Source organism: Kitasatospora sp. Ki12 (genome assembly GCF_054601375.1).
The window spans coordinates 396126-453796 of sequence record NZ_BAAIHT010000002.1 but is presented as its reverse complement, the minus strand read 5'-3'; the positions used below and the strand labels follow the sequence as shown (position 1 = coordinate 453796).

Sequence of the window (57671 nt, the reverse complement as noted above, 5' to 3'; positions counted from 1 at the left end):
GGTCGCCGTGTCCTTCAGCACCCGCTGGACGTCGGCGTGGCGGGTGACGGCCCAGAAGCCGCCGCCGTCCGGGGACTCGTTCCAGTGCACCGGGTGGTCGCGGCGCAGGGCGGCCCACACCGCCTCCGGGTCGCCGGCCCCGTACAGGGCGGGGTCCGCGAGGTCGACCGCCGGCGGGGCTCCGGTCGCTGTGGTCATGATGCGCTCCGCTGGGTGGTCGCGGGCACGGGGTCGAGCAGGTGCTCGGCCCGCGCGATGGACAGGATCTGTTCGGGCCGGCCGAGGACCAGCTCCGGGAGGTGCCGGGAGACGGCCGCCACCGGCCAGTCCCACCAGCGGGCGGTGAGCAGCCGCTCGACGTCCTCGGGGCCGTAGCGGGCGCGGATCACCCGGGCCGGGTTGCCGCCCACGATCGTGTAAGGCGCCACGTCGGAGGCGACCAGGGCGCCGGCGCCGATGATGGCGCCGTCTCCGACGGTCACGCCGGGCATGACGGTGGCGCCGCGGCCGATCCAGACGTCGTTGCCGATCCGGGTGTCGCCCTTGCGGCCCGGCCCCCGGGCGATCAGGTCGTCGATCAGGCTGTCGCGCCAGTCGCCCTCGAAGCTGAGGAACGGGTAGCCCGTCGGGCCGTCGAAGACGTGGTTCGCGCCGGCCATCACGAAGGTCACGCCCGCCGCGATCGAGCAGTAGCGGCCGATGAACAGCCGCTCGGTGCCGAAGGCGTAGCGGACCCGGGACTCCTCGAACCCGGCGGTGTCCTCGGAGGCGTCGTAGTAGGAGAAGTTCCCGGCGACGACCTTCCCGCCCGGGTCGAGCACCGGGCGGATGAAGACCAGGCGGTCGTCGCCGAGCGGACGCGGATCGCGCGGGTCCGGGATGTCCAGGTCGGGGTCGAGGTCCCGGTCGAGGCCGGGATCGACGGCGGGGCCGGAGGCGCGGTGGTCAGTCACGGTCGGCCTCCGTCCCGGTCGACGGGGCCGGCCGGGCCGCCAGGGCGGCCGTCACCAGCGGCCCCGACTGCTCCATGACGGCGGCCGTCAACATCGCGTCGTGGTCGGAGTCCACCACGTGGTGCTCGGCCGCGGTGAGGTACGGCTGCCAGGCCTGCGCCGCGGAGCCCCGCTCGGCGACGGTCTTGGCGGCGGCGATGCTCAGCACCCGCCCGTGGTAGCCGTCCGGGTGCGGCGGCCCGAGGAGGGCGGCGACGCCCTTGGCCGCGCGGACCAGGGCCCGGCTCTGGCGGGCGTCCAGGGCGCCGTCGGCGGTCGGGCCGGCGATCACCTCGCCGGTCACCCAGGCGGCGAAGTCGCCGTCCAGCTCCTCGGGCGTCACCGGCCGCTCGTACGGCCAGGCGTCGTAGAGGACGACCAGGTCGACGGTCCGCCCGGAGGCCTCCAGCAGGCGGGCGACCTCGTAGCACAGCACCCCGCCCAGCGACCAGCCCATGAGGACGTACGGGCCGTCGGGGTGCGTCGCGGTGATCAGGTCGGCGTAGCGCCGGGCCAGCGCGTCGAGCGACTCCACCGCCTTGAAGCGGCCGTGGCTCTCCGTCACCTGGATCCCGTAGACCGGCTGGTCCCGCTCCAGGTGGGGCAGGACGGAGCTGTAGCACCAGCTGAGCCCGCCGATGGGGTGGACGCAGAAGACCGGACGGCTGCTCGCCGGGCCGCGCCGGAGCTCGATGACGTTGGCGTACGGGTCGGTCGGGGCCTCGTCCAGCCGGGCCGCGAGGCCGGCCGGGGTGGGTGCCTCGAACAGCGTCGTGATGCCGATCTCGACGCCGAGCAGGGCGCGGATCCGGCCGATCAGCCGGGTCGCCAGCAGCGAGTGGCCGCCCAGCTCGAAGAAGGAGTCGTCCGGGCCGGCCCGGTCCAGGCCGAGCTCCTGCGCGAAGAGCCGGACCAGGACGGCGACCCGCGGGTCCTCGGGGGTGTCCTGGTCGGCCCGGCCCGCCGCGGCGGGGCCGTCGGACGGGGACGCGGGCGCGGGCAGGGCCTTGCGGTCCACCTTCCCGCTCGGTGTCAGCGGCAGCTGGTCGAGGAGCACCACGTCGCCGGGGACCAGGTACTCCGGCAGGCGCTCGGCCGCGTACCGCCGAAGTTCGGCGGCGAGCTCCCCGTCCTGCGGCGGCCGACCGGCCGTCAGGACGGCGTAGGCCACCAGCCGGACGTCCCCGGGGCGGTCCTCCCGGGCGATCACCGCGGCGTGGGCGACCTCCGGGTGGCCGGTGAGCACCGCCTCGACCTCGCCGGGCTCGACCCGGAAGCCCCGGATCTTGATCTGCTCGTCCGTCCGGCCGAGGAAGACCAGCTCGCCGTCCGCGGTCCAGCGCACCAGGTCGCCGGTGCGGTACATCCGCTCCTCGGGCGCGCCGAAGGGGTTCGGCAGGAAGCGCTCGGCGGTCAGCGCGGGCCGGTTCAGGTAGCCGGTGGCCAGCCCGGCCCCCGCGAGGTACAGCTCCCCGGGCACGCCGGGCGGGACGGGGCGCCGCAGCGCGTCCAGCACGAACACCCGGGTGTTCGCCACCGGCCGGCCGATCGGGACGGCCTCCGGCACCCCGTCGACGACGCGCATGGTCGCGCAGACCGTGGACTCGGTGGGGCCGTAGGCGTTGACCACCTTGGCGAAGTGGCGGGCCGCGTCGAGGACGGCGGGCGTGCAGGCCTCGCCGGCGGTGATCAGCGTGACCCCGGCGACGTCCTCGTCGAACTCGGTGGCGAGGACCACGGCCGGCGGCAGGGTGGCGTGGGTGATGCCGTGCACCCGCAGGAAGTCAGCCAGGCCCGGGCCGGGGATCCGGTCGGACTCCGGCACGACGACCAGGCAGCCGCCGGTCAGCAGCGCCATCCAGGTGTCCCAGACCGAGGCGTCGAAGCTCATCGAGGCGAACTGCAGCACCCGGCTGCCGGCGTCGACGCCGAGCGTCGCCGCCTGGGCGCGCACCATGCTGGGCAGGCCGCGGTGGGAGACCACCACGCCCTTGGGGCGGCCCGTCGACCCCGAGGTGTAGATGACGTACGCCGGGTGGGCGGGCAGCAGCGGCGCGGTCCGGTCGGCGTCGGCGGGCGCGGTGGCCGGTCGCTGGGCGACCGAGCGGCGCACCCCCTCGTCGTCCAGCGCCAGGACGGGAAGGGCCGGGCCGCCGGGCAGGGCGGCGGCGACCTCCCCGGTGCTGAGCACACAGGCCGGGGCGGCGTCCCGCAGCATGAAGGCGACCCGGTCGGCGGGGTAGGACGGGTCGACCGGGAGGTAGGCCGCCCCGGCCTTGAGGACCGCGAGCAGGGCCACCACGATCTGCTCCGAGCGGGGCAGGGCGAGGGCCACCAGACGGCCGGGACCGATGCCCCGGGCGATCAGCTCGTGCGCCAGCCGGTTGGCGCGGGCGTCGAGTTCGGCGTAGCTCAGCTCGGTGCCGAGGTGGCGCACCGCCGGTGCCGCGGGGGTGTGCGCGACCCGGGCGGCGAAGAGCTCGGGCACCGTCCCCGTCGGCACCTCGGTGGCGGTGTCGTTCCAGTCCCGCAGGACCTGCTGCCGCTCCCGGGCGGAGAGCAGCTCCACCGCGCCGATCCGGCGGCCCGGGTCGGCGGCCATCGCCTCCAGCACCAGCACCAGCCGGGCGGCGATGCCCTCGACGGTGGCGTGGTCGAACAGGTCGGCGTCGTACCCGATCGCGGCGACCAGGCCGGTGGCCGGCCCGGCCCCGGCCGCGCCGCCCGGGCGCTCGCCGAACACGAAGGACAGGTCGAAGGCGGAGATCCCCATGCTCAGGTCGTGCGGGGCGACCGCCAGCTCCGGGAGGGCGAGCTCCGCGCTGATGCTGTTCAGCATGGAGACGCTGACCTGGAACAGCGGGTTGGCGCCGGGCACCCGGGCCGGGTTGAGCGCCTCGACCAGGGTCTCGAACGGGACGTCCTGGTGGGCGTAGGCGCCGAGGTCGGTCTCCCGGACCCGGCCGAGGAGTTCGGTGAAGGTCGGGTCGCCGGAGAGGTCGGTGCGCAGCACCAGGGTGCTGGCGAAGAAGCCGACCAGGCCGTCCAGCACGCCGTCGGCGCGCCCGGAGGTGGCCGTGCCCAGCGGGATGTCGGGCCCGGCCCCGGAGCGGGAGAGCACCACGCCCACCGCGGCCTGCAGCGCCATGAAGACGGTGCAGTCGTGGGCCCGCGCGACGGCGGCCAGGGCCGCGTGCAGGGTCGGGCCGACCTCGACCGCGACCTCGCCGCCGCGCAGGCTGACGGTGCCCGAGCGCGGCCGGTCGAAGGGCAGCGCGAGCTGGTCGGGGACGCCGGCCAGGGCCTGGCGCCAGTACTCGGTCTGCTGGGTGAGCCGGCTCGCCGGGTCGTCCTCGGCGCCGAGCAGCTCGCGCTGCCAGAGCGTGAAGTCGGCGTACTGGACGGGCAGCGGCGGCCAGGCCGGGGCGCTGCCGGTGCGGCGTGCCGCGTACGCCTCGGCGAGGTCGTCCAGCAGCGGCTCCAGCGACCAGCCGTCGCAGGCCACGTGGTGGACGACCAGCAGGAGGACGTGCTCGTCCGGGGCGAGGCGGAAGAGCCGGGCGCGCAGGGCGGGTTCGGTGGTGAGCCGGAAGGCCCGGTTGCTCTCCTCGGTGAGCCCGGCCTCCAGCGCCTCCGGCGTGGTGTCGGTGACGGGCAGTTCCGGCCGGGCGTCCGGGCCGGTGAGGACCTGCTGCCAGGGCCGGCCGTCCTTGGTGGGCAGCACGGTGCGCAGCGCCTCGTGCCGGTCGACGACGTCGGCCAGGGCGGCGGTCAGCGCCTCGACGTCCAGGCGGCCGGAGAGCCGGGCCGCGTACGGGATGTTGTAGGCCGCCCCGCCGTCGAGTTCGTTGAGGAACCAGAGGCGGCGCTGGGCGAAGGAGAGCGGCAGGCGCTCCGGGCGGACGGCGGGCCGCACGGTTGGCCGGGCCCGCTGCCCGAGGTCGACGAGCGCGGCCAGGCCGGCCGGGGTCGCGGCCTCGAACACGGCCCGGACGGACAGCTCCACGCCGAGGGCGGAGCGGATCCGGTCCACCAGCCGGATGACCAGCAGCGAGTGCCCGCCGAGCTCGAAGAAGGCGTCCTCGACGCCGACCCGCTCCACCTCCAGGACCTCGGCGAACAGCTCGCACAGGGCCGCCTCGGTCGGGTTCGCGGGCTCGCGGCCGGCGGACCGGGCGGAGACCTCCGGTACCGGCAGCGCGGCGCGGTCGACCTTCCCGTTGCGGGTCAGCGGCAGCGTCTCCAGGACGACGATCGCCCCCGGGACCATGTGGGCGGGCAGGTGGCCGGTGGCGAACTCGCGCAGTTCGCGGGCGTCCGTCCCGTCGGGGCAGGCCGCGTAGGCGACGAGGCGGCGGTCGCCGGGGGTGTCCTCGCGGACCACCACGGCGGCGCCCTGGACGGACGGGTGCCGGGCGATCGCGGCCTCGACCTCGCCGAGTTCGATCCGGAAGCCGCGGATCTTGACCTGGTCGTCGGTGCGGCCGCAGTACTCCAGCTCACCGGCGGCGTTCCAGCGGCCGAGGTCGCCGGTCCGGTAGAGCCGGGCGCCGGGCACGTCGGTGAACGGGTCCGGGAGGTAGCGCTCGGCGGTCAGCGCGGGGCGGCCGAGGTAGCCGCGGGCCACGCCGGGACCGCCGACGTGGATCTCGCCGACGACCCCGGTGGGCACCGGCTCGCCGCGGGCGTCCAGGACGGCCAGCCGCCAGCCCGGAATGGTCCCGTCGATGGGGGAGACGTTCGCCTCGGCCCCGGTGCTGACGGGGGCCATCACCCGCCAGGTCGTGAGCACCGTGTTCTCGGTGGCGCCGTAGGCGTTCACCAGCCGGGTGGTGCCCGCGGGGTGCCGGCGCTGCCACTTGCCGACGGTCGCGAGGTCGAGCGCCTCGCCGCCGAGCACGACCATCCGCAGCCCCAGCGCGTCCACCGGGTGGCGCTCCTCCCGGGCCGCGAACTGCCGGAAGGCGGACGGGGTCTGGCTGAGGACGGTGACCCCTTCCCGGGCCAGCAGCGCGTGCAGCGCGTCCGGGTCCATCACCGCCTCGCGGGGGACGACGACCAGGCGGCCGCCGAAGGCCAGCGGGCCCCAGATCTCCCAGACCGAGAAGTCGAAGGCGAGCGAGTGGAACAGCGTCCACACGTCGGTCTCCGACGCGTCCGAGAGGAGCCGGGTGGAGGCCAGGAACACGGCGAGGTTGCCGTGGGTGACCTCGACGCCCTTGGGCCGGCCGGTGGAGCCCGAGGTGTAGATGACGTAGGCGAGTTCGGCCGGCTCGGGCCGTACAGGTGCCGGGACGGCGGCGTCGGTCGTCCGGGTGACGTCGAGGGTGCGCCACGGCCCGTCCGGCACGCGGGCGGCGGTCCCGGGGTCGGTCAGGACGATCGGGACCCGGGCGTCGCCGAGGACGAACTCCAGGCGGGCCGGCGGGTAGTCGGGGTCGACGGGGACGTAGGCCGCGCCGAGCCGCAGGACGGCGAGCACACCGGCCACCATGTCGACGGAGCGGCCGAGGCAGAGCCCGACCCGGTCGCCCCGCCGGACCCCCTGCTCGGCCAGCAGCGCGGCGATCCGTCCCGCCCGCTCGTCGAGTTGACGGTAGCTCAGCCTGGCGCCGGTGCCGTCGCCGACGGCGGTGCGGTCGCCGGCCGCCGCGACCTGCGCCGCGAACCGCTCGACCGCCGAGGGCACCACCTCGGGCAGCACGCCCTCGGGCCCGTCGCCCAGGTCGAGCAGCCGCTGCCGCTCGGCCCCGTCCATCAGCGGGAGTTCGCCGACCGGCCGGGCCGGCTCGGCCAGCGCCCCGGCGAGCAGCAGCTGCCAGCGGCGGGCCAGCGCCTCGACGGTGGCCCGGTCGAACAGGTCCTCCGCGTACTCCAGCACGCCGCTCAGGCCGGCCGGCTGCCCGTCCGCGCGGTGCTCGGTCAGACCGAGGCTGAGGTCGAACTTGGCCGCGCCCGCCGCGAACGGCTCATCGGCGACCGTCAGGCCCGGCAGGACCAGGCCGCCGCCGTCCCCGGCGGCCTCCAGCGAGAAGCTCACCTGGAAGAGCGGGTTGCCGGCCGCCGTACGGACGGGGTTGACGGCCTCGACCACCCGGTCGAAGGGGACGTCCTGGTGGGCGAAGGCCGTCAGGGCCGTGCGCCGCACCCGCTTCAGCAGCTCGCCGAAGCTCGGATCGCCCGAGCAGTCGACCCGGAACACCAGGGTGTTGACGAAGAAGCCGACGAGTTCCTGCAGGTCCTCGTCCGTACGGCCGTCCACCGGCGCGCCGATCGGGATGTCGGTGCCCGCCCCCAGCCGGCTCAGCAGCGCCGCGAACGCCGCCTGCAGCGCCACGAAGGGTGTGACCCGGTGCTCGCGGGCCAGCCGCGCCAGCGCCCGGTGGGTGTCGGCGTCGACCTCGAAGCGCACCGTCCCGGCCGGCGAGGGGCCCGCCGTCGGCGGCCGCTGCCGGTCCCGGGGCAGCGGCAGCTCCTGCGGGGAGCCGCGCAACTCCTCGCGCCAGTAGTCGAGTTGCTGGGAGAGGAGGCTCTGCGGATCGTCCTCCGCGCCGAGCGCCGAGCGCTGGCGCACCGCGTGCTCCGGGTACTCCAGGGGCAGGGCGGGCCAGACCGGCTCGGCGCCGGAACGGCGGGCGGCGTAGGCGGTGCCGAGATCGCGCTCCACGAGCCCGAGCGACCAGCCGTCCGCGGCGATGTGGTGGAGCACCAGCACCAGCACGTGCTCCGCCGGGCCGGTCGCGAACAGCCAGGCCCGCACCGGGAGTTCGGAGGTCAGGTCGAACTCGTGCCGGCAGGCCAGGTCGACCCGGCCGGCCAGCTCCCCGGCGGCGCACTCGGCGGTCTCCACCGTGAACCGCCCGGCGACCTCGCCGGGGGCCACGACCTGCTGCCACGGCTGCCCGGCGACCTCCGGGAACACCGTCCGCAGCGCCGCGTGGCGGCGGACGACGTCGCCGAGCGCCGCGGTCAGCGCCGCCCGGTCCAGGGGCCCGGAGATCCGGAGCACCCGGGGCATGTTGTACCCGGCCCGGAACTCCCCGAGCCTGGAGAGGAACCACAGCCGCTGCTGCGCCAGGGACAGCGGCAGCCGGCCGGCACCCGCCGCGGCGGGTGTGTCCGGCGAGAGGGGTGCCGGGACGGGAGCCGACCCGTCTTTCAGGGCGTCCAGACCGTGTGACATCAGATGTACCTCCAACTCCGTCCCGAACGATGGTGACTAGGCGCTGCGCAGGCTCTTGGGCCGCATGTCGGTCCAGTTCCGCTCGATCCACTCCAGGCAGTCCGGCTTCTTGCCCCGGGCGCCGGCGTCCTGCCAGCCGGGCGGGTTGTCCCGGTCCTCGGGCCAGATCGAGTACTGCTCCTCGTCGTTCACCACGACCTTGTAGTCCAGGTCGAGTTCGTCGTTGGACATGGCAACCTCCACAAGCGGAATGGGTTTCTTTGAACAGGTATTGACGGAGCGTCAGTCGGAGAGGTGGTGCGCGAGTTCGGCGACCGTGGGGTGGAGCTGGACGTCGACCGGCTTGAGCGCGAGGCCGAGCTCACGCTTGATCCGGAAGGCGATCTGCACCGCCCGGATGGAGTCGCCGCCGAGGTCGAAGAAGTCGTCCTCCGCGCCGACGCGCTCCACCTGGAGGATCTCCGCCCACACCCGGGCCAGGGTCTCCTCCAGCGGGGTCCGCGGCGCCACCCGCCCGGCCGGGTCGGCGGCGGGGCGGACGGGCGCCGGCAGCGCCGCGCGGTCCACCTTGCCGCTGGCCGAGAGCGGCAGCGCGTCCAGCACCACCACCGCCGAGGGCACCAGGTACGCCGGGAGCCGGCGGCCCAGCCAGGCGCGCACGTCCTCGGCCGAGACCGTGGCGGAGGCGGCCGGGACGACGTACCCCACCAGCCGGCGCTCCGCGCCCTCGCCGAGCGCGGCGGCGGCGCCCGCGGCGACCCCGGGGTGCGCCCGCAGGTGCGACTCGACCTCGCCGAGCTCGATCCGCAGGCCGCGGATCTTCACCTGGTCGTCGGTGCGCCCCAGGTACTCCAGCTCACCGGTGGCCGTCCACCGGGCGACGTCGCCGGTCCGGTACAGCCGCGCCCCGGGCACCGCGCCGGACGGGTCCGGGACGAAGCGCTCGGCGGTCAGGCCCGGCCGCCCCAGGTAGCCGCGGGCCACACCGGTGCCGCCGATGCAGAGCTCCCCGCGCGCCCCGGCCGGCACCGGCCGTCCCGCCCCGTCCAGGACGTGGGCGACGGCGCCGGGGACGGCCCGGCCGATCAGCACCTCGCCGTCGGCGGCGCAGCGGTGGGCGGTCGCGTAGACGGTGGCCTCGGTCGGGCCGTAGGCGTTGACCAGCTCGGCCACCGCGGCCCAGCGGGCGGCCAGCGGGGCCGGGAGCGCCTCGCCGGCGACGACGACCCGGCGCAGCGCGGGCAGGTCACCGGGTTCCAGGCCGGCCAGGACGCTCGGCGGCATCGAGACGACGGTCGGCCGGTGCGCGCGGATCGCCGCGACCAGCCCCTCGCCGACCCGGTCGGCCCCGCCGGGGGAGACCACGAAGGTGGCGCCGGTGGTGAGGACGGAGACCAGGTCCGCGACGGACACGTCGAAGCTCAGCGACGCGAACTGGAGCAGCCGGTCGTCGGGGCGCAGGTCCATCACCTCGTCCGCGACGGCCACCAGGTTGTCCAGCGACCGCCACTCCACCTCGACGCCCTTGGGCGTGCCGGTGGAGCCGGAGGTGTAGATGACGTAGGCGAGTTCGGTGGCCTCCGGGCGGACCGTCCCGGGGTGGACGGCGTCCGTCGCCAGGGTGGTGTCGAGGGTGCGCCAGGGGCCGTCCGGGATGCGGCCGGTGGTGTCCGGGTCGGTGAGGACGAGCGGGACGTCCGCGTCCTTGAGCACGAACTCGATCCGGCTCGCCGGGTAGTCGGGGTCGACCGGGACGTAGGCGGCGCCGAGCCGCCAGACGGCGAGGACGGCGGCGACCATGTCGACGGTGCGGCCGAGGCAGATCCCGGCGCGGTCGCCGCGGCCCACTCCGGCCCCGGCGAGCAGGGCGGCGAGCCGGGCCGCGCGCTCGTCGAGCTCGCGGTAGGTCAGCCGGCCGCCCGTCGCGTCGGCGACGGCGGTGCCGTCACCGTTCGCCGCGACCTGCGCGGCGAAGCGCGCCAGGACGCCCTGCGGAGCGACGTCCCGCGGTGCGACGTCCCGCGGTGCGACGGCTTCTGCGCGCGGCAGGGCCTGCGCCGTGACCGGGGCGGCGAGTTCGCCGTCCGGGTCGCCGACCAGTGACTCGACCGCCCGGACGTGCTGGTCGGCGATCTCCTCGATCTGGGCCGGGCTCAGCCGGTTGGCGTCGTAGTCGATGCACAGCTGCAGCCCGTCGGTGAGCGGGTTGCGGAAGAAGGTGACGGTGAGCGGGACGTCGGCCGGCTCCACCCGGCGGCTGGCGGTGAGTTCGCCGAGGCCGCTGAGCAGGTCCGCGTGGGCGCCGTCGCCCATGGTGTCGCGCATGACGTGGAAGTTGTTGAAGGTGAAGTTGGTCGTGAACAGGTCGCGCCCGCCGGCGAGCTGCCGGATCCGGGCCAGCGGCAGCCGGCGGTGGGGCAGGATCCGGGCCTCCGCCTCGAAGACCCGGCGGACCAGGTCGGAGCGGCGTCCGCCGCCCACCGCGAGCCGGAACGGCACGGTGTTGAGGAACAGCCCGCGGGCCTCCGTCCCACCGGTCTCCTCCAGCCGGCCGTTGAGCGTGACGCCGCAGCAGACGTCGTCCAGGCCGGTCTGCGCCGCGATCACCTGGAGGTGCGCGGCGAGCAGGACGGTCTTCTCCGGCACGCCGAGCCGCTTGGCCAGCGCCCCGACCCGCGGGCCGAGGTCGGCCGGCAGGTGCGCGTCGCGCCAGCCGTACCCGCCGACCACGCCGCTGGCGCCGTCGCCGCGCAGCTCCTGGCCGGCCGGCGTGGGCTCCTGCCCGGTCGGCCGGGGCTCCTGCCCGGCGAGCGCCGGGAGCTCCGGCAGGGTGTGCCCGACCAGCGTCTCGGACCAGAACCGCCGGGCCTCGGGCGAGGCCGAGGCCTGCTGCTCCAGGGCGACGAAGTCGCGGTAGGCCGAGGCCGGGGGCGGGAGTTGGGCCAGGCCCTCGCCGTCCAGGAGCCGGGTGTAGTGCAGCAGGATCTCGGTGATCGTCGACCACAGGCTCCAGCCGTCGAGGATGGAGTGGTGCTCGACCAGCGTCCACTGGAAGCTGTCGTCGCCGAGCACCTGGACGGCGAAGCGCAGCATCGGCGGCCGCTCCAGCTCGAACGGGCGGCGCTCGCGCTCCATCAGCTCGTCGACGGCCCGGTCCTGCTCGGCCGGTGACAGCGCCCGCAGGTCCTCGACCAGGACCGGCAGCTCGGCCTCGCGGTGGACGAGTTGCAGGGGCTCGCCGTAGCCGGTCAGGTCGAAGCCGGTCCGCAGGACGGGGTGCCGGGCGACCACGGCCCGGACGGCGCGGCCGAACGCCTCCTCGTCGAACCGGTACGGCAGCCGGTAGCTGGCGGCGTTGACGTACGGGAGCACCCGGAGGTCGGACGCCATGTGGTAGATCATCCCGACCTGGAGCGCCGTCATGGGGTAGGCGTCGTCGAGGCCGGCGCCGGGGCCGTCGGCGATCCGGGCCCGGTCGGCCGCGGAGAGCAGTTGGAAGGGCTCGGTGCGCGCGCGGTCCTCGGCCGTGTCGGCGGCGGCGGCCAGGTCGGCGAGGGTGCGGTGCCGGTAGATCTGGGCGACGGCGATGCCGAGGCCGCGGCCCCGGGCGAGGGCGGCCACCTGCACGGCGCGGATGGAGTCGCCGCCGAGGTCGAAGAAGCCGTCCTCGGCGCCGACCCGCTCGACCTGGAGGATCTCGGCCCAGATGTCGGCGAGGGCCTGCTCGGCGGGGGTGCGCGGTGCCACGTAGGCGGCGGCGTCGCCGGAGAACTCCGGTGCGGGCAGGGCGGCGTGGTCGATCTTCCCGTTGCGGGTCAGCGGGAGGGTCTCCAGGGTCACGACCGCGGCGGGGACCATGTGGGCGGGCAGGTGCCCGGCCGCGAAGTCGCGCAGCTCCTGGGCGTCCGTCCCCTCGGGGCAGGCCGCGTAGGCGACGAGCCGGCGGTCGCCGGGGGTGTCCTCGCGGACCACCACGGTGACGCCCCGGACGGACGGGTGCCGGCCGATCGCGGCCGCCACCTCGCCGAGTTCGATGCGGAAGCCGCGGATCTTGACCTGGTCGTCGTCGCGGCCGAGGTATTCGAGCTCGCCGGCGGCGGTCCAGCGGGCGAGGTCGCCGCTGCGGTACAGCCGGGCGCCGGGCAGGTCGGTGAACGGGTCGGGGACGAAGCGCTGGGCGGTGAGGTCCGGTCGTCCGAGGTAGCCCCGGGCCACCGCCTCGCCGCCGACGTACAGTTCGCCCCGCACGCCGACCGGCACCGGCTCTCCGTGGCCGTCCAGCACGAGCGCCCGGTAGCCCGGCAGGGCCCGGCCGATCGGGCTGCTGCTGGAGCCGAGCCGCTCCTCGTCCAGGACCTGCCAGGTGACGTGGACGGTGGTCTCGGTGATGCCGTACATGTTGACCAGGACCGGGCGGTCGGGCGCGTGGCGGCGCCACCAGCTGCGGACCGAGGCCAGGTCGAGCGCCTCGCCGCCGAACACGACCAGGCGCAGGGCCAGTTCGTCCCGCGGGTGGCGCTCGTCCTCGGTCACCAGCTGGCGGAACGCGGAGGGCGTCTGGTTCAGGACGGTGACCCGCTCGCGGACCAGCAGGTCGCGGAAGGCCGCCGGGTCGCGCGTCACGTCGCGCGGGACGACCACCAGACGGCCGCCGTGGGCGAGGGCGCCCCAGATCTCCCAGACCGAGAAGTCGAAGGCGAAGGAGTGGAACAGCGACCAGACGTCGGTGTCGTGCAGGCCGACGGTCTCCGCCCCCGCGTCCAGCAGTGCGGCCAGGTTGCCGTGGGTGACCTCGACGCCCTTCGGCCGGCCGGTGGAGCCCGAGGTGTAGATGACGTAGGCGGCCTCGCCCGCCGCCGGCCGGACGGTGCCGGTGTGAGCGGCCTCCGTCGCCCCGGTGGTGACGAGGGTGCGCCAGGGGCCCTCCGGGACCCGCCCGGCGGTGTCGGGGTCGGCGAGGACGAGCGGCGCCCGGGCGTCGCCGAGGACGTACGCGAGCCGCTCCGCGGGGTTGTCGGGGTCGACCGGGACGTAGGCGGCGCCGAGCCGCCAGACGGCGAGGACGGCGGCGACCAGGTCGACGGAGCGGCCGAGGCAGAGCCCGACCCGGTCGCCCCGCCGGACGCCCTCCCCGGCGAGCAGGGCGGCGAGCCGGGCCGCGCGCTCGTCGAGCTGACGGTAGGTCAGCCGGGCGCCGGCGCCGTCGGTGACCGCGACCCGGTCGCCGGCCGCCGCCACCCGCGCGGCGAACCGCTCCGGCGCCGACGTCCGCACCCGTGGTTCCGGGGCCATCCCGACGAGCCGCACCCGCTCCTCGGCCGACAGCAGCCCGGCCCGCGCCACGGGCGCGTCCGGCTCGGCCAGCAGGGAGCCGAGCAGCCGGTTCCAGTGCCCGGCCAGCCGTCCGACCAGCTCCGCGTCGATCAGCTCGGTCCGGTGCTCGACCTCGACCTCGATCCGCTCGCCGTCGTCGTTGACGTTCCAGGTGAGGTCGAACTTGGCGGTCTCGGTGTGCACCGGGACGTGGGCGGTCTCCAGCCCCGCCATCGGCGGCGCGGCGTGCCCGCGGGCGTAGCCGAACAGGATCCGGAACAGCGGGGAGCCGTCCCGGTCGGTGCCGAGCCGGCGGGCCAGCTCCTCCAGGGCGACGTCCTGGTGCTCCAGGGCGTCGAGGAACGCGTCCCGGGCGGTGCCGACCAGCCCGGCGAAGCCGGTGCCCGGGCCGGCGGTGATCCGCAGCGGGACCACCTTGACCAGGCAGTCCACCAGCCGGTCCGTCCGCGGATCGTCCCGGCCGGCCAGCGAGGTCCCGATGACCAGGTCCTGCTGCCCGGAGTAGCGGGTGAGCAGCGCGGCGAACCCGGCGAGCAGCGTCACGGCGGGGCTCACCCGGTGGGTGCGGCCGAACGCGCGGACGGCGGCGGAGAGCTGGGCGGGCAGGGTGAACCGGGTGGTCGTGCCCCGGTTGGTGCGGGCGGCGGCCCGGCCGCCGGAGCCGAGCAGCTCGGTCGCCGCGGGGGCGTCGCGCAGGGTCCGCTCCCAGAAGGCGAGGTTCTCCTCGGCCGTGGCGGCGTCCACCGGTTCGAGCTCGGGTTCCTGCGACGCCTCGCCGGGTACGGGCACGGGTGCGGGCACGGGCACGGGCACGGGTGCGGCGCCGGGCCGGTAGTGCGCGGCAAGGTCCTCCAGCAGGACGTCCACCGACCAGCCGTCGCTCACCAGGTGGTGGGAGACCAGCAGCAGGAAGCACTCGTCCTCGGCGTACCGGAGGACGGACACCCGCAGCAGCGCGTCGGTGGCGACGGCGAAGGGACGCGCGATCTCCTCGGCCATGGCCCGCCGGGCCGCCGCCTCGTCGGGCAGCCGGAGCTCGCGGACCGGGATGTCGGCGTGGTCGAGGACGGTCCGGCGGGGGAGGCCCGCGACGGAGGAGAACCTCGTCCGCAGCGCCCGGTGGCGGCGGACGAGCGCCGCGAGGGCGTCCCGCAGCCCGTCCGGGGACAGTGCGCCCCGCAGGCGCAGCGCGACCGGCACGTTGTAGACCGGCTGCCCCGGGTTGACCTGCTCGGCCAGCCAGATGCCCTGCTGCGTCGGCGACACGGGTAGCGAGTCGGTCATGACGCTCCACTCCTCTCCTGATCGGCGGTCTGCCGCTGCCGGTGCTCGTCCGCCCGGGCCAGCCGGATGACCCTGATGGTCCTGTGCAGGCCCGGGAGGTCGGGCTCGTGCTCCTCGATGTACGTCGCCAGCGCGGCGAGAGTGCCGTCGACGAGCAGGACGCGCAGCGGCACCGTGACGGACAGCTCGCGCCGCAGCCGCGCCACGATCCGGGTCGCGGTCAGCGAGTAGCCGCCGAGGGCGAAGAAGTCCTGGTCGGCGCCGATGCTGTCGACGCCGAGCTCCTCGGCCCAGAGGTCGGCCAGGACGGTCTCCAGGGCGGCGCGCCGGCTGGACGCCGGGGCCGCTTCGTCGGCCTCCGGCTCCGGGCGGCCGGTCTCCGCCGGATCCACCGAGGCGGGGTCCACCGAGGCCGGGTCCGCCGCGGCCGGGCCGGGCGCGATCCCGCCGGTGACCGGCTCCCCGACGGGCAGCCACCTGTCGGCCCGCAGCTCCGGGTCCCGGACCACGGCCGTGAGGAGCGACAGGTAGTGCTCGACGAACCGGGCGATCCGCGCGGCGTCGTAACGGTCGGCCTGGTACTCGAGGTTGCCGATCGTCCCCGAGGTGGTGGTCTCCAGCGTCACCATCAGCCCGAACTTCGCCGAGCGGACCCGGACCGGCACCTCCTCGGCCGCCGCGCCCGCGAGGGCGAGCCGCACCGGGTCGACGTTCAGCAGCTCGAAGATGACCGAGGTCAGCGGCGAGCCCTGGGCGCCGTGGATCCGCCGCTCCCGCAGCGCGGTCTCCAGCGGGTAGTCCTGGTGGGTGTAGGCGTCGATGACGGTGGTCCGGGCGCGGTCCAGCAGCTCGCGGAACGGCAGGCCCTCGGCCAGCCCGGTGCGCAGCTGCACCAGGTTGACGAAGGAGCCGACCGACGCTTCGAGCTGAGGGTGGTTGCGGCCGGCGACGGAGGTGCCGACGGTGAGGTCGTGCTGCCCCGAGTAGCGGTGGAGCAGTCCGAGGAATCCGGCGTAGAGCACCATGAACGGGGTCGTGCCGGTGCTCCGGCCGAGGGCCTCGACCTCGCCGAGCAGCCCGGCGGGGATCTCGAAGCGGTGGCAGCCGCCGCGCAGGCCGGGGCCGGGGTCCGTGCGGTGCAGGGCCGTCAGGTCCACCTCGGGGGCGGTGACGACGCTCTCCCGCCAGTGGTCCCGCAGCGCGGGCAGCCGCTCGGCCAGCACGTCCCGGTGCCAGGCGGCGTAGTCCAGGTAGCCGGCGGGAGAGCCGTCCCGGGGGCCGTCGTCGGGCGCGGTCTCCCCGCCGGCGTACAGCGCGCCGAGCTCGTCGACCAGGTGGGCCAGCGACCACTGGTCGCAGACGATGTGGTGGACGACCAGGACGAAGGCCCAGTCCTCGGCGCCCAGGCGCACCAGCACCGCGCGCAGCGCGCTCTCGGCCAGGTCGAAGGGCGCGTTGACGGTCTGCTCGACCAGGTCGGCGAGGCCGGCCTCGTCGAGCCCGGGCAGCTCGACGGTCTCGAAGGGGGCCGCCGCGACCGGGGCGACGGTCTGGACCGGGCCGGCCTCCGACTCGGTGATCCGCAGCCGCAGCGCCTCGTGACGCCGCACCAGCTCGTCCAGGGCCCGCCGCAGCGCCTGCGGGTCCACCGTGCCGCGCAGCCGCCAGGACAGCGGGAAGTTGTACTGGGCCGAGCCCGGGTTGAGCTGTTCGGCGAGCCAGATCCCGGTCTGTACGGAGCTGAGCGGCTGGGCGCCGCCGGCCGGGGCGGCCGGGATCGGCCGGGCCGTGGCGGGCGCGGCCCGCTCGATCCACTCGGAGAGCCCGGACAGCGTGGGGTGGTGGAAGAGGTCCTCGACGGTGATCTCGACGCCGAAGACGGTGCCCGCCCGCATGGCGACCCGGGCGGCGAGCAGGGAGTGCCCGCCCAGGGCGAAGAAGTCGGAGTCGGTGTCGATCTCGGCGGGGGAGACGTCCAGCACCTCGGCCCAGATGCCCGCCAGGACTCCCTCGCCGGCGGTCAGTTCGGCGGTGCCGGGCGCCAGCGGGGCGGCCTGGGCCGGGTCCTGCTCGATGTCCTCGGCGTCCTCGATGTTCTCGACGTCGAGGACGGGCAGCTCCGGCGCGTCCAGCAGCGCGACCAGCACCTGCCGGACGGACTCGCAGAAGGCCGTCACGGTGGCGGGGTCGTAGAGGTCGCGGTCGAACTCGCAGCCGGCCTCCTTGCGGTCCGGGTCGAGGCTGAGCACCAGGTCCCGGTCGGCGAGCTGGGGTCCGATGCCCCGCCACTGCTCGGCCGGGCGCCCGAACAGTACCGCGACACCGGAGCGGGCGGCGGACTCCGGCCCGGCTCCGAGGTCGGTCTCCAGGTCGGTCTCGAACGCGGCGTCCAGCCGGCCGAGGGTCACCGTCGCCGCGGACCGGCCGCCCAACTCGACCTCGACGTCCAGGAGTCGGACCGGTCCGAGGAGCGTGCCGACCGCGAGCGCGGTGCGGCCGCGGTGGTGGCGGGCGGCCAGGGCGGCGGCGACCGCGGCGACCGCCGCCGTCTGCGGCTCGATGCCGTACCGGTCCGCGACCTCCGTGACGCCCTCGGCGAGGGCGGCGCCGTCGAGGCTGACCGTCGCGCGCCGGAACTGGGTCACCGGCGGGCGCGGCCGGTCGGGCGGCAGGGTCGCGTGGGCGGCGGGCTGCCGGGGCTGGAAGAGGCTAGCCGACATCGGCGATCGACTCCTTGCCGTCCTTGCCGTCCTTGCCGTTCGTCGCGTCCGCGGCGTCCTTGGCAGCCTTGCCCGCCGGGGCGCCCTTGACGTGCTTGACGATGACGGTGCGGCCGAGGACGAGGGCGTCCAGCTTCGAACGCAGGAAGGTGCGCAGGGCCTCCTCCGGGGTCGCGATGATCGGCTGGCCGCGCAGGTTGAAGGAGGTGTTCAGCACCACCGGGGTGCCGGTGCGGCGGCCGAACGCGCTGATCAGTTCGAAGAACCGCGGGTTGCTCTCCTGGTGGAGCACCTGGACCCGGGCGCTGCCGTCGACGTGGGTCACCGCGCCGAGGTTGTCGCGCTGCTCGGCGCGGGTCTGCGTCACGAACAGCATGTGGGCGTACCGGGATTCGGTGCCGGGGGCGATCTCGAAGTAGTCGCCGGCGTCCTGGACCCGGACCACCGGCGCGAACGGCCGGAAGCTCTCGCGCTCCTTGACCACCTCGTTCAGCCGGTCGCGCATGGCCTCGGTCCGCGGGTCGGCGATGATGCTGCGGTTGCCGAGCGCGCGGGGGCCGAACTCCATCCGGCCCTGGACCCACGCGGTGATGTTGCCCTCGGCCAGCAGCTCCGAGACGCGCTCGGCGAGCTCGGCGTCGGTGGTGAACTCCTCGACGGTGCAGCCCTCCGGCTCGCCGGCCGCCGCCGACAGCTCCTGGTCCGAGAACCCGGGCCCCCAGTACGGCATGGACATCCGGCCGGCCCGGGAGGAGGCGGCGGCGTCGGCCGCGAGCGCGGCGCCGATCGCGGTGCCGTCGTCGCTGGAGGCCGGCTGGACGAAGATGTCGTCGAACAGGCGGCTGCGCGAGACCAGGCCGTTGAGCGTGCAGTTGAGCGCGACCCCGCCGGCCAGGCAGAGCCGGTTCAGGCCGGTGCGCTCGCGGGCCGCCCGCAGGACGTGCAGCATCGACTGCTCGGTGATCGCCTGCAGGGCCGCGGCGATGTCGGCGTGGTCCTGGGTCGACGGCTCCCCCGGCAGCCGGGCGGGGCCGAGCACGGCGGCCAGCTCGCGCAGCACGCCCTCGTGGGTCTCGTGCTCGAAGGACGTGCGGTCCCGGGCCAGTACGGGGACGGTGTACGTGCCGTCCTCGCGCAGCCGCACCATGGCGGCGAAGCGGTCGTAGTAGCGCTGGGGGTCGCCGTAGGGCGCGAGGCCCATCACCTTGTACTCGTCCATGAACGGGACGAAGCCCAGGTGGTGGGTGACCAGGCTGTAGAGGATCCCGACCGAGTGCATCGCCGGGACGGTCTGCAGCACCTCGATGGACTCGCCCCGGCCGACCGCGACGGTCAGGCTCTCCGACTCGCCCATCCCGTCGCTCACCACGATCAGCGAGTCCTCGAACCCGCTGGGGTAGAAGGTGCTGGCGGCGTGGGCCAGGTGGTGCGGGACAGGCCGGAAGCGGTCCGCCCAGGGCCGGCCGGGCAGGAACTTCTCGGCCAGCGCGAGCTGCGAGCCGGTCGAGTACACCTCGCGGAACCGGGTCGAGGAGTAGGTGCTGCCGAAGCTGCCGGCCGGCTCCCCGTAGGCGAAGCCGTGCGCCAGGACGTCGATGTCGTCCGGCCCCAGACCGGCCTGCGCCAGGCAGAACTCGATCGCGTTGACGGGGAACGACCCGGTGGTCTTCTCCCCGGTGAACCGCTCCTCCGCGGCGGCGGCCACCACCTCGCCGTCGATCACCAGGGCCGCCGCCGAGTCGTAGCCCTGGGCGAACCTGTGCAGCCGGGGATCGAGCCCGGGGAAAGACTCCCGCTTGAATTCCAGTCCACCGTTGAGCCCGCTGTAACCGAGGACGCGCATGTCTCCAACCTCACCTCGTTGCCGCCCGAAATCGTTCGGCCTTCACGCTAGGCCGGGACATCCCCGCACGTCGCCGCCCGTAGGTCCGGAACCGACCTGTACTTCGGTAGGGCCGGGATTCCGGCCGAAAGGACGAGTGGCAAATCGTTGACCCGTGCGCGGCGCCGCTCCTAATGTGGCCGGCGGAGATATCGAAGGAGCAGCGGATTCCGTCAGGATTCGTGTGAGCGACCGGGTGATAGGAGCCTGAGCTCGATGTGCGGAATAGCCGGGGTTTACGGACTCGACGACCCGGCCGGCCTGGACCCCGACGTCCTGACGGCCATGACCGACGCGCTGGTGCACCGGGGGCCAGACGCGCACGCCACCTGTGAGACCGGCGCGTTCACCGCCGGTTTCCGCCGCCTCTCACTGGTCGACCTGGCCGGCGGCGGACAGCCCCACAGCACCCCGGATTCCTCCGTGGTCTCGGTGTGCAACGGCGAGATATTCAACCACCGGAGCCTCCGGGAAGAACTCCGGAGAAAAGGCCACCGATTCCGGGGCGGATCGGACACGGAGGTCCTGGTCCACCTCTACGAGGAATACGGCACCGAACTCACCGACCACCTCGACGGGCAGTTCGCCTTCGCCCTCTACGACCGGCGCGAGGACCGTCTGGTGCTCGCCCGCGACCATTGCGGAGTTCTGCCGCTGTTCTACACCGTGGTGGCCGGGACCATCGTCTTCGCCTCGGAGATCAAGAGCATTCTCCGGCACCCGCTGGTGGCCCGCCGGGTCGACCTGCGCGGGCTCGACCAGGTGCTCTCGCTGCCCGGGCTGGTGAGCCCCCGGACGATGTTCGAGGGCATCCGGTCGCTGCGCCCCGGTGAGCGGCTCGTCGCGGACCGCTCGGGCCACCGCACCGAGCGCTACTGGGACCTCGACTACCCGCTCTGGGACGACGACGCCCGCAGCCGGGACGCCGCCGCGCTCGCCGACCCGCGGGTGTTCGACGGCCACGCCGACCGGACCAGGGACCTGCTCGAAGCCGCCGTCCGCTCCCGCTCCGTCGCGGACGTCCCGGTCGGGACGTACCTCAGCGGCGGCCTGGACTCCAGCCTGATCGGCGCCCTCCTGGCCGCCGAACGCCCCGACCACCAGTGGCCCAGCTACGCGGTGACCTTCCCCGGCAGCAGCATCGACGAAGCCCGCTACCAGCGGCTGGTGGCCGGCAAGATCGGCACCCGGCACCACGAGGTCCCGGTCGACGCCGCGGACACCGCCGGCCTGCTCAGCGGCATGGTCCGGCACGCCGAGACCCCGGTGAAGGAGTCCTACAACGTCTGCTCGATGCTGCTGGCCCGCAAGGTCCGCGCCACCGGCACGGTCGCGGTGCTCAGCGGAGAGGGCGCCGACGAGCTGTTCGGCGGCTACCCCGGCTACCTGCTCGACGCCGGCGGCCCGGGCCGCGGGTCCGGCGACCTCCTGGAGGAGCAGCTCGAACGCGAGGCCGCCCACCGGATGTGGGGCCTGGACCTGCGCTACGAGAACGACCAGCTCCCCGCCCACGACCTGCGCCGCCAGCTCTACAGCGCCCCGCTCGCCGAGGAGTTCGACGGCTTCTCGGTCACCTCCCAGCGCCTGGTCGACCCGGAGCGCCTGATCGGGCGCCACCCCCTGCACCAGCGCTCCTACCTCGACTTCCACCTGCGCCTCGCCGACCACCTGCTCGGCGACCACGGCGACCGGATGGCCATGGCCAGCTCCGTCGAGATGCGCTTCCCGTTCCTGGCCAGGGACGTCGTCCGGCACGCGACCGCGGTCCCGCCGTCCCTGATGACGGCCGGCGGCCAGGAGAAGGCGGTGCTGCGCCGCGCGGCCGAGGGCCTCGTCCCGCCCGAGGTGCTGAACCGCCGCAAGTTCGGCTTCCGCAGCCAGACCAGCACCGAACTGCTGCTGGCCGGCGACGAGTGGTTCAACGACCTGCTCTCACCCGCGACCGTACGCCGGCAGGGCTACTTCGACCCGGACGTCGTCGCCGAGCTGATCCGCCGGCAGACCTCCGGCGCCCGCACCGTGCACCCGCACCTGGACACGGACTACCTGCTCGTCATCGCGACCTTCGCGATCTTCCTGGAGGAGTTCGGCCTGCCGTGCCTGGGATGACCCGAGAACGCGTCACCACACCCCCGCCGGGCGCCGTACGGCCGCGGGCGGCCGACGCCCCCGCGCGCCCCGGCGAGCCCGGCGCCCGCCGACCGCTGATCGGCGTGATCGGCGGCATGGGCCCGCTGGCCTCCACCGAACTGCTCAACACGGTGTACGGCCTCGAACCGCCCGAGCGCGAGCAGCTCGCCGCGCGGATCCTGCTCTGGTCCGACCCGGCCGTGGCCGACCGGACCACGGCCATCCAGTCCGGCACGGTCGACCTCGTGCGCGCGGCACTGGAGGACTCGGTCGACCGGCTGCTCACCGCCGGCGCCGACGTCGTCGTGGTGGCCTGCATCACCGCACACCCCGCGATCCGGCTGCTGCCGGAGCGGCTGCGCTCCCGCTGCGTCTCCCTGGTGGACCTGGTCTTCGAGCAGCTCGCCGAACGCCCCGGCCGCCACCTGGTGCTGTGCACCCGGGGCAGCGTCCTCGCCGGCGTCTTCACCGACCACGAGCGCTGGCCCGAGTTCGCGCACCGCCTGGTCCTGCCCGACGAGGAGGACCAGGAGCGGCTGCACCGCCACGTCTACCGGCTCAAGCGCAACGGCGACCGGCTCGCGACGATCGACTTCGTCCGCGCGCTGCTGCCCAAGTACCGGGCCACCGCGTTCGTCGCCGGCTGCACCGAACTGCACCTGGTGACCAGGGCGATCGAGGCCCGCGGCCTGACCCGGCACCTGCCCAGCATCGACCCGATGACCGTCATCGCACAGCGAATGAGGGATGGATCCATATGACAACGCCGACGGTTCTGGGGCGGTGGGCGGACAGCCTGGCCCGCGACGGCTCCCGCTGCGCCGTGAAGTCCGGTGCCGGAGAGGTGAGTTACCGGGAGCTCGCGGGCCGGGTGGCCGGCTACCAGGCAGCCTTCGAGGCGATCGGACGGCCGGCGGACCCGGTCCTGCTCTCCTGCGCCGAGCCGGTGGAGGTGATCGCGGCCGTCCTCGGCTGCATGGCCGCCGGCCGTACCTTCGCACCGGTCGACCCCCGGCTGCCCGCCGCCGTCCTGGACGGGGTGCTCGACGCGCTCCGCCCGGGCGCGGTCGTCGCCGACGCGGCGGGCCGGGAGGCGCTCGCCGGGCGCGAACTGCCTGACGGCGCCCGGCTGGTGATCCCGGAGACGGTGGAGTCCGGAGCGTGGTCCGCCGAGGCCTGGCAGCGGGCCGCCCCGGAGGACCGCGGCTACGTCTACTTCACCTCGGGCACGACCGGGCGCCCGAAGGGCATCCGCGGCAGCCTCCGGGCCGTCCACCACTTCGTCGACTGGGAGATCGCCGAGTTCGGGATCGGCGAGGGCACCAAGGTGTCCCAGCTGACCTCCCCGGGCTTCGACGCGTTCCTGCGCGACGCCTTCACCCCGCTGTGCGCGGGCGGCACCGTCTGCGTGAACCCGGCCGCCGGGGCGCCGGTCGGCGAGGGCCTGGCGCGCTGGCTCACCGAGAACGAGGTCGAGGTCCTGCACTGCGTGCCGACCCTCTTCCGCACGCTGCGCTCCGCCGCGCTGACCCCCGCCTCCTTCCCCGCCCTGCGCGCCGTACTGCTCGCCGGCGAGCAGCTGCACCCCGCGGACGTCGCGTGGTGGCGCGGCCTGTTCGGCGACGGCAAGGAACTGGTCAACCTGTACGGGCCGTCCGAGACGACCATGACCAAGCTGTACCACCGGACGACGGCCGAGGACGCCCAGGCCCGGCTGGTGCCGGTCGGCCGGCCGCTGCCGGGCGTGGCGGTCCGGGTGCTGACCGGGCCCGGGGACGCGCCGGACGCGCTCGGCGAGGTGGAGCTGGAGGTCCCGTTCCCGCTGCTCGGCTACCTCGGCGAGGAGGAGTGGCGCGGCACGGCCGGCAGCTACCGCACCGGCGACCTCGGCAGGTTCCGCCCGGACGGGGCGCTGGAGCTGTACGGCCGTCGCGACCAGCAGGTCAAGGTCCACGGCGTGCGGATCGACCTCGGCGAGGTCGAGAACGCCCTGCGCGGCCACCCCGGGGTGACGGACGTCTGCGCGGCGGCGGTCACCGAGGACGGGTCGACCGCCCTGGTCGCCTACGTGGTGGCCCCGGACGTCGACGACGCCGAGCTGCGCGCGCACGCCGCGCGGCGGCTCGCACCCGGCCTGGTGCCCTCGGTGTTCGTCCGGATGGCGGCGATCCCCCGGACGCTCAACGGCAAGGTGGAGCGCCGCTCCCTGCCGAAGGTCGCGCTGCAGAGGACGGCGGAGGCCACCCAGCCGCCGCAGGGGCCCGAGGAGACCCGGATCGCCGCGATCTGGACCGAGATCCTCGGCCTGGCGGGCGTCAACCGCGACGACGACTTCACCCTGCTCGGCGGCGACTCCCTGGCGATCGCCCGGCTGATGGACCGGGTCCGCTACGAGTACCAGGTCGACCTCCCGCTGCGGGCGTTCCTCCTGGACCCGACCGTCGCCGGGCTCGCCTCGGCCGTGACGGACCGCCTGGTCGGGAGCGGATCGTGAACGCTCCCGCGAACACTTCCGCTACGGCCTCGCCCGTGCACGCTCCCGCGAGCGGTTCCGCCGCAGCGCCGCCCCCGAACGCTTCTGCCGCAGCGCCGCCCGCGAACACTTCCGCGACGGCGCCGCCCGCGAACGCTTCCGCCGCGGCTCCGCCCGCGAACGCCGTGCTCCGGGCCCGGCTGACCGGGGAGCCGGACGTCACCGCGCTGTCGGCGGCCGTCGAGGCCCTGGTGGCCGCGCGTCCCGGGCTCGCCGGGTCGGGGGAGCGCCCGGGCCGGGTCCGGCTGAGGGTCATCGACCTCTCGCGGTCCGCCGGGGAGCAGCAGCGGCGGGTCCTCGCCGAGCTGGCGGCCGACGAGGCCGCCCGGCCGCTCGGCGCCGCCGGCCGCCCCCGGCTGCGGGCCTGTCTCGCCGGGCTCGGCGTCGGCTCGTACGAACTCCTGCTCACGGTGGACGGGGAGCGGGCCGACGCCCGGTCGGTCGCCGGGCTGACCCGGGACCTCGGCGCCGCCTACCGCGCGCGGATCGCGGACGCCCCGGCGCCCGCGACCGGACCCCTGCCGGGCGCCTGGTTCCCCGGCGAGCGGGCGTCCCGCGCACTGCCGGGCGAGCCCGGGAAGTCCGAGGAGCCCGGCGACGCGGCGGACCGGCTGCTCGCCGCCTTCGCGGCGGTGCTCGGCCGGTACGCCGGGACGTCGGAGGCCGTGCTGACCGTGCCCGACGAAACGCTGACCACGCCGGACGGGACGGCGCCCGTGCCCGCCGGGACGGCGCCCGTGTCCGCCGGAACGCCAACCGCGCCCGACGAGGCGGCCACCCCGCCCGACGGCCCGGCGCGGCGGGTGATCCGGCTGGACCTCTCCGCCGCCCTGACGCCGGCTCGCCTCGCCGCCCTGGTGCGGACGGCCCCGGAGGCGGGTGCCGAGGCCGCGTCCTTCCCGATCCGCGCGGAGTTCGCCGGGCCGCACCTCCCGGCCGCGACCCTGGACCTGCCGGGCGTCGCGGCCGAGCTGACCGTCGACTGCCCGCCCGACCCGGAGGGCCGGCTGACCCTGGCCCTGACCGGGCCGGCGGAGTTCACCGTCGTCCTCACCGGCGCGCTGCCGGGCCTGGTGACGGCCGAGGGCTTCGCCGACCACCTCGTCCGGGCGCTGCGGTTCGGGCTGGACACCCCCGACCGGCCGCTGGCCGAGCTCGACCTCTCCGGCCGCCCCGCGCCGTACCCGGCACCCGCCCCCGCCACCACCCGGCCGTACCGCGACTACCTGGCCTTCCTGGACGAGGAGTTCGCGGCGCGGGTGAAGGACGCCCCCGGGGCGGTCGCGGTGCGCTCCGCGGAGGGCACGCTCGACTACGGCGGGCTCGACCGGTGGAGCAGCCGGACCGCCCACGCCCTGGCCGACCACGGCGTGGGCCCCGGGCAGGTGGTGGCGCTGCTGCTGAGCGGCGGTCCCGGGCAGATCGCGGCGGTCCTCGGCGCGATGCGCACCGGCGCGACCTTCAGCTGTCTGAACCCCGCCGACCCGGACGCCCGGCTGCGCGACATCCTGGCCGGCACCGGCGCGGTCTGCGTGCTCGCGGACGAGGCCGCCACCGCGGCGCACCCGGCGCTGCTCGGACCGGACGGCCGGTTCGCGGGCCTGCCGGTGCTCCGGCTGGAACCCGCCCCCGGGGACGAGCCACCGGGGGAGCGGGACACCTTCCCGGCCCCGCCGGTCGCCGACCACCCGCTGTGCATCGTGCACACCTCGGGCAGCACCGGGACGCCCAAGGGCATCGCGCTGTCGCGGGCCGCCTTCGCGCAGTTCGCCGAGTGGCAGCGCGAGCGGTTCGGCATCGGGCCCGGGAGCCGGGTCGCCCAGTGGGCGCCGCTCACCTACGACGCCGCCTACACCGAGATCTTCGCGGCGCTCACCGCCGGCGCCGCGCTCTGCCTGCCGCCGGACGCGGCCCGGCGCGATCCGGTCTCGGTGGTGCGCTGGCTGCGGCGGGAGCGGATCGGGCAGATCCAGACCGTGCCGTCGTTCTTCCGGCTGCTCACCGAGGCGCTGGACGCGCAGGGTGGCGAACTGCCGGACCTGCGGCACGTCCTGATCGCCGGTGAGGTGTTCCCGGTGGACCTGGCCGAGGCGTGGGCGCACCGGGCGGTGCGGCCGGGGCTGCACAACCTGTACGGGCCCACCGAGTGCATCCTGGCCACCCACCACGAGCTGCCCCCGGGCGGGTCGTTCCCGGCCGGGGTGCCGATCGGCGGGGCGATCCCGGGCCGGGAGGTGCTGGTCCTGGACGCCCTCGGCCGGCCGTGCCCGGCCGGGGTGCCCGGCGAGATCCATCTGCGCAGCGGCTTCCTGGCCGGCTCCTACCACCGCCGGCCCGTCGAGACGGCCTCGGCGTACCTGCCCGACCCCTGGCGGACCGGCCGGACCCTGTACCGCACCGGCGACCGCGGCTACTGGCGGGCGGACGGCACCCTGGCGTTCACCGGCCGGACCGGCAACCAGGTGAAGATCCGCGGGAATCGGGTCGAACTGGACGAGGTCGAGGCGGTGCTGGAGCAGCAGCCCGGGGTGCGGGAGGCCGCGGCCGCCGTGCGTACCACCGCCGCCGGCGACCCCTGCCTGGTGGGCTACGTGGTGGCGGACGCCGGGGTCACCGGGGAGGAACTGCGGCGGCTGGTCGCGGCCCGGCTGCCGGCCCCCGCGGTCCCCGACCTGATCGCGGTGCTGGCCGACCTGCCGCGCACCGCCACCAACAAACGTGATCGCGCGCGGCTGCCCTGGCCCCTGCCGGCACGCCGGAACGAACTGGAAGGTGAGAACTCATGACGAACGCCGAAGCGGCGATCGCGGTCCTGGCGGTGGAGGCCGGGGTCGGCCCGGACACCGTGCGGCTGGCCGCGTCGTTCAAGGTGGCGGCGGTGCTGACCGGCTCCGACGCGCTCGGCGACGAGGGTGCGAGCTGGCGCGAGCTGATCGCCCGGGTGGCCACCCCGCAGGGGCGGGCCGAGGCCGAGCGGGTCGGGAAGGAGGCCGGCGAGCAGGAGCACGTCGGCGCCGACCGTGCCGAGGGCTACGTCCGGGCGGTGCTGGAGCGGATGGCCGCCGCCCCGGACGAGGCGCACGACGCGCACGGCCTGGTCGCCGGGGAGGAACTGGCGGCCGCCCTCGCGGCCTCGGCCGGCCCGGTCCGGCCGCTGCCGGACCGCCGCTTCCACGAGCTGTTCGAGGAGCGGGTGCGCCGGCACCCCGACGCCGTCGCGGCGGTGCAGGGCGGGCGGAGCTGGACGTACGCGGAGCTGAACGGCCGCGCCAACCGGATCGCCCGGTCGCTGCGGGAGCGGGGGCTGGCCGACGAGGACGTGGTGGCCGTGGTGGCCGAGCGCTCGCTGGAGTGGATGGCCGCGGTGATCGCGATCTTCAAGGCGGGCGGCTGCTACCTCCCGCTGGACCCGTCCTTCCCGGCCGAGCGGATCGCCGTGGTACTGGAGCGCAGCGGCTGCCGCCGGGTGCTGGCGGACCCGGGGCTGGCCCAGCTCGACGAGGCGGTGCGGGGACGCGAGGTGACCGTCTCGCTGCTGACCGAGGAGCCGGCCGGCCCGGGCTCCGACGCCGAGCAGGACCTCGGACTGCCCGTCCGCGCCGACCAGTTGGCGTACATCTACTTCACCTCGGGCTCGACCGGTGAGCCCAAGGGCGCGATGTGCGAGCACGCGGGCTTCCTCAACCACCTCTACTCCAAGATCGAGGACCTGGGCGTCCGCGAGGGCGACGTCATCGCCCAGACCGCCCCGCAGTGCTTCGACATCTCGCTCTGGCAGCTGGTCTGCGCGCTGCTGGTGGGGGGCCGGACGGAGATCGTCGGTCAGGACACCGTCACCGACGTCCGCCGTTTCGTGGAGACCGTCACCCGGGCGGGCGTCCAGGTGGCCCAGCTGGTGCCCTCCTACCTCGACCTGGTGCTGGAGACGCTCCAGGGGGACAGCCTGGGCCTGCCGTCGGTGCGGGTCCTCGCGGTGACCGGCGAGGCGCTCAAGACCGAACTGGTGCACCGCTGGTTCGCCGCGTTCCCCGGCATCCCGCTGGTCAACTGCTACGGCACCACCGAGGTGTCGGACGACACCAACCACGGCGTGCTGCACGGCCCGCCGGCCGGCCGGTTCGTCCCGCTGGGCCCGCCGACCCGCAACGTCCGGGTGTACGTGGTGGACGAGCGGCTGCGGATGGTCCCGGACGGCGCGCCGGGGGAGATCGTCTTCGCCGGGGTCTGCGTCGGCCGGGGGTACGTCAACGACGCCGCCCGCACCGACGCCGCGTACCGGCCGGACCCGTACCACTCCGGCGAACGGCTCTACCACTCCGGCGACTTCGGCCGCAGGCTGCCCTCCGGCGAGTTCGAGTACCTCGGCCGCCGGGACTCGCAGGTGAAGGTGAGCGGCTTCCGGATCGAGATCGGCGAGATCGAGAACCGGCTGCTCCAGGTCCCCGGCGTGCGGGACGGCGCCGTGGTGATCGCCGGCTCGGCCGAGGACCCGCAGCTGGTCGGCTTCTACAGCGGCACCGCCGCCCCGGAGCCCGGGGCCGTGGACGGGGCCCTGGCCGCCGTCCTGCCGCACTACATGGTGCCGGGCCGACTGCACCGCCTCGACCGGCTGCCGCTCTCCCCGAACGGCAAGATCGACAAGAAGGCGCTGACCGCCGAGGCCAAGGCGCAGGGCGGCCGGCCGGCCGCCGACGGCGAGGTGGCGCTCCCCGAGACCGACACCGAGCGCCGGGTCGCCCGGCTCTGGGCCGAACTGCTCAACGTGCCGCTCGACCAGGTCGGCCGCGGCTCCCGCTTCGTCGAGCTCGGCGGCACCTCACTGGCCGCGATCCGGCTGGCCATCGCCCTGGACCGCGCGGTGACGGTCGGCGAGCTGAAGACCACCCCGACCGTGGCCGAGGTGGCCGGACTCCTCGACCGCAAGGCGGCCGGCCGGACCGCGGAGGCCCGGCGATGACCCCCGCCACCCGCACCGCACCCGCCCTGCGAATCCTGGAAGCCGCCCCCGGCCCGCGCTGGGCCGCCGAGCACCGCGCGGAGGTCCGCGCCGAGGTCGAGGCCTCCGGAGCCGTCCTGCTGCGCGGCTCGGGCGTCGCCTCGCCCGCCGACCTCGCGGCCGTCACCGCCTCGCTCGGGATCGAGCCGATGGCCGAACGGGAGGGGTTCGCACCCCGCGACCGGCACGGCGAGACGGTCTACTCGGCCTCGCACTGGCCCGCGGACGCCCCGATGTGCATGCACCACGAGCAGAGCTACGCCGCCGAGGTCCCCGGCCTGATGGTGTTCGGCTGCCTCACCGCCCCGGACCGCGGCGGCCGGACGATGCTCGCCGACTCCCAGCAGGTGCTGCGCGCCCTCCCGGCCGGCCTGGTCGAGCCGTTCCGCCGGGACGGCTGGCTGCTGCTGCGGTCGTACCAGGACGTCGGCGTGCCGTGGACCGACGCCTTCGGCACCGAGGACCGCGCCCTGGTCGACGCCTACTGCGCGGCCGAGGGCATCCGGCAGGAGTGGTTCGACGGAGGACTGCGCACCGCGCAGCGCCGGGCCGCCGTCGTCGCCCACCCCCGCACCGGCGTGCCCGGCTGGTTCAACCAGATCGCCTTCCTCAACGAACTGACCATGGACCCGGTGATCCGCGAGTACCTGCTCGACCAGTACGGGCCGACCGGCCTGCCGTTCACCACCGCCCACGGCGACACCACGCCGATCGACGCCGGCACCGTCGAGGCCGTCAACGCGGCCTACGACGCGGCGGCCTTCGGCGAGTCCTGGCGCGACGGCGACGTCCTGGTCGTCGACAACATCCGGATGGCGCACAGCCGGGAGCCGTACGAGGGCCCCCGGGAGGTCGCCGTCGTCCTCGGCGACCCGGTCCGCCTGCCCGACCATGTCCTGTCCGACCACGTGCTGCCCGACCACGTCCTGCCCGACCGCGTCGTGCCCGGCGGAGGGACCGGATGACCGCCGCCTCCTTCGCGCAGGAACGCGCCTGGCTGGCCAGCCGGTTCGCCGCCGACACCGCGCTCTACCACGTCACGGACCAGTGGCCGCTGCACGGGGACGTCTCCGAGGGGCAGATCCGGGCGGCCCTGGCCGCCGTGGTGGAGCGGCACGAGGCGCTGCGCACCGGGTTCCGGGTCGTGGACGGCGCGCTGCACGCGGTCGTCCGGGACGCCGTCGACCCCGACCTGGAGGTCCTCGACCTGTCCGGCCGCCCCGAGGAGGAGCGGCGGGCGGCGCGCGAGGCCCTCGCCGACCGGCTGAAGCACACCGCCTTCGACCTCTCCCGGGCACCGCTGTGGCGCGCCGGCCTGGTCCGGCTCGGCGCCGGGCGCTGGCGGCTGCTCTTCGTCGCCCACCACGCCGTCTGCGACGCCCCGTCACTGTTCAACCTGCACGCGGAGCTCACCGAGTTCTGCGCGGCGTTCGAGCAGGACCGGCCGCCGAGCGTCCCCCGGCTCCCCCTCTCCTACGGCGACTACGCGCGCCGGCAGCGCGAGCGGCTCGACGGCGCCGGAACCGCCGCGCTGGCCGGCTACTGGCGGAAGCAGCTCGCCGGGCTGCCACCCGCGCACGGACTGCCGCTGGACCGGCCGCGCCCGGCCCGGCGGTCCTTCGCCGGCGCGGAGCTGCGGACCGAGCTCCCGGCCGGCACGGCGCCCGCGCTCGCCCAGGCCGCCGGCCGGTACGGGGTCACGCCGTTCGAGCTGCTGCTCGCCGGGTACGCGGCCCTGGTCCACCGGCGCTCCGGCCGGGACGACATCGTCCTCGGGGTGCCGCTCTCCGGCCGGGACCGCCCCGAACTGCTGCCCCTCGTCGGCACCTTCGTGAACATGGTGGTGCTCCGGGTGGACGCCTCGGGCGACCCCTCGTACGCCGCGCTGGTCGACCGCGTCCGGGCGGTGTGGCGGGCGGCCCGCGACCACCAGGAGCTGCCGTTCCAGACCGTGGTCGAGCAGCTTGCCCCGCGGCGCGGCCCCGGCCTGCCACCGCTCTACCAGCTGGCGTTCAACGTCACGGCGGCCGAGGGCTTCGGGCCCCCGTCCACCGCAGCCGAGGACGACCTGCTGCTGGAGGTGTCCGGCGGCGCCGTCCGCGTCGAGTACAACACCGCCCTGTTCGGACCGGAGACCGCCGCGGGGCTGCTCGCCGACTACGCGGCGGTGCTCACGGCGGCCCTCGCCGACCCGGCGACACCGCTGTCCCGGCTCCCGGCCGGCCCCGGGCCCGCAGGCGGCGCCGAGCCGGTGCCGCCGCCCGGCCACGTCCCGCCGCGCACCGCCGCCGAGGAACTGGTGGCCCGCGCGTGGGCCGAGGTGCTCGGCGTCGACCGGGTCGGCGTCGAGGACGACTTCTTCGCCGTCGGCGGCCACTCGCTGCAGGCGCTGCGCCTGCTCGCCCGGCTGTCGGCCGACCACCGCGTCGAGACCACCGTCGACGCCTTCTTCTCGAACCCCACCGTCGCCCGGCTCGCCGCCGAACTGGAGCGGCACACCGCGACGCGCCGGGACGACCGGACCGACCCCGAAGGAGAGACATGGCAGTGACCGGCCGGATCGACGGCGTGCCCAGCGAGGTCTGGGACGAGGAGGTGCTGGCCCCGCAGTTCGGCTACGAGGCCGAAGCCCTGCTGCCGCACTACGTGTCCATCGAGAAGGTGCTGCTGCTGGAGTACCGCCGGATGGGCCTGGTCGACCAGGAGGGGACGGCCGCGATCACCGGGCGGCTCGACGAGCTGACCCCCGAGCTGATCCGGGCGGACCCGCGGGACAACATGTCGGACATCTTCTTCGCCATGGAACGCCACGTCGCCCGCGGCGGGACCACACCGTTCGCCGCCTGGCACGTGGACCGCAGCCGCAACGACTTCCAGGCCTGCGGCCAACTGCTCTCCAGCCGGGAGAACGTCCGCGCCCTCGCCGACGGCCTGATCGCCTTCGGACGCACCGTGGCGGCGCGCGCCGCCGAACTGCCGGACAGCCCGATGCCCGGCTACACCCACGCCCAGGCCGCGCAGACCGTCACCCCCGCCTTCTACCTCTCGGCGCTCTCCGAGGAGACCCTCGACGCGGCCCGCCGCCTGCTGGCCACCTACGACGGGATCGACCGCTCCCCGCTCGGCGCGGGCAGCATGGCCGGCCAGGAACTGCCCTGGGACCGCGAGCGGATGGCCGCACTGCTGGGCTTCCGGCAGCCCCAGCCGCACGCCCTGATGGCGGTGGCCTCCCGCTCCTGGGCCCTCGGGGTCGCGTCCGAGCTGTCGACCTTCGCCGTCCTCCTCAGCCGCTTCACCACCGACCTGATGACCTGGAGCGGCGCCGGGTTCGGCTTCGTGGACTTCCCCGACGACCTGGCCGGGATCTCGGCCGCGATGCCGCAGAAGCGCAACTTCCCGGTCCTGGAACGGATCCGCGGCCGCTGCTCGCACGTCGTCGGCTGCGCGGCCCAGCTCGCCTTCGCCCAGCACGGCACCCCGTACGCCAACAGCGTCGAGGTCTCCAAGGAGGCCGGCCGGCACCTCCGGGAGCAGTTCGCCGCGCTGCGCTCGGCCCTGCGGCTGGCCCACACCGCGCTCGCCACCGCCACCTTCCGGACCGACCGGATGCGCGAGGCCTGCGAGGGGGACTTCCTCGGCGCCTTCACCCTCGCGAACCGGCTGACCCTGGAGGCCGGCGTCCCCTGGCGGACGGCGCAGGTGATCGCCGGGGCGTACGTCCGGGCCGCCATCGCCAAGGGCCTGACCGCGGCCACCCCCGACGGCCCGCTGCTCGCGGCGGTCGCCGAGGAGCACGGCCACCGGGTGCCCGAGCCCGGCGCACTGCTGGCCGGCTCCCTCGACGCGGACCGGGCCGTCCGGGTCAAGCGGTCCACGGGGTCGACGCACCCCGACGCCGTCCGGGCCATGCTCGCCGCGCAGGACCGCGGCTACCGGGAGGTGGCCGGGCAGTGGCGGCTGCGCGCCGAGACGGCGAGCGCCGCCGCGGCCCGCGTGGACGCCCTGCTCGCCGACGCCTCCACCGACGGCCCGACCAACGCGTCCACCGAGGGCCCCACCCAAGCGGGCACCCCGTGACCGGCCCCAGCCTGATCACCCGCCGCCCGGGCGCCGACCTGCGCAGCGGCCGGGCCGACGGCCCCGGCACCTTCGGCGAACTGCTCCAGGGGCGGCTGCCCGACGGCACCGACTTCCTCGTCACCCTGCCGATCACGCTCCGCTCCCGGGCCTGGTTCCGCTTCGACCCGGCCGGCCCGCTGCGGGTCTTCCCCGCCCACAAGACCAAGTCCCTGCGGCTGGCCGAGGCCATGCTGACGGCCCACCAGCCCGGTGGCGGCGGCACCCTGATCCTGGACAGCGACCTGCTGATCGGCAAGGGCCTGGCCAGCTCCTCGGCCGACCTGGTCGCCACCGCCCGCGCGGTCGGCGGCGCGCTCGGCCTGGACACCGGCCCGACGGCGGTCGAGCACTGGCTGCGCCCGATCGAGCCGACCGACGGGGTGATGCACCCGGGCGTCGTCGTCTTCGAGCACCGCGAGGTACGGCTGCGCGAGGCCCTCGGCGACCTGGCGCCGGCCACCGTGGTGGCGGTGGACGAGGGCGGCCACCTGGACACCGTCACCTTCAACAAGCGCCCCAAGCGCTACTCGCCGGCCGACACCGCCGAGTTCACCGGACTGCTGGCCGACCTGACCGCCGCCGTACGCGCCGGGGACCTCTCCGCCGTGGGCCGGGTGACCACCCGCAGCGCGGTGCTCAACCAGCGGTTCGCCCCCAAGCGGCACCTGGACGCGATGCTCGCCATCGCGGGGCGGACCGGGGCGCTCGGCGTGGTGTGCGCGCACAGCGGCACCATGCTGGGCCTGCTGTTCGACGACGCGGACCCGGACCGCGCCCGCAAGGTGGCCGAGGCGCACGCGGCCTGCGAGGCCCTCGGCGACGACACCTTGCTGTTCCGGACCCTCACCCAGCCCTCCCAGTAGGGACGACTTCCAGCAGGGACAACCCCAGCAGGGCACTCCCAGCAGGGGCACTTCCCCAACCTCCCAAGGACGGACGGACATGCGGCAGGAATCGGTCATCGACGGCATCGGCCACACCCCGGCGGTGCGGCTGCGGGTGGACGCCCCCGAAGGCGTCGAGGTCTTCGCCAAACTGGAGATGCAGAACCTCTTCGCGATGAAGGACCGGGTGGCCCGGCAGGTCATCCTCGACGCCCGGCGCACCGGCGCGCTGGCCGAGGGCGCGCCGATCGTGGAGAGCTCCTCGGGCACGATGGCGCTCGGGGTCGCCCTGGTCGGCACCTACCTCGGCCACCCGGTGCACATCGTCACCGACCCGCGCATCGACCCCATCACCCTGGCCAAGCTGCGCACCCTGGGCTGCGAGGTCCACGTCGTGGCGGCGATGACCGGGCAGGGGTGGCAGAGCGCCCGGCTGGAGCGGCTGGCCGAGCTGATGGCCGGCCTGCCCGGCGCGTTCTGGCCGCAGCAGTACAGCAACCCGCAGAACCCCGCCGCGTACCGCAGCCTGGCCGGCGAACTGGTCGCGGACCTGGGCTCGGTGGACGTCGTGGTCGGGGCGGTGGGCAGCGGCGGCTCGCTCTGCGGGACGTCGAGGGCGCTGCTGGAACGCCTGCCGGACGTCTCGGTGGTGGGCGTGGACTGCGTGGGCAGCGTGCTCTTCGGCCAGCCGGACCGCCCGACCCGCAAGCAGAGCGGACTCGGCAACAGCCTCATCCCGGAGAACATCGACTACCGCCTCTTCGACGAGGTGCACTGGCTGTCCGACGACGAGGCCTTCGACGCCACCCGCCGGCTGGCCCGGGAACAGAAGATCTTCGGCGGCAACACCTCCGGTTCGGTCTACCGGATCCTCACCCACCTCGCCGCCCGCGCCGAGCCCGGCACCCGGCTGGTCGGGATCATGCCGGACCGCGGCGACCGCTACGTGGACACCGTCTACGCCGAGGCCGACGCCGACGCCTCCGAAGCCGGCGCCTCCGCAGCCGGTGCCGTCGCGACGGCCCCGGAGGAGGTGGAGTACGGCGCCACCGTCTCCAGCTGGTCCTTCGCCCGGATACCCCGCCGGGACCGGCGGCTGCTGCTCTTCATCGAGTCCAACACCACCGGCACCGGGATGATCGCGCTGCGCACCGCCGTCCGGCTGGCCCTGGAGCCGGTGCTGTTCACCAAGGACGCGGCGCGCTACCCGGACCTGGCCGACACCGGCTGCCGGGTCGTGGTCTGCGACACCGACGACGAGGCCGCGCTGACCGCGGCCATCGCCGGGGTGAGCGCCGGGCGCCGGGTGGCGGGCGTCACGACGACCAGCGAGTTCTACCTGGAGCACACCGCGCGGGCGGCCGCCGCCCTGGGCACGCCCGGCAACCCGCCGGAGGCGATGACCCGCTGCCGGAACAAGGCGCTGACCCGCACCGCCCTGCACGAGGCCGGGGTGACCCAGCCCCGGTTCGCGGTCGTCACGGACCCGGACGCGGTCGCGGCCGCCGTCGCCGAGGTGGGGCTGCCCTGTGTGGTCAAGCCGGTCGGGGAGTCCGGCTCGCAGTCCGTGCTGTGGTGCGAGGACGCCGGGACGGCCGTCGGGCACGCCACCGACCTGCTCGCCGTCACCCACAACGTGCGCGGCCAGCGGACCCCGGGCGCGGTGCTGGTCGAACAGTACCTGGAGGGGCCCGAGTTCAGCGCGGAGCTGTTCGGCGTGGACGGCGAGGCCCGGTGCGTCGGCGTCACCCAGCGCACCGTCAGCCCGCTGCCGCACTTCGTCGAGACCGGCCACCTCTTCCCGGCCGACATCGAGGACGCGCTGGCCGAACGGATCGCCGACACCGCCCGGCAGGCGCTCAAGGCCGTCGGCTTCGAGCGCGGCCCGGCCCACGTCGAGCTGAGGCTGACCGCCGACGGCCCGGCCGTCATCGAGATCAACGGACGGCTGGCCGGCGGCATGATCCCCGAGCTGATCCGCCCGGCCACCGGGATCGACCTGCTGGAGCAGCAGATCCGCGCCGCCGCCGGCCTGCCGCTGAACCTGTCGGCCGAGCAGGACCGCCGGGCCGGCCTGCGGTTCCTGACCGCGCCGCGGCCGGGCCGGCTGACCGCCGTGACCGGGGTCGAGGCGGCCGAGCGGGTGCCGGGCGTGGAGCGGGTCCTGGTGAGCGGGACGCCGGGGCGCGAGGTCCGGCCGCCGCGGAGCGCCTACGACCGGCTGGGCCACGTCATCGCCGTCGGATCGACGCCGCAGGAGGTCGGACGGGCGCTGGCCGAGGCGGCCGGACTGATCGAGGTCGGCGTCCAGGAGGGGTGAGGGACCGTCACGCCCCGCCCGGGGTAGGGAGGTCGACGGCGTGCCCGCGGAGCTCGGCCGCGATCCGGCCGAGCATCACGTCCATCTCCTCCCGGAGGAAGAAGTGGTCCCCGGGGTGGACCCGGAGGGCGAAGGACGCCGAGGTGTGGTCGGCCCAGCCGGCGGAGAGCTCGGCCCGGACGACCTGGTCGTCCTGGCCGGCGAACGCCGTGATGGGACAGGAGATCCGGCTCCCGGCCGGCGCGTGCCACTGTTCGAGCAGGGTCAGGTCCGCCCGGATCACCGGCAGCATGAACTCCATCAGTTCGGCGTTGGCGAGGATCTCGGGCGGCGTGCCGCCCATCGCGGACAGCTCCGCCGTCAGCGCGGCGTCCGGCAGGCCGTGCAGCGGCTTCGGCTCGGCGGCCGAGGCCGGCAGGGATCCGGAGACGAAGAGCCGGGCCGGCGGGGTGGCCCCGGGCCGCCGCTCCAGCTCCTCGGCCACCGCGTACGCGATCTTGGCGCCCATGCTGTGGCCGAGGATCGCGTAGGGTCCGCGCTCCTCCCGGAGGACCTCCTCGCACAGCGCGTCCACCATTGCGGCCATGCCGGTCACCAGGGGGTCGCGCAACCGGGTCCCGTGGCCGGGCAGTTCGACCGGGACGACCTCGACGTCGAGCCGCCGGGCCGGCTCGGTCCACGTACGGAAGAAGTGCGACGACCCGCCGGCGAAGGGCAGGCAGTAGACGCGGGGCAGCCCCGTCGTCCCCTTGGTCCACGGCAGCCAGCGGGCGGCGCCGTCCTGGTTCGGTCGTGACATCAGATGACACCGTTCTGGTGGGCGAACACGGCGGCCTGCAGGCGGTCCCTGAGCCCGAGTTTCCTGAGCAGCTGGGAGATGTGGAACTTGACCGTCGACTGCACGATGCAGAGCCGCTTGGAGATCTCGGCGTTGGACATCCCGTTCGCCAGCAGCGCCAGGATCTCGCGCTCGCGGTAGGTGAGGAGGTTGAGGCTGAGCGCGGGGAACAGGGCGGGCTGCTTGTCGCGGACCCAGCCCAGGAGCAGCGCCGCGATGTCGGGGGAGAGGAAGGAGTGGCCGGTGGCCGTGGCTCTTATCGCCTGGGGGAAGTCCTCCACCATGGTGTTCCGGGTGACGATCCCGGTGGCGCCGGCCAGGATGGACTCCAGGACGGCGTCGTCCTCGGGGGGTGCCATCAGCAGCGTGCGGGGGGACTCCTGGTCGGGCCCCAGGAGGTCGCGGACGAGGTCGATGCCCGTCATGTCCGCGAGTTCGAAGTCGGTGACGACGACGGCGGGGTTGAGCTCCCGGGCCAGCTCGCTGGCGGTGCTCCCGGCCGAGGTCTCGCCGACCACCCGGATGTCCGGCTCGGCCACGAGGGCCGAGGAGAGCCCGCTGCGCATCAGCGGCTGGCCCACACATATCAGAATCGGTATTTCCATCGGTCTGTGACATCCCCCTCTACCGGAGTGGTCCGCCCAGCACCCCCGGTTCCCGCCGGTCCCGGCCCCGCGGTGGCGGGCCGTCGACCGGCCGGACGTATATCCGACCCCCGTCGGAGAGTGCTGCTCGGTTCGTACTGGATCAGCCCCTGCCGCGCCCGACGGGCCCGGCGGTGTCGAGCCCGAGCGCGATCGCCAGCAACTGGGTGCGGCTGCTGGCTCCGCTCTTGGCCCGCATGTTGCGGATGTGGGTCTCCACGGTGTGGTGGCTCAGGTACAGCAGGCGGGCGATCGCCCGGGAGGTGCGGCCCTGTGCGAGGTGGTCGAGGATCTCCCTCTCCCGCGTCGTGAACAAAGGGTTCAGCCTCCCCAGGAGGTGTCGTCGCAGACGGTGTTGGGCGGGCAGGTGAGGATGGTGGCCATCGCGGGGCCCGGCTGGACGATCGCGGCGGGGACGTCGTCGCGGGCGGTCGAGGAGGAGTCGAAGACGGTCGGCGTCAGCAAGGAGGCTGCGGCGCCGAGCAGCGCCACGCTGGTGAAAATGATGCGCTTCATGAGATCTCCCGTGGATTCATTGGTATTCGCCCCGATTTCCCGGTGGGGACATGACTCCACTCTGGCGGGCATCGAAGATCGCGGACATGCTTGGAGCCGTTCATCAACTTGCCTGGCAGTAAAGGGGTGTGGGGGTAAATATGGACAAAAGCGCTCGCGATATGACAGAACGTCGGGTCGAAGCAGGTCAGGGGCAGGAATCGGATCTGTCCGTCTACGCATGGTTTGCGGAGAGCCGGCACGTCGGAGCCCACGATCCGGCGGTCGTGGCGCAGGCGACGGGACTGTCCCCGTCCGAGGTGACGGCCGCGGTCGAGCGGCTGCTCGACGCGGGACTGCTGGCGCCGGCCGGCGCCCGGCAGGAAGCACTGCGGGTGGTGTCCCCCGACTCGGCCTACTTCCGGCGCGCGGCCCCCGTCGAGGCGGAGATCCGGCAGCGCCAGGACGACATCGCCAGGATGCGCGGCCGGTTCGACGAGTTCGCCCCGCTCTTCCCGGACAGCCGGGAGTCCGGCGCGGGCATGGAGGTCATCCCCACCCTGGCGGAGGTCCGCTTCCTGCTCAACCAGCTGGGCGAGCAGTGCACCACCGAGGTGGTCAGCTGCCAGCCCGGCGGCGGCGCCCGGCTGCCCGAGGCGATGTCCGAGGCCCTGGTCCGCGACCGGGCGATGCTGGAACGCGGCGTACGCATCCGCACCCTCTACCACCACACCGCCCGCTTCAACGGCCCCAGCCAGGCCTACGTCGCCGCCGCCTCCGCCCTGGGCGCCGAGTACCGCACCACCCACGAACTGGCCGGGCGGATCATCATCATGGACCGCGAGACCGCTTTCCTCCCCGCCGCCGGCCCCGAGCTGGGAGCCGTGGTCATCCGCGAACCCTCGACCGTCGCCTACCTGTACGAGATGTTCGAACTCACCTGGGGCCAGGCCACCCCGTTCCAGGAGTCGACCGGACGCGACATGGAGGCCGTCGCCCGGGAACTGCACCGCACCATCCTCCGGCTGCTCGCCGACGGGCTGAAGGACGAGGCGATCGCCCGCCGGCTGGGCATGTCGCTGCGCACCGCCCGCCGCCACGTCGCCGAGATCCTGGAGCACCTCGGCGCCGACAGCCGGTTCCAGGCGGGCGTCGCGGCCAGCCGGGCGGGCCTGCTGGATACCTGAAAACCGTGATGCCGTCCGACAGGCGCATGCACCATGCTGACACTCCGGCACCACTGTGACGGATGGCACCACCGAAGGAGACAACACGTGGACTGGGCACGCCTGAGCGAGCGCCCCGGGCTGGATCCCTACCTCCAGGAGCTGGCGCTCTTCCTGGACGCCCACTTCGGCCGCACCTTCGCGCTGCTCTGGCCCGAGAACGACCCCGTCGTCCCCCCGGGCGCGGACGGGCCGCCGGACACGGCACTGGCCGGGCACGTCGCCGCCGGCCTCACGGCCCTGCTGGGCTGGCGGGTCGAGCACACCACCGGCGCCCCGCCCCCCGCCGGCCACCTCCTGGTGATCCAGTCCGCCGGATCGAGCCGGTGGACGCTCCGCACACCGGGCGACCCCGCCGCCGAGGTGTCCACCCTGACCGGCGAGGCCCTCTACCTCCCGCCGGGCTACCGGGCCGACGGCATCCACAGCGAGGACGCGCGGCACGTCCGGCTCGTCGTCACCGACCCCGAGCAGACACCGCCGGCCGCACCGGCACCACCGGCCGTCCCGGCGACGGAGGCCCGGCGGGACTGAGCCCGCCGGCGCCGCGAGCTCGTGCCGTACGGGTGCCGGGGCGTCAGTCGACGTGCAGGGTGAGTTCGGCGGTGTGCAGCTGCCCGGCGGTCCGGAACTGGAGGAAGACCCGCCAGTCGCCCGGTTCGGCGAACAGGGCCTGGAAGGTCAGGGTCGGGCCGCCGTGGTCGCCGTCGACGGTGCCCGACGGGTGGAGATGGGCGAGCGCCTGGTCGCCCTCGTGGAAGGCGCTGAGGTGGGCGTAGGCGTCCAGGTAGGGCTGGAGGTCGGTGACCGGACGGCCGTCCCGGCTGACACTCGCGACCAGCTGGTGCGCGCCGGCCATCGGCCGGGCGGTCAGCTCGACGGTGTAGCCGTCCACGGTGGTGCTGCCGGCCGGGGCGGGCAGCGGCACCGGGGCGTCCTGGCCGGGCACGGTGACGGTGCGGCTGAGGACGAGCTCGGGCGCGTGCGGGCCGGTGTCCGGGACGAAGTCGGCGTACAGCCGCCAGGCGCCGGGGGTCAGGGCAGCGAGGTCGGCGGTCCAGGTGCCGTCGTCGGCCATCTCCGGGTGCAGGTGCTGGAAGCCGGTGAGATCGGCGCGGATCGCGTAGAAGTGCAGCTTCTTGGTCTGATGGACGGCGAAGCCGGTGACCGGGGCGCCGCCCGGGCCGGTCACGGTGAACCGGAAGGCCGTCGGCCGCCCGGCCGGCACACCGCAGGTCACCAGGTTCAGCCGGTAGCCGTCCTGCTCGGCGGCGAGGCCGCGGGCGGTGCTCCCGGCGGCGCCGGGGTCCCCGGCCGGGTGGGCCATCCCAGGCATCCCGGCCATCTCCGACCCGCTCGACCCGCTCGCCGTCCCGTCCTGTGGAGAGCCGGAGGGGGCGGCTGGGACGGACACCGCCATCCCGAGCACCAGCAGCACCGGCACACAGGACGCGAGCAGCCAACCCCGGGAGAGCGGGCGGAGGGGAGCAGCGGTCATCGGCAGGTCCTTCCCGGAGCGGGCGCGGAGGCGGGGGCGCCGTGCGGGCCGAGGGCGTTCGGTCCCACTGCAACAGGAGACCCGCGACGGCCGGCGCGATAACCGAAAGCCACGAGGCTGTTCGGGACTTCCCGCTTTCCGGCCCCAGGAAGGCGGTGACGATCAGCCGCGCCGGTGGCGGCGACGCCGCCGAACAGCGGAGCGATCAGGTTGGCGACGCCCTGGCCGGACAACTCCCGGTCCGCTCCCCAGCCCGCCCGCGGCCGAACCGACACCCCACCGTCAGCTGGGACACGGCCTCACGGGCCGGCCGCGGCACGGTGTGCCGTCACCGCCGCGGCGAGCAGCCGATGGCCGAGCGGGGTGCAGCTGTGCCGCACCGCCCGACCGGCCCGCACCGTACTCACCAGCCCGGCCCGCCGCAGCGCCCGGGCGTGCTCGGAGGCGCTGGCCGCCGAGATGCCCAGCTCACCGGCCAGTTGACTGGTGGTCGGCTCGCGCAGCGTCATCCGCAGGACCGCCGAGCGGGTCCGCCCGAGCAGGGCCGCCACCGGCTCGTCCGGGGCCGCCCCCGGTGCCGGCGCCTCCTCGAAGAGATGGGGCAGCGGTGTGAGCGCCGGGTAGACCAACAGCAGCGCTCCGTCCGGCAGCCGGCCGCACAGCGGCTCCCCGGTCCACTGCGCGGACGGCAGCAGCAGGGCGCCGCCGCCCTCCAGGTGAAAGTCCAGCTCCCTGGCCACGGCGATCTCCAGTGTGCTGCCGCGCCATCGGCTGCCCGGGTAGAGGCCTGCCAGCATCCCGCGCAGCCCCTGCTCGCGATGCACCTGCCCGCGCCAGGCGAGGTCCGTGTCGAAACCGGTGCGCAGCCTCGGCCAGACCGCGTCGACCAGCGCCGCGTGGGAGGCGCGCAGGCGGGTCTCCAGGTACTGCCAGGCCTGCCGGTCCTCGTTCGCGAGGCCCCGCATCAGCGGGGTGACGGGCAGTCCGTTGCGGCAGATCCGTGCGAGTTCGCTGCGGACCAGCGTGTTGGTGGACGAACGCACCAACTCCAGCCCGTGCTCCAGGTCGACGCTGAGCGGATCGAGGAAGAACGGACCCGCGCCGGTCACCGGGACCAGCTCGGTCAGCGGCGCGACGGACCGCGCGCCCGTGGAACCGAGCAGTCGGTGCCGCCGGGCGAACGCCGGGTCCGCACCGGGCCGTTGCAGCATGGCGACGGCCAGCCCGACCTCCATAAGCGGCGCCGGCCCGTCCGCGAACCGGGTGCCGAGCAGGTCCTCGGCCGTGAAGTGGATCCGCAGCACCACGCTCGGCACCTCCCGGCGTTCCCGGGCTTTCGGCCCAGACCGAAAACGTGGCGCCGGTGCCGCCGCGGTCCGACGATACCCAGTGCGCGGCCGCGGTGGCAGTGGGCCTCCGGACGGCCGTCCGGTCCCGCCCCGACGCCCAGGAGGCTTCCATGCGCATGCCGTCGCACTTCACCCGACCGGCCGTCCTCGCCGCGGTCCTGGCGGTGGCCGTCCTCGTACCGGCGGCCCCGGCAGCGCAGGCCGACGACGACGGCTGGCAGCCGTACCACGGCCAGGACTACGACGCGCCCGCCGGGACGCTCTGCCCGTTCCACCTGCACATCACCGACCTGTTCGACCAGGAGGAGACCAAGACCGTCGCCCGACACCCCGACGGCTCGCCCGCGAAGGTCCTCTGGCGCGGGCCGCTGATCCTGCGCTACACCAACGTGGACACCGGCGCCCAGGTCGACCGCGACCAGAGCGGCCGGGCCACCGAGTACCGGCTGTCGGACGGCAGCACACTGTGGGACGTCCCGCCGTCCTCGCACATCTCCGCCAAGGTCCACCCCGGCAACCCGTACTACGCGGTCGGCGACTACGTGTTCAGTGGCGGCGCGGTGCTGCTGGTGCACCCGGACCGGCAGGTCGAGGTGCTGGTCCAGCATCAGGTGGAGAACCTCTGCCGGACCCTCGCCTGACCGACCACCGGGGACCTGCTCGGCAGCGCTCCGGCCTGGACGCGGTGGTGTGCACCCCCGACGGCGCGGTCCCCGGCGTCCTGGCGGCCGCAGCCCGGGCGGGCCCGAGGGCCGGACCGGGCTGTACGGTCGTCAGGCCGTGCGGATCCGGTCGCCGATCTCCGGCCTCTCCTCGAAGCCGGCCGCCTTGTACGTGGCGACGCCACCGGCGTTGGAGCTCGGTGTGCACACCCGCACGCTCGACGCGCCCAGCTCCCGCAGCGCGGCCGCCCCGGCGAGGGTGATCGCCCGGCCGTACCCGCGACCGCGGTGGTCCTCGTGGACGCCCATCGGTTCGACCAGTCCCGGCTTCCCCGGGCCGGCCGACCAGACCGTCACCACCGCCGCCGGGGCGCCCTGGTCGTCGTAGGCGCCCAGACAGCGCGCGTCGCCGTAGAACGGCCCCGCCGCCATCGCGTGCCAGTACGCCCGGGTGGGCCGCGAGGTGCCGAACGCCGACCGCAGGACGTCGGCGAAGTCCTGCGCCTGCTCCGGGCCGATCGCGGTGATCCGTACGCCGGGGTCCTCCACCGCTTCCGCGAGGTCGCGGAAGAGCGGCGTCCACGGTTCGTCGACGCCCCAGCCCTCCTCGGTCAGCAGGTCGTGCAGCAGCAGGCCCAGCGGCGCCTCGACGGACACCGCTCCCTCCGGCAGCACGCCGCGCTCGGGCAGCGAGAGGTCTTCAACGAGTCGCCGCGCCACGTCCTCGTCCCGGAAGGCGTCGGGAGCGACCGTCATCCGGAACACCGTCGGCGAGTCCAGCATCCCGACGGCGAGGATCCGGCCGGCCCGGCTCCAGGTCCGCACCACCGCGGCCGTCTCGGCCGCTCCGAGCCGGTGGTTCCAGCCGATGTCCCCCGGATGCAGCTGCATCGGCGCCCCGTCGTCCTGCCACTCCCGCAGCGCGCCCATCGCCTCGCGCACCCCGCCCGCGGTGGGTGTCCCCAGCACAATCGTCATGCCCGGGATCCGACACCCCGTCACGGAGGTCCGCAAGCCATTTACCGGCTCACGGGCGGCTCTCCAGCGGCGGCCGGCGAGGTCGCCCCGCCGAGGTGACCGGTCCCGTGAACCCCCGTCACGCCGCGCGGATCGCGGCGAGCGGGGTGAGGGCGGCGTACTCCAGCGGGGCCGAGGGGTCGATGGAGATGTCCATCGGGGCGGGTCGGGCGCCGGAGCGCACCAGGAGGTCGCCGATGGCGGCGACCATGGCGCCGTTGTCGGTGCACAGCCGTAGCGCAGGGACGCGCAGGGTGATGCCGGCGGCCGCGCAGCGCCGCTCGGTGAGGGCGCGGATCCGGGAGTTGGCGGCGACCCCGCCGACCACGACGAGGGTGTCGATGCCGTGGTCGGTGCAGGCCCGGACGGCCTTGCGGGTGAGGGTGTCGGCGATGGCCTCCTGGAGGGCGGCGGCCGCGTCCGGGACGTGCGGTTCGGTGCCGGCGGCGCGCTGGGCCTCGACCCAGCGGGCGGCGGCGGTCTTGAGGCCGGAGAAGGAGAAGGCGTACGGGGGGTCGTTCGGCCCGCTCAGGGGCCGGGGCAGCCGGACGGCCTTCGGGTCGCCGTCGCGGGCGGCGTGGTCGATCGCGGGGCCGCCGGGGTAGGGGAGCCGGAGGATCCGGGCGACCTTGTCGAAGCACTCGCCGGCGGCGTCGTCCAGGGTGTCGCCGAGGTGGACGATCGGGTCGCGGGCGAGGTCCCGGACGAGCAGCAGCGAGGTGTGCCCGCCGGAGACGATGAGGACGATGCACGGGTTCGGCAGCGGCCCGCCGTCGAGGGTGGCGGCGGCGACGTGCCCGGCGAGGTGGTGGACCCCGTAGAGCGGGACGCCGAGGGAGAAGGCGTAGCTCTTGGCGGCGGCCAGGCCGACCTGGAGGGCGCCGGACAGGCCCGGGCCGGTGGTGACGGCGACGGCGCCGATGTCGGTCAGGGCGAGCCCGGCCCGGGCCAGCGCCTCCTGGACGACGGGGGCCATGGCGTGGACGTGGGCGCGGGCGGCGATCTCGGGGACGACTCCGCCGTAGCGCGCGTGCTCGTCCATGGACGACGCCACCGCGTGCCCCAACAGCACGCCGTCGCGCACCAGACCGGCACCGGTCTCGTCGCAGGACGACTCGATCCCCAGCACCACCGGTGGTCCCGCCATCACACGTCTCCCTTATTGCTAGTACTCTGCAATTGCGAGAGCCTAGCAATAAGGGAGGTGGCCGGGTCGGGCCGGGCCGGAGCGCCCCGGCCTCAGTGGTGCCTAGCCGCTGAAGACGCCGAGTTCGTGCAGGGAGTAGCCCCACTGGGTGCCGCGCTGCACCCCGTGGACGCGGACGTAGCGGGCCGGGACGCCGGTGAAGCGGGCGGTGTCCAGGCCGCCGTGTCCGGTGGTGGTGGACCAGACGGACTGCCAGCTGCTCCCGTCGGTGGAGACCTCGATCCGGTACGCCCGCCCGTAGGCGCGCTCCCAGTCCAGCGTGACGCGTCCGACCAGGGCGGTGGCGCCGAGGTCGACCTGGAGCCACTGGTCGTCGCTCCACTCGCTGGCCCAGCGGGTGCCGGTGTCGCCGTCCACCGCCCGGCCGGGTGCGAAGCTGACGAAGGGGTTCCACCACTCGGCGCTGGAGGCGGTGGCCGGACGGCCCGCGGCGAGGTTCACCGAGGCGTCGTGCCGCTCCGAGGCGCCCCAGGTGGTGAGGTAGGACTCGGCGCCGCGGAAGAGGTCGTCCAGCACGCCCTGGCCGCCGACCTGCCGGATCGACTCCAGCCAGTCCGGGACCAGGCCGTAGTGCGCGGCGCCGTCCGTGTCGATGTCCCAGGTGCGCGAACCGGTGGTCTGGCGGTCGATCAGGGAGCCGCCGTCCTGGCTGCGGAACGGGTAGCGCACCGGATCGGGGGTGTTCGCCCCGCGCGGGCCGGGCCAGCCGCCGACGCCGTTCATGTCGGTGCCGTAGCCGTACCCCACCCCGTACTTGTCGCGCAGCGCGTCGGTGCGCTCGGCCTCCGCGCTGAACGCCTCGGCGCTGTTCATGTACTGGGCGACGAAGCCGCCGAGCTTGTAGACCCGCTCGATCCAGTCGAGGTCCATCCAGCTGTGCGAGGAGATCACGCCCGGGTAGGACTCGGACTCCAGGATGTCGAAGGAGCGCCCGGCGGCCTTGACGCTCATGTGGTCGACCTCCAGCATCATCTTGCGTTTCATCAGCCCGCGCACCGCGTACTCGCCGAGGTCGGTCAGTCCGCGGCTGTTGCACTGGGCGTCGCCGGCGTAGGCCGGCACCGTCACCCCCGCCGGGAGCTGCTGCTGCGCCCCGGGTGCCGGGGCGAGGCCGATCGGGTTGTCGTGCTGCGGGCCGGCGCACTTCTCGGTCTTCCAGAAGGTGCCGGTGGAGAGGAACTGGCCGACGTTGATGGCCGTCCCGAGCGCGCCCTCGTCGAAGCGCACCCCGCAGAGCGCGTTGTCGAACTTGTGGCAGAGGAACATGCTGCGCACGCCCAGCCCGTACAGCTCGTCCAGGCCGCGGTCGATGTCGGCCTTGGAGCACTGGGCGACGTCGAGGATCTGCTTGCAGCCGAAGGGCTCGGAGGTCTCCACACCGAGGACGACGGCCAGCTTGCCCTGTTCGACCACCGCGCGGGCCTGCGCGCTGTCGGTGACGATCCGGAACCAGCCCTTGCCGGGCCCGCCGTACATGGTGTCGATGTAGGCCTGCAGCTCGTACGTCTTCTGCGCCTGGAGGCGGATCGAGGTCATCTCGTCGCAGCTGCGGTCCTTGAAGAAGTAGACCGAGCAGATCACCCCGTTGGTGACCAGGTCGTTGACCAGCACCCGCTGGCCGCCGCGCCAGGCCCGTTCGATCCAGGCGTAGTAGTTCTGCTGGTGGGTGAGCGAGTCGTGGGCCGGCCAGTCCTTGAAGGTGGGCCAGCCGACCGGGTCGTGCTTGCCGTCGCCGCCCTTGGTGATGAAGTCGAAGATCGCGAGCGAGCCGTCGGGGTAGTGCTCGGGGCAGTCCTTCAGGGCGTCCGCGACCCCTGCCTCGGAGAAGGACTTGCCGCAGATCAGCCGTCCGCCGAAGGCCTCGTTGGCCATGATGTGGTCGTGCGCGTCGACGAAGCCCCGGACCTTCCCCTGGGCGTCGGTGCCGCGGAACGGTTCGCCGGTGACGTTGATCTGCGAGTCGGGCGCCGGTCGGGCGGTCGGGTTCCACCAGCCGGTCTCGCCCGGGGCCGCGGGGGAGGGTGCCGGGGGTGCCGGTGTCGGAGCGGCCGGCGCCGGAGCGGCGAAGAGCATGGTGGTCAGGGTCAGGAGTGCGGCCAGAAGCGTGACGAATCCGCGCCTGCGGTGGGGTAACTGGGGCATGGTCACCACCCGGGTCCGAAGTGAGGGTGGCGCGGCCCGGGGGTTGCCGGGCGCCGTCGGGGACGCGCGGACCGGCCCGTCCGGGCCGGCCGTCATGGACCGCGCACTCGGTGTGACGAGAATCGCCACTGTTGGACAAGTAGTCAATAGCCGTACGGGACCCGGCTGCCCGCCGCGTGCCCGTCGACCGGGCCCCGCCTGTCCGACCCGGCCTGGTATGTCCGATTGATTAGGGTGGGCACGTCCGGCTGGCGCCGGGGTCGGGCCGGGCCCGGCCGGAGTCGGGTCGGAGTCGGGTCGGAGGGACGGGAGGCGGCGGCATGATCCGTGGGGTCCACCTGGAGGCGCAGTGGCGGCGCGAGCAGCTGCGGACGAACCTGTGGGTCGTGCCGATCCTGGAGGTCGTGCTCGCGGCGGTGCTGTTCGTCGCCACCTGGTCCCTGGACCGGGCCGCCTACCGCGGGGACCTCACCCTGCCGTCCTGGGTCATCAGCGGGACGGCGGACGCGGCCCGGCAGACGCTCGCCGCCATCGCGGCCTCCCTGATCACCGTCGTCGGCGTGGTGTTCTCGATCATGATCGTGACCTTGACCCTGGCCTCCACCCAGTTCGGCCCGCGGATGCTGCGGACCTTCATCCGCGACCGCACCACCCAGCTGACCCTGGGCACTTTCGTCGGCACGTTCGTCTTCGCGATCCTGTCACTGGTCGTCATCGGGCCGGGCTCGCACGGCGACCTCGTACCGCACCTGTCCATCACCGTCTGCATGGTGCTGGTGATGGCCGACCTGGCGGTGCTGATCTACTTCATCCACCACATCGCCACCTCCATCCAGCTGCCCAGGGTGATCGCCAGCATCGCGGCCGAGCTCTCCGAGGCGATCGAGGCGGGCGCGGGCGAACCGGCCCGGGCCGGAGAGGCCGTCACCGGGCCGTCCGCGGTCGAACTGCACGCCCGGCTCGACACCGCGGGCGCGCCCGTCCCGGCGCCGGCCAGCGGCTACCTGCAGTTCGTCCGGCACCGCACGCTGGTCCGGATGGCCGCGGAGCTCGACGCCGTCATCCGCCTGGACCACCGGCCCGGGCACTTCCTTGTGCGGGGCCACCAGCTCGCCACGGTCTGGCCCGCCGGGGCGGCGCCCGAGGTGGCCCGGCGCTTCGCCCGCGCCCACATCACCGGCTCGACCCGGACGCTCGCCCAGGACATCGCCTTCGCCGTCGACCAGCTGGTGGAGATCGCCATCCGGGCGCTGTCCACCGCCGTGAACGACACCTTCACCTGTCTGACCTGCGTCGACTGGCTCGGCGAGGGCCTGTGCCGGATCGCCGCCCACTGGCACCCGAACCCCGTCCACCGGGACGAGAGCGGCCACATCCGGGTGATGACCGCCCCGGTGAGCTACGAACGCCTGGTCCAGCGCGCCTTCGAGAAGATCCGCCAGGCCGCCCCCGGCATGCCGGCCGTGCTGATCCGCCAGCTCGACGCCCTCACGGAGATCATGGCGGAGACCAGGACCGAGCAGCAGCGCCAGGTGCTCCTGGCCCAGGCCGGGATGATCGAGCGCCTCAGCCGCGAGACGGTCGCCGAACCGGCCGACCGCGAGGACGTCCACCGCCGCTACCTGGCCCTCCTCGCCGTCCACGCGGGCCTCGCCGGGCGGGGCTGAGGGCTCCCGGGGCGTACGGGATGCGGCCGGGTCAGGTGCACCAGAACAGGACGCGGGTGCAGCTCGGAGTGGCCGTCGGGGTGGACGGGTGCGGGGCGGGGGAGGACGGCGGGACGGGGCCGGTGCTCGGCGCGGTCGTGCCGGTGCCCGGGGCGGGCTTCACGGGCGGGGCCGGCGGGGGCGGGGCGGCGGTCGGGGCCGAGGAGGGCGCCGTGGCCGAGGTGGTGCCGGTGGACGGCTTGGGCCGGGTGGCGGTGGCCGACGGCTGCGGGCCGACGGTGGCCGTCGTGGTGACCGGGGCCGGTGCCGGTGCGGCTGGGGAGCCGGAGGTGGTCGCGGAGCGCGGGGCGGGCGACTCGGTGCCCGCCGAGGCCGGGGTCACCGCGCCGTCGGAGTTGCCGCCGGTCAGCAGCACGGTGGCGAGCCCGCAGGCCATCACCCCGGCCGCCGACACGGCCAGGACCTTGCCCCGCGCCCGGCCGCCCCGTCGCCGCGCCGCTCGGCGGGACGGTGCGGAGCCGGTGGGCGCGGGTTCGCCCGGGTGCTCGGGGAGCAGGCCCGCGGCCTCCCCGGCCACGACCTCGGCGGCCCGGCCGCAGCCGGGGCAGGAGAGCGCGCCGTTGAGGTGGCGTCGGCAGGGGGTGCAGTAACTCATGGGATCTCTTCGATAGGTGAGGCACGTCCGGGATCCCGGCGGTGACCGCCACGCCGCCCGCGGACCGGGCCGGATGGGATGCGAGCCTACGCAGATCCGGCTGGTTCGCGACACCCGGTCGGAGCGAGGCTTCTGCGCGGGTCAGGTGTGGTTTGTGTGACGACTGGTGACGGTGTCCGCTCGTGCGGCGGGTGGGGCGGCGGCGCGGCGCCCGGGCGGTTCGTACGCCGTCCGCGACCCGGGAACCGGAGCGTACGGGCGGGCGTTCCTGGCTGAGGACAGTCAGGTGCGGCGGCCGGCAGGCAGCGCCGCGGGGTGGCCGTCCGTACAGGGAAAGGAATGCACATGCACGTCACCCTCGCCGAGGAGCTGATGCTGCTCTCACTGGACGACGAGTCCGGTGTGGCGAAGGACGGGGCGGCCGCGGGATGGGCGGTGGCGGGAGGTCTGCTCGCCGAGCTCGCGCTGGCCGGCCGGGTCGCGCTCGACGAAGGCCGGCTCAGCGTCATCGACCCGACCCCGACCGGCGATCCGCTGCTCGACGAGCGCCTGGAACGGCTCGTCGAGTGGATCGGGGGCAAGGCTCCCGGCAAGGCGAAGGCGGCGGAGTGGCTGACCAGGGACCGTGCCACGGCCGTCCGCGCCGCCGTGGACCGGCTGTGTGAGCGCGGCCTGGTCGTCGAGGAGCGCCACCGGGTCCTCGGCCTCTTCCCGGTCCGGCGCTACCCGGAGGCGGACGGGTCGGTCGAACGGGAACTGCGCGGGAGGCTGACCGCCGTGATCCGGCATCACGAGGCGCCCGACATGCGCACCGCGACCCTGATAGCACTGCTGCACTCCGCCCGGCTGCACGCCCTGGCCTTCCCCGACCTCCCCCGCGCGCGGGTCGAGCTGCGCTTCGCGGAGATCGCGGCGGGCGACTGGGCGGGCGAGCCCGTCAGCGAGGCGCTCCGGAACATGCGGGTGGCCATCGCGGCGATCACCGCGGTGACCGTCGCCACCGCCGCCACGGCGGCCATCAGCTGACAAGCCCGAACACGACGGAAGCCCGGCACCACCATGGTGCCGGGCTTCCGTCGTGTTCGGGGAGTCTCAGGACCGCCGGTCCCGACGCCGGGTCAGGGCTTGGTCGGGAGGACCGAGTAGCAGTACGGGTCGCTCTGGTGGAGGTGCGCCCAGTACAGCAGGTCGCCGGTGTCGGGGCCGACGACCCCGTCGGCGTCGAGGTGCTGGGCGCTCTGGTAGGCCTTCAGCACCCGCAGGGTCTCGCCGCCGAACTGCCCGTCCACGTCCAGGCCCAGCTCGGGGTGGGGCAGACCGGGGCCGCGGTTGGAGTTCCAGTGGTTGAGCGCGAGCTGGACGCACGTCACGGCCGAGCCGCGGTCGCCGTAGCGGACGTAGCGCGCGCCGGGCTGGGCGCTCGCGGCCGAGGCGCCGACGCCGACCAGCAGGAGGGCGACGGAGAGGGTGGCCGCCCCCTTGCGCAGGGCCGCCTTGGTGTTCAGCTTCATGGTGCTTCCTGACCTCTCGTACTTCTGATGCTTCAGGTGTTTCACGTGCTTCACGTGCGATGGGGCAGGCGCCGGCTCGTGTCCCCGACGCCTCGTCAACCGTAGGAGCACGAGAGCCCGTCACACGCCCGGTGGGACCGGCCGGAGCCGTCCCACGGCCGTCTCAGGGCGCTGACCCGGGCTTTGGGAAGGAACCCGTCCGGAAGGTGGAGACGGCCCAGCTTCCGGTGGGACTACAGGGCCAGCTCGACCAGCACGGGCCGGTGGTCCGAGACCGGCATCCTGGGTGCCCGCACCGCCGTCGGTGGCTGGGGCCCGAGACCGGCCGTGAGGACGTGGTCGAGCTGCGCCAGCGGGCGGTGCGAGGGGAAGGTCCGGACCCGGGCCGACCGGCGCCACGTGGGCCCCGGGGCCGACGACCGGGCGAGCAGGCCGGCCGCGCGGAGCGTGGCCGTGGGGATCGCGCCCATCAGGTTGAAGTCGCCCAGCAGGACGTGCGGCCGGGGCAGGTCGGCGATCCAGCCGGGTACGGCCAGGAGTTGGCGGACGTTCCACCCCGGGACGAAGGACAGGTGCAGCGCCACCGCCGTGAACGGCCCGCGCCGCCCCCGCAGGACGGCGGCCAGCGCCACCCGCGGATGGTCGCGGATCACCGTGAGGCCCGACCGCCCGGACACCGGCAGCGGCACGGCGAGCGGCGGCGCGCCGAAGCGCCGGGCCCGCCACTCCAGGACGGGCAGCCGGGACAGCAGCGCGATGCCGTGCGAGGGCACCTCGCCGTCGTGCCCCGTGCCCGCCGGACCGTACACCCGCAGCCCGGGTTCGGAGCGGTCGCGGACCCAGCTCCGGCCGGGCCGGGACCGGGCGTGGAACGCCGAGGCGTAGCGCCAGTCCGCGGCCCCGGTGGCCTCGGCGACCGCTCGCGCCTGGTCCGCCCGGCCCGACCGCTCCTGGAAGCGGTCCAGTTCCTGCAGGGCCACCACGTCGGCGTCCAGGGCGGCGACGGCGTCGACGAGGGGCCGCACACCGACGGGGTCGGAGCCCGGCACCGGCCGGCCGTCGTCCAGGAGCGGCCGCCCGTGCAGGACGTTGAAGGTCGCGAGGCGTACGGCGGCGGAGTCGGTCACGGTCGGACGGTACAACAGCTCGCGGGGCCAGGGCCCGCGGCGGCGAACGCGACGGAGCTCCCGGCCGTCGGCCGGGAGCTCCGTCACCGTGTCACCCTCGCGGCGGGGATCAGCAGGGGAAGGTGCCGCTGTACAGGGCGTGTCCGTACGAGGAGGTGCCGGCGCCGAAGCCGTAGATGCCGTCGTCGCTCCAGACCGCCTCGCGGAAGCCGTTGACGCAGGTGGAGGTCGGCGCGAGCGCGAAGCCCTCCAGGTTGTCGACCGGCATGACGGCCGGGTTGGTGTAGGTCACGTCGGGGACGATCGCGCCGGCGGCGTTGACCTTCATCAGGGTGTGGGTCTCGCCGCAGGTGTTGTCGCAGGTGGCGATGATGCGCTGGGTGCCGGCGTCGAAGGTCACGTCCATCACGGAGGCCTTGCCGGTGGCGACGGTGCCGAAGGTGGTGAACGTGCCGTCGGAGTTCAGGCCGTACGCGTGCAGGGTGCCGTCCCACTCCAGGCCGGCGAAGAACAGGCCCGCGCCGTGCAGCGGGTAGTTCGCCGGGTTGTAGGCGGCTCCGGTGAGCGGGTCGACCCAGCCGTTGGCGGTCAGCCAGCTGTCCGGCACGTAGCCGACGCCCTCGAAGCCGAGGTTGGCGTCGTCCTTGCTGCCGGTGTTCAGCTGCGGGAACTGCGAGGTCATGTCCCACTGGTGGATCGGGGTGAGGGTCGATCCGGTCGCGGCCGGGTCGAACTCCATGACGGTGTCCTTGGGGGCGGTGTTGTTGCCGTTGTCGCGCTCGGAGGTCACGTAGACGTGGCCGTTGCCGCCGACCGTCAGGCCCTCGGAGTCCGGCAGGCCGGTGCCGCCCGCGAAGCGGATCTGCTTGCCGGTCGCGCTCCACGACGGGTCCGGGATCCACTTGCCGTTGCTCTTGACCAGCTTGTACAGCCAGTTCTTGTTCTTGGCGGCCCACAGCACCGACGGGTTCGCCGGGTCGAAGGCCAGACCGCTGAGGTCGCGGCCCTCGGGGCCGGTGGACGTGGTGAAGGCGCAGACGTTGTCGGCGATCGTCACGTCCAGGCCGCCCGGCCAGGCCAGGGTGCCGGTCGGGGTGGCACCCGTACCGGAGGGCGCCTCGGGGGTGCAGCCGCTGGTGAGCGCGCCGCCGCCGCCCAGCAGGTGGCCGGTCTGGCCGCCACCGCCGCCGCCCGTACAGGAGTTGGCGCCGCCGAGGGTGGCGGTCACGGAGGTCTGGAACCAGCCGGTGCCGTTGGCGCAGCGCTCGGCGGAGGGCTTGGCGCCGTCGAGGGCCCAGCTCACCGAGTCGACGGTGGTGCCGCTGCCGTCGAGGAGGAAGACCGAGTCGTTGTCCCCGAGCCCCAGCGCGGAGTCGAAGGTGACGTAGCCGCCCGCGGGGATGGTGGTCGCGCTCGGGGAGGAGGAGGCGATCGAGACCGGCGCGTGGGTGGTGTCGCCGTCGACGTACTTCCAGGAGCCGATGCTGACGGCGCTCGTGCCGCCGTTGTACAGCTCGACGGTGTCCGAGCCGTTCGAGGTGACCTCGTTGATCCGCACCCGGCTCGCCGCGGGGACCGAGGACGGGCAGCCCGGGGCGTTCGGGGCGCCGAAGGTGGTCGCGGCGGTCGTGGTCACCCACGCCCCGGTGCCGTCGCCGCCGCAGCGGGCCATCGCCGGCTTCGCCGCACCGGTGGCCCAGTCGACCCGGTCGACCACCGTACCGTCGGCCGTGTAGATCACCAGCTTGTCCGAATCACCCAGTCCCTTGGGGGAGTTGAAGGTGACGAAGCCGCCGGCCGGGATCGTGGTGGAGGACGGGCTGAAGGACTGCGGCACGAAGCCGTCGTCCGACATCTTCCAGCCGCTGATGCTCACCGCGGCCGGGCCCGCGTTGTACAGCTCCACCGTGTCGCTGTTCGACGAGGTGACCTCGTTGATCCGAACGTTCTGATAGCCGGCCGGGTCCGCCGCGGCCGCCGGCTGGGCCGCGACGATGCCGGTGACGACCATTCCTGAAAACGTCAAAGCCGCGGCGCACAGGGAGGCGACGCCGACGCGCGAGTGTGAGGTAGGCACGAGGCGGAACTCTGGCGACACAACGTGGAAACCGGGTGTACGGCGGCTGAATGCGGCCTGCTCGCTGCCGGAACGCCAGGCAGGCCGCGCACCACGCGACACCCGGGCACCACCCGCCGCCACCGGCACCGGCGGGCCCCCGTCCACGGCCGGCCCGACCGCCGGCCCGACCGCCCCCTGCCCGCACGCCCGTTCGGACGGCCTCCTACGATCAGTGCGCAGACCCGCCCTACCGCACGACGACTCCACCGCACGGGGAACGGAGTCGCGCACCGAGGAGGAACGTCCATGCAAGCCCGGAAGATCGGCGCGGCCGCCGCGACAGCGGTGGCGCTTCTGGCCGCCCGCGACCTCGTCCAGAAGAAGCACGCGCTGCTCCGGAACTTCCCGGTGGCCGGGCACGCCCGCTACCTGTTGGAGCGGATCGGGCCGGAACTGCGGCAGTACATCGTGACCTCCAACGAGGAGGAGCGCCCCTTCAGCCGCGACCAGCGGACCTGGATCTACGCGTCGGCGAAGGAGGAGAACAACTACTTCGGCTTCGGCACCGAGGTCGACGTCGAGCACGTCCAGGGCCACGCCTACCTGAAGCAGCGCACCTTCGCCGGGCCGCTGCCCGACGCGCACGACCCGCAGGCCGCGCTGCCCTCGGCCAAGGTGCTGGGCGGTCCGCGCGGCCGCGCCAAGGCGTTCCGGCCGGCCAGCGTGGTGAACATCTCCGCGATGAGCTTCGGCTCGCTCTCCGGCGCGGCGATCACCGCGCTCAACAAGGGCGCGGCCCAGGCGGGCACCATGCACAACACCGGCGAGGGCGGCCTCTCGCCGTACCACCGCAACGGCGGCGACCTCGTCCTCCAGCTCGGCACGGCGTACTTCGGCTGCCGCGACGAGGACGGCGGCTTCAACCTGGACAAGCTCAAGGAGGTCGTCGCCGGTGCCCCGGTCAAGGCGATAGAGATCAAGCTCTCCCAGGGCGCCAAGCCGGGCCTGGGCGGGATGCTGCCGGGCTCCAAGGTGACCCCGGAGATCGCCGCCATCCGCGGCATCCCGGTCGGTCAGGACTGCGCCTCCCCGTCGCGGCACACCGCCTTCGGCGACGTCGACTCGATGCTCGACTTCGTCGAGCTGCTCGCCACCGAGACCGGCGTGCCGGTCGGGGTCAAGAGCGCGGTCGGGGACATGGGCTTCTGGCAGGAGCTGGCCACCCTGATGGCGCGGGGCGACCGCGGGGTCGACTTCGTCACGATCGACGGCGGCGAGGGCGGCACCGGGGCGGCGCCGCGGATGTTCGCCGACTCGGTGTCGCTGCCGTTCCGGATGGGCTTCTCCCGGGTCTACGGCACCTTCGCCGAGCTGGGGCTCACCGACGACCTGACCTTCATCGGCTCCGGCAAGCTCGGCCTGCCCGAGAACGCCGCGGTCGCCTTCGCCCTGGGCGTCGACATGATCAACGTGGCCCGCGAAGCCATGCTGTCGATCGGCTGCATCCAGGCGCAGAAGTGCCACACCGACAAGTGCCCCACCGGCATCGCGACCCAGAACGCGTGGCTCGCCCGCGGCCTCGACCCGGCCTCCAAGGCCGACCGGGCCGCCAACTACCTGCGCACCCTGCGCCGGGAACTGATGAAGGTCTCCTCGGCCGTCGGCGTCGCCCACCCGGCCCTCATCACGGCCGACGACATCGAGATCATGAACGGCGACTACGAGGCCCGCACCCTGGCCGGCGTCTACGGCTACAAGGACGGCTGGGGCGAGCTCGGCCCCCGCCTCGCCGAGGAGATCACCACCCTGCTCACCCCCGGCCCGGCCGCCTGACCCGCCCGCGGGCACGGACGGCGCCCTCCGCACGACCACAGCGGTCGCGCGGAGGGCGCCGGTCTTTCCGCCGGACCGTCAGTTCCAGAGCCAGAACTGGTAGGCGCTGCCGTTGCACCAGTTGGCGACCGCGTTGCCGGTCTGGCCGCCGTCCAGGCACTTCCTGGAGTCGTGCGACCACACGAAGACGTAGTACGTCTGGCCGTTGATGTTCTTCGAGGCCCCCTTCGTCCAGTGCTGGTAGTCGCCGCCGTTGCACGGGCCTTCGCCGTTGTTGCTGCCCACGCCCGGGTCGAGGCAGTAGCCGGAGTTGGTCTGGAGCTGGTAGTAGTTCGCGCCCGCGGGGGATATGTCGTGCCACCACTGGGCGCCGGAGCCGTTACAGGGGTACGTGCTGATGTAGCCACCGGCGTCAAGGCACTGCTGCTTCGCCTCGTTGAACATCGGGCCGTTCTTCCACGCGGCATTGGCCGTGCCGCTCTGCGCCATGAGGAGGAGGGCCGATGACGCGGCCGTGACGGCGACGGCTCGCAGCGCCGTCGTCCTGACTCCCCGAAGGTTCCGGAACATGCTGTCCCTTTCTTCCCGAAGCGGGCTACGGCTCAGGGTGCCCGGTTGGGCGCCCTGAGCCGTTGCATTGCTCCGGAAAGTTAGGTGTGCATGCCACCCCGGTCAACCAATCGAAGGCAAAGGCCCGATCCGATCGGTGGAGTTCCGGTTTCCGAGGCCTTCGCGCCACCGCCCTGAGCTGGCGCGGATGTGCTCCAAACCTCGTCGTGGGTGAGATGGGTCACGCGGGGCGGCGGCGTCGGTGGGTGGTGGCGAGGAGGGCGGTCAGGGCGAGGAGGGTGAGGGCGCAGGCGATGGTCGCGAAGCCGAGGCCGGTCTGCCACGGCGTCATCGTCGTGCCGAGGTCCAGGACGAAGATGCTGTCGGACATCAGGTAGCCGACGACGGTGGAGACGCCCGTCACGGCGGCGGCGATCCAGAGCCACAGCGAGTCGCGGAGCACCACGAGCCCGGCCAGGACCAGGCACAGGACGGCGGCCGTGCTGAACCCGGCATCGGCGGCCGGGCTCTGGCCCCAGTAGGGGAACACGATCGACAGGTGCAGTCCGGCGCTGGCCACCAGGGCGGCGGCCGCCGACCACCGCAGCGGCGAGCGTGCCCCGCGCAGGCGGGCCAAAGGACGGCGCCCGTTGTCGACCGGTGGCCGGACGCCGGCATCCGGATCCTCCGGGGGCTCCTCGGTCTCCGGTTCCTCCGTCGCGGCCTCGGTGGCGGGGCCGGAGGCGGTGGGGGTGGAGTGCAGCAGCTGGGTGAGGTGGGCGACGTCGGGTACGGGCCGGACCGCCGCGGCCTCG

38 protein-coding genes (2 of these 38 cut by a window edge) are annotated in these 57671 nt (G+C 74.6%); 16 read left to right on the top strand and 22 right to left on the bottom strand.

Annotation, left to right across the window (positions count from 1 at the left end):
• The 7 genes in view from ACYP53_RS19580 to ACYP53_RS19550 are tightly spaced (at most 51 nt apart) and all read right to left on the bottom strand, a layout consistent with a single transcriptional unit that may run on beyond the window.
• Window positions 1-198, bottom strand: the 5' end (the start) of a protein-coding gene (locus tag ACYP53_RS19580; protein ID WP_459648291.1) for a cytochrome P450. The gene continues 1023 nt to the left of window position 1, outside the view; the window shows 198 of its 1221 coding nt (coding positions 1-198); its start codon is at window positions 196-198; its stop codon lies beyond the left edge, outside the window.
• Window positions 195-953, bottom strand: a complete 759-nt coding sequence (locus ACYP53_RS19575; protein ID WP_459648290.1) for a CatB-related O-acetyltransferase — start codon at window positions 951-953, stop codon at window positions 195-197. Before ACYP53_RS19575 ends, ACYP53_RS19580 begins: the two co-directional genes overlap by 4 nt.
• The gene (locus ACYP53_RS19570) at window positions 946-8175 is read right to left on the bottom strand and encodes an amino acid adenylation domain-containing protein (RefSeq protein WP_459648289.1); all 7230 of its coding nucleotides are present in this window, start codon (window positions 8173-8175) and stop codon (window positions 946-948) included. Before ACYP53_RS19570 ends, ACYP53_RS19575 begins: the two co-directional genes overlap by 8 nt.
• A 36-nt stretch (window positions 8176-8211) precedes the next feature.
• Window positions 8212-8406, bottom strand: coding sequence for an MbtH family protein (locus tag ACYP53_RS19565; protein WP_189914220.1), 195 nt, complete (start codon window positions 8404-8406; stop codon window positions 8212-8214).
• A 51-nt stretch (window positions 8407-8457) separates the two neighbouring features.
• Entirely contained in the window at window positions 8458-14793 is a 6336-nt protein-coding gene (locus tag ACYP53_RS19560; RefSeq protein ID WP_459648288.1) for an amino acid adenylation domain-containing protein, read from the bottom strand.
• Entirely contained in the window at window positions 14790-17513 is a 2724-nt protein-coding gene (locus tag ACYP53_RS19555; RefSeq protein WP_459648287.1) for a condensation domain-containing protein, read from the bottom strand. Before ACYP53_RS19555 ends, ACYP53_RS19560 begins: the two co-directional genes overlap by 4 nt.
• The gene (locus tag ACYP53_RS19550; RefSeq protein ID WP_459648286.1) at window positions 17503-19356 is read right to left on the bottom strand and encodes a carbamoyltransferase family protein; all 1854 of its coding nucleotides are present in this window, start codon (window positions 19354-19356) and stop codon (window positions 17503-17505) included. The genes ACYP53_RS19555 and ACYP53_RS19550 overlap by 11 nt, the downstream gene beginning before the upstream one ends.
• A gap of 255 nt (window positions 19357-19611) precedes the next feature.
• On the opposite strand from ACYP53_RS19550, the gene asnB reads away from it, so the two are divergent.
• From asnB to ACYP53_RS19500, 10 genes are all read left to right on the top strand, one after another.
• Complete coding sequence (asnB, locus tag ACYP53_RS19545; protein WP_459648285.1) at window positions 19612-21504, top strand: asparagine synthase (glutamine-hydrolyzing); 1893 nt, start codon at window positions 19612-19614, stop codon at window positions 21502-21504.
• Window positions 21501-22286 (top strand): aspartate/glutamate racemase family protein, encoded by a 786-nt coding sequence (locus ACYP53_RS19540; RefSeq protein ID WP_189914215.1) that lies wholly within the window; start codon window positions 21501-21503, stop codon window positions 22284-22286. The genes asnB and ACYP53_RS19540 overlap by 4 nt, the downstream gene beginning before the upstream one ends.
• Entirely contained in the window at window positions 22283-24019 is a 1737-nt protein-coding gene (locus ACYP53_RS19535) for a non-ribosomal peptide synthetase (protein ID WP_459648284.1), read from the top strand. Before ACYP53_RS19540 ends, ACYP53_RS19535 begins: the two co-directional genes overlap by 4 nt.
• A gap of 164 nt (window positions 24020-24183) precedes the next feature.
• On the top strand, window positions 24184-26844 hold the full coding sequence (locus tag ACYP53_RS19530) for an amino acid adenylation domain-containing protein (RefSeq protein ID WP_459648283.1): 2661 nt from the start codon (window positions 24184-24186) through the stop codon (window positions 26842-26844).
• On the top strand, window positions 26841-29015 hold the full coding sequence (locus ACYP53_RS19525; RefSeq protein ID WP_459648282.1) for a non-ribosomal peptide synthetase: 2175 nt from the start codon (window positions 26841-26843) through the stop codon (window positions 29013-29015). The genes ACYP53_RS19530 and ACYP53_RS19525 overlap by 4 nt, the downstream gene beginning before the upstream one ends.
• Window positions 29012-30019 carry a TauD/TfdA family dioxygenase gene (locus ACYP53_RS19520; protein ID WP_459648281.1) on the top strand — a complete coding sequence of 336 codons (1008 nt, stop codon included), beginning with the start codon at window positions 29012-29014 and terminating at the stop codon, window positions 30017-30019. Before ACYP53_RS19525 ends, ACYP53_RS19520 begins: the two co-directional genes overlap by 4 nt.
• The gene (locus ACYP53_RS19515; RefSeq protein ID WP_459648280.1) at window positions 30016-31605 is read left to right on the top strand and encodes a condensation domain-containing protein; all 1590 of its coding nucleotides are present in this window, start codon (window positions 30016-30018) and stop codon (window positions 31603-31605) included. Before ACYP53_RS19520 ends, ACYP53_RS19515 begins: the two co-directional genes overlap by 4 nt.
• Complete coding sequence (locus tag ACYP53_RS19510) at window positions 31596-33131, top strand: lyase family protein (RefSeq protein ID WP_459648279.1); 1536 nt, start codon at window positions 31596-31598, stop codon at window positions 33129-33131. Before ACYP53_RS19515 ends, ACYP53_RS19510 begins: the two co-directional genes overlap by 10 nt.
• Window positions 33128-34036: a GHMP family kinase ATP-binding protein gene (locus tag ACYP53_RS19505; RefSeq protein ID WP_459648278.1), complete on the top strand. Its 909-nt coding sequence runs from the start codon at window positions 33128-33130 to the stop codon at window positions 34034-34036. Before ACYP53_RS19510 ends, ACYP53_RS19505 begins: the two co-directional genes overlap by 4 nt.
• A 79-nt stretch (window positions 34037-34115) precedes the next feature.
• Complete coding sequence (locus tag ACYP53_RS19500) at window positions 34116-36377, top strand: pyridoxal-phosphate dependent enzyme (RefSeq protein ID WP_459648277.1); 2262 nt, start codon at window positions 34116-34118, stop codon at window positions 36375-36377.
• 7 nt (window positions 36378-36384) lie between these two features.
• Here the strand turns inward: ACYP53_RS19500 and ACYP53_RS19495 are convergent, their stop codons facing one another.
• The 4 genes from ACYP53_RS19495 to ACYP53_RS19480 all read right to left on the bottom strand — a co-directional run bounded on the left by ACYP53_RS19495 (window position 36385) and on the right by ACYP53_RS19480 (window position 38375).
• Window positions 36385-37176 (bottom strand): thioesterase II family protein, encoded by a 792-nt coding sequence (locus tag ACYP53_RS19495; RefSeq protein ID WP_459648276.1) that lies wholly within the window; start codon window positions 37174-37176, stop codon window positions 36385-36387.
• Entirely contained in the window at window positions 37176-37820 is a 645-nt protein-coding gene (locus ACYP53_RS19490; protein ID WP_189914206.1) for a LuxR C-terminal-related transcriptional regulator, read from the bottom strand. Before ACYP53_RS19490 ends, ACYP53_RS19495 begins: the two co-directional genes overlap by 1 nt.
• A gap of 142 nt (window positions 37821-37962) precedes the next feature.
• On the bottom strand, window positions 37963-38175 hold the full coding sequence (locus ACYP53_RS19485; protein ID WP_189914205.1) for a response regulator transcription factor: 213 nt from the start codon (window positions 38173-38175) through the stop codon (window positions 37963-37965).
• Window positions 38176-38180: 5 nt separating this feature from the next.
• The gene (locus tag ACYP53_RS19480; protein ID WP_459648275.1) at window positions 38181-38375 is read right to left on the bottom strand and encodes a hypothetical protein; all 195 of its coding nucleotides are present in this window, start codon (window positions 38373-38375) and stop codon (window positions 38181-38183) included.
• 266 nt (window positions 38376-38641) lie between these two features.
• Here ACYP53_RS19480 and ACYP53_RS19475 point away from each other — a divergent pair, with 266 nt between their 5' ends.
• Both ACYP53_RS19475 and ACYP53_RS19470 read left to right on the top strand, forming a co-directional pair.
• Window positions 38642-39541: a helix-turn-helix transcriptional regulator gene (locus ACYP53_RS19475; protein ID WP_459648274.1), complete on the top strand. Its 900-nt coding sequence runs from the start codon at window positions 38642-38644 to the stop codon at window positions 39539-39541.
• 87 nt (window positions 39542-39628) lie between these two features.
• Window positions 39629-40114 carry a hypothetical protein gene (locus ACYP53_RS19470; RefSeq protein WP_459648273.1) on the top strand — a complete coding sequence of 162 codons (486 nt, stop codon included), beginning with the start codon at window positions 39629-39631 and terminating at the stop codon, window positions 40112-40114.
• 43 nt (window positions 40115-40157) lie between these two features.
• Here ACYP53_RS19470 and ACYP53_RS19465 read toward each other — a convergent pair whose 3' ends face one another.
• Both ACYP53_RS19465 and ACYP53_RS19460 read right to left on the bottom strand, forming a co-directional pair.
• Entirely contained in the window at window positions 40158-41078 is a 921-nt protein-coding gene (locus ACYP53_RS19465) for a hypothetical protein (RefSeq protein WP_459648272.1), read from the bottom strand.
• Window positions 41079-41377: 299 nt separating this feature from the next.
• Window positions 41378-42385: an ArsR/SmtB family transcription factor gene (locus ACYP53_RS19460; protein ID WP_459648271.1), complete on the bottom strand. Its 1008-nt coding sequence runs from the start codon at window positions 42383-42385 to the stop codon at window positions 41378-41380.
• Window positions 42386-42537: 152 nt separating this feature from the next.
• On the opposite strand from ACYP53_RS19460, the gene ACYP53_RS19455 reads away from it, so the two are divergent.
• The gene (locus ACYP53_RS19455) at window positions 42538-43068 is read left to right on the top strand and encodes a hypothetical protein (RefSeq protein WP_189914200.1); all 531 of its coding nucleotides are present in this window, start codon (window positions 42538-42540) and stop codon (window positions 43066-43068) included.
• 132 nt (window positions 43069-43200) lie between these two features.
• Here the strand turns inward: ACYP53_RS19455 and ACYP53_RS19450 are convergent, their stop codons facing one another.
• From ACYP53_RS19450 to ACYP53_RS19440, 3 genes are all read right to left on the bottom strand, one after another.
• Window positions 43201-44067 (bottom strand): GNAT family N-acetyltransferase, encoded by an 867-nt coding sequence (locus ACYP53_RS19450; protein ID WP_459648270.1) that lies wholly within the window; start codon window positions 44065-44067, stop codon window positions 43201-43203.
• 118 nt (window positions 44068-44185) lie between these two features.
• Complete coding sequence (gene tsaD, locus ACYP53_RS19445; protein WP_459648269.1) at window positions 44186-45253, bottom strand: tRNA (adenosine(37)-N6)-threonylcarbamoyltransferase complex transferase subunit TsaD; 1068 nt, start codon at window positions 45251-45253, stop codon at window positions 44186-44188.
• Window positions 45254-45355: 102 nt separating this feature from the next.
• Complete coding sequence (locus ACYP53_RS19440) at window positions 45356-47386, bottom strand: galactose-binding domain-containing protein (protein ID WP_459649789.1); 2031 nt, start codon at window positions 47384-47386, stop codon at window positions 45356-45358.
• Between the two features lie 389 nt (window positions 47387-47775).
• On the opposite strand from ACYP53_RS19440, the gene ACYP53_RS19435 reads away from it, so the two are divergent.
• Window positions 47776-49122, top strand: coding sequence for a DUF2254 domain-containing protein (locus ACYP53_RS19435; RefSeq protein WP_229928377.1), 1347 nt, complete (start codon window positions 47776-47778; stop codon window positions 49120-49122).
• 31 nt (window positions 49123-49153) lie between these two features.
• Here the strand turns inward: ACYP53_RS19435 and ACYP53_RS19430 are convergent, their stop codons facing one another.
• Window positions 49154-49777 (bottom strand): hypothetical protein, encoded by a 624-nt coding sequence (locus tag ACYP53_RS19430; RefSeq protein ID WP_459648268.1) that lies wholly within the window; start codon window positions 49775-49777, stop codon window positions 49154-49156.
• Window positions 49778-50122: 345 nt separating this feature from the next.
• Here ACYP53_RS19430 and ACYP53_RS19425 point away from each other — a divergent pair, with 345 nt between their 5' ends.
• Window positions 50123-50803: a GOLPH3/VPS74 family protein gene (locus ACYP53_RS19425; RefSeq protein WP_459648267.1), complete on the top strand. Its 681-nt coding sequence runs from the start codon at window positions 50123-50125 to the stop codon at window positions 50801-50803.
• A gap of 92 nt (window positions 50804-50895) precedes the next feature.
• On the opposite strand, the gene ACYP53_RS19420 is transcribed toward ACYP53_RS19425, so the two are convergent.
• From ACYP53_RS19420 to ACYP53_RS19410, 3 genes are all read right to left on the bottom strand, one after another.
• Window positions 50896-51288, bottom strand: a complete 393-nt coding sequence (locus tag ACYP53_RS19420) for a peptidoglycan-binding domain-containing protein (RefSeq protein ID WP_189914194.1) — start codon at window positions 51286-51288, stop codon at window positions 50896-50898.
• Between the two features lie 233 nt (window positions 51289-51521).
• Window positions 51522-52415 (bottom strand): endonuclease/exonuclease/phosphatase family protein, encoded by an 894-nt coding sequence (locus ACYP53_RS19415; protein WP_459648266.1) that lies wholly within the window; start codon window positions 52413-52415, stop codon window positions 51522-51524.
• 109 nt (window positions 52416-52524) lie between these two features.
• Entirely contained in the window at window positions 52525-54426 is a 1902-nt protein-coding gene (locus ACYP53_RS19410) for a lamin tail domain-containing protein (protein ID WP_459648265.1), read from the bottom strand.
• Between the two features lie 354 nt (window positions 54427-54780).
• Here ACYP53_RS19410 and ACYP53_RS19405 point away from each other — a divergent pair, with 354 nt between their 5' ends.
• Window positions 54781-56307, top strand: a complete 1527-nt coding sequence (locus tag ACYP53_RS19405; protein ID WP_459648264.1) for an FMN-binding glutamate synthase family protein — start codon at window positions 54781-54783, stop codon at window positions 56305-56307.
• Window positions 56308-56385: 78 nt separating this feature from the next.
• Here the strand turns inward: ACYP53_RS19405 and ACYP53_RS19400 are convergent, their stop codons facing one another.
• Both ACYP53_RS19400 and ACYP53_RS19395 read right to left on the bottom strand, forming a co-directional pair.
• Window positions 56386-56877: a hypothetical protein gene (locus ACYP53_RS19400; protein WP_459648263.1), complete on the bottom strand. Its 492-nt coding sequence runs from the start codon at window positions 56875-56877 to the stop codon at window positions 56386-56388.
• Between the two features lie 220 nt (window positions 56878-57097).
• Window positions 57098-57671 carry the 3' portion of a hypothetical protein gene (locus ACYP53_RS19395; RefSeq protein WP_459648262.1) on the bottom strand. 290 nt of this gene lie beyond the right edge of the window, so 574 of the gene's 864 nt are visible here — the last part of the coding sequence; its start codon lies off the right edge, out of view; it ends in the stop codon at window positions 57098-57100.

Bases quoted from the DNA above. Each gene is read 5' to 3' on its own strand.
- ACYP53_RS19490 (WP_189914206.1), bottom strand. From the start codon at position 37,820: ATGGAAATACCGATTCTGATATGTGTGGGCCAGCCGCTGATGCGCAGC.
- ACYP53_RS19405 (WP_459648264.1), top strand. From the start codon at position 54,781: ATGCAAGCCCGGAAGATCGGCGCGGCCGCCGCGACAGCGGTGGCGCTT.
- ACYP53_RS19560 (WP_459648288.1), bottom strand. From the start codon at position 14,793: ATGACCGACTCGCTACCCGTGTCGCCGACGCAGCAGGGCATCTGGCTG.
- ACYP53_RS19500 (WP_459648277.1), top strand. From the start codon at position 34,116: ATGCGGCAGGAATCGGTCATCGACGGCATCGGCCACACCCCGGCGGTG.
- asnB (WP_459648285.1), top strand. From the start codon at position 19,612: ATGTGCGGAATAGCCGGGGTTTACGGACTCGACGACCCGGCCGGCCTG.
- ACYP53_RS19510 (WP_459648279.1), top strand. From the start codon at position 31,596: ATGGCAGTGACCGGCCGGATCGACGGCGTGCCCAGCGAGGTCTGGGAC.
- ACYP53_RS19555 (WP_459648287.1), bottom strand. From the start codon at position 17,513: ATGTCGGCTAGCCTCTTCCAGCCCCGGCAGCCCGCCGCCCACGCGACC.
- tsaD (WP_459648269.1), bottom strand. From the start codon at position 45,253: ATGGCGGGACCACCGGTGGTGCTGGGGATCGAGTCGTCCTGCGACGAG.
- ACYP53_RS19535 (WP_459648284.1), top strand. From the start codon at position 22,283: ATGACAACGCCGACGGTTCTGGGGCGGTGGGCGGACAGCCTGGCCCGC.
- ACYP53_RS19495 (WP_459648276.1), bottom strand. From the start codon at position 37,176: ATGTCACGACCGAACCAGGACGGCGCCGCCCGCTGGCTGCCGTGGACC.
- ACYP53_RS19515 (WP_459648280.1), top strand. From the start codon at position 30,016: ATGACCGCCGCCTCCTTCGCGCAGGAACGCGCCTGGCTGGCCAGCCGG.
- ACYP53_RS19480 (WP_459648275.1), bottom strand. From the start codon at position 38,375: ATGAAGCGCATCATTTTCACCAGCGTGGCGCTGCTCGGCGCCGCAGCC.
- ACYP53_RS19420 (WP_189914194.1), bottom strand. From the start codon at position 51,288: ATGAAGCTGAACACCAAGGCGGCCCTGCGCAAGGGGGCGGCCACCCTC.
- ACYP53_RS19455 (WP_189914200.1), top strand. From the start codon at position 42,538: ATGCGCATGCCGTCGCACTTCACCCGACCGGCCGTCCTCGCCGCGGTC.
- ACYP53_RS19525 (WP_459648282.1), top strand. From the start codon at position 26,841: ATGACGAACGCCGAAGCGGCGATCGCGGTCCTGGCGGTGGAGGCCGGG.
- ACYP53_RS19425 (WP_459648267.1), top strand. From the start codon at position 50,123: ATGCACGTCACCCTCGCCGAGGAGCTGATGCTGCTCTCACTGGACGAC.
- ACYP53_RS19520 (WP_459648281.1), top strand. From the start codon at position 29,012: ATGACCCCCGCCACCCGCACCGCACCCGCCCTGCGAATCCTGGAAGCC.
- ACYP53_RS19570 (WP_459648289.1), bottom strand. From the start codon at position 8,175: ATGTCACACGGTCTGGACGCCCTGAAAGACGGGTCGGCTCCCGTCCCG.
- ACYP53_RS19440 (WP_459649789.1), bottom strand. From the start codon at position 47,386: ATGCTCTTCGCCGCTCCGGCGCCGGCCGCTCCGACACCGGCACCCCCG.
- ACYP53_RS19450 (WP_459648270.1), bottom strand. From the start codon at position 44,067: ATGACGATTGTGCTGGGGACACCCACCGCGGGCGGGGTGCGCGAGGCG.
- ACYP53_RS19565 (WP_189914220.1), bottom strand. From the start codon at position 8,406: ATGTCCAACGACGAACTCGACCTGGACTACAAGGTCGTGGTGAACGAC.
- ACYP53_RS19430 (WP_459648268.1), bottom strand. From the start codon at position 49,777: ATGAGTTACTGCACCCCCTGCCGACGCCACCTCAACGGCGCGCTCTCC.
- ACYP53_RS19550 (WP_459648286.1), bottom strand. From the start codon at position 19,356: ATGCGCGTCCTCGGTTACAGCGGGCTCAACGGTGGACTGGAATTCAAG.
- ACYP53_RS19540 (WP_189914215.1), top strand. From the start codon at position 21,501: ATGACCCGAGAACGCGTCACCACACCCCCGCCGGGCGCCGTACGGCCG.
- ACYP53_RS19435 (WP_229928377.1), top strand. From the start codon at position 47,776: ATGATCCGTGGGGTCCACCTGGAGGCGCAGTGGCGGCGCGAGCAGCTG.
- ACYP53_RS19465 (WP_459648272.1), bottom strand. From the start codon at position 41,078: ATGACCGCTGCTCCCCTCCGCCCGCTCTCCCGGGGTTGGCTGCTCGCG.
- ACYP53_RS19410 (WP_459648265.1), bottom strand. From the start codon at position 54,426: ATGGTCGTCACCGGCATCGTCGCGGCCCAGCCGGCGGCCGCGGCGGAC.
- ACYP53_RS19400 (WP_459648263.1), bottom strand. From the start codon at position 56,877: ATGTTCCGGAACCTTCGGGGAGTCAGGACGACGGCGCTGCGAGCCGTC.